This window comes from Amycolatopsis sp. NPDC003676 (assembly GCF_053587275.1).
Genome location: NZ_JBSFNS010000039.1, coordinates 1 through 56,533, shown reverse-complemented (window position 1 = coordinate 56,533; position 56,533 = coordinate 1). Strand labels below are relative to the sequence as shown.

At 68.7% G+C, this 56,533-nt stretch carries 51 protein-coding genes and 1 pseudogene (1 of these 52 cut by a window edge); 25 read left to right on the top strand and 27 right to left on the bottom strand.

Going from position 1 to position 56,533, the window contains the following annotated elements; translation table 11 throughout:
- A protein-coding gene (locus tag ACWDNU_RS23090) for an MDR family MFS transporter (RefSeq protein ID WP_449670418.1) crosses the window boundary here: on the top strand, positions 1-397 show its end. The gene continues 1,130 nt to the left of window position 1, outside the view; only the last 397 of its 1,527 coding nucleotides appear in the window; its start codon lies beyond the left edge, outside the window; its stop codon occupies positions 395-397.
- Here the strand turns inward: ACWDNU_RS23090 and ACWDNU_RS23085 are convergent.
- Positions 394-1,278 carry a TIGR03854 family LLM class F420-dependent oxidoreductase gene (locus ACWDNU_RS23085; RefSeq protein ID WP_449670416.1) on the bottom strand — a complete coding sequence of 295 codons (885 nt, stop codon included), beginning with the start codon at positions 1,276-1,278 and terminating at the stop codon, positions 394-396. The genes ACWDNU_RS23090 and ACWDNU_RS23085 overlap by 4 nt on opposite strands.
- 64 nt (positions 1,279-1,342) lie before the next feature.
- A complete protein-coding gene (locus ACWDNU_RS23080) occupies positions 1,343-1,786 on the bottom strand; it encodes a MarR family winged helix-turn-helix transcriptional regulator (protein WP_116203003.1) in 444 nt (147 codons plus the stop codon).
- A gap of 104 nt (positions 1,787-1,890) precedes the next feature.
- Between ACWDNU_RS23080 and ACWDNU_RS23075 the strand changes: the two genes are divergently transcribed.
- A complete protein-coding gene (locus ACWDNU_RS23075) occupies positions 1,891-2,286 on the top strand; it encodes a DUF5313 domain-containing protein (RefSeq protein ID WP_370938523.1) in 396 nt (131 codons plus the stop codon).
- A gap of 12 nt (positions 2,287-2,298) precedes the next feature.
- A complete protein-coding gene (locus tag ACWDNU_RS23070) occupies positions 2,299-3,228 on the top strand; it encodes an RluA family pseudouridine synthase (protein WP_449670415.1) in 930 nt (309 codons plus the stop codon).
- Here the strand turns inward: ACWDNU_RS23070 and ACWDNU_RS23065 are convergent.
- Positions 3,221-3,994, bottom strand: a complete 774-nt coding sequence (locus ACWDNU_RS23065; protein ID WP_449670414.1) for a class I SAM-dependent methyltransferase — start codon at positions 3,992-3,994, stop codon at positions 3,221-3,223. The genes ACWDNU_RS23070 and ACWDNU_RS23065 overlap by 8 nt on opposite strands.
- A gap of 110 nt (positions 3,995-4,104) precedes the next feature.
- Positions 4,105-4,659, bottom strand: a complete 555-nt coding sequence (locus tag ACWDNU_RS23060) for a hypothetical protein (RefSeq protein WP_449670434.1) — start codon at positions 4,657-4,659, stop codon at positions 4,105-4,107.
- A gap of 188 nt (positions 4,660-4,847) precedes the next feature.
- On the opposite strand from ACWDNU_RS23060, the gene ACWDNU_RS23055 reads away from it, so the two are divergent.
- Positions 4,848-5,426, top strand: a complete 579-nt coding sequence (locus tag ACWDNU_RS23055; protein ID WP_449670413.1) for a helix-turn-helix domain-containing protein — start codon at positions 4,848-4,850, stop codon at positions 5,424-5,426.
- A gap of 41 nt (positions 5,427-5,467) precedes the next feature.
- On the top strand, positions 5,468-6,094 hold the full coding sequence (locus tag ACWDNU_RS23050; RefSeq protein ID WP_370938527.1) for an alpha-ketoglutarate-dependent dioxygenase AlkB: 627 nt from the start codon (positions 5,468-5,470) through the stop codon (positions 6,092-6,094).
- 455 nt (positions 6,095-6,549) lie between these two features.
- On the opposite strand, the gene ACWDNU_RS23045 is transcribed toward ACWDNU_RS23050, so the two are convergent.
- On the bottom strand, positions 6,550-7,827 hold the full coding sequence (locus ACWDNU_RS23045; protein ID WP_449670412.1) for a cytochrome P450: 1,278 nt from the start codon (positions 7,825-7,827) through the stop codon (positions 6,550-6,552).
- A gap of 252 nt (positions 7,828-8,079) precedes the next feature.
- On the opposite strand from ACWDNU_RS23045, the gene ACWDNU_RS23040 reads away from it, so the two are divergent.
- Both ACWDNU_RS23040 and ACWDNU_RS23035 read left to right on the top strand, forming a co-directional pair.
- Entirely contained in the window at positions 8,080-11,166 is a 3,087-nt protein-coding gene (locus tag ACWDNU_RS23040; RefSeq protein WP_449670411.1) for an ATP-binding protein, read from the top strand.
- Between the two features lie 234 nt (positions 11,167-11,400).
- Positions 11,401-14,124, top strand: coding sequence for a P-loop NTPase fold protein (locus ACWDNU_RS23035; RefSeq protein WP_449670410.1), 2,724 nt, complete (start codon positions 11,401-11,403; stop codon positions 14,122-14,124).
- A gap of 51 nt (positions 14,125-14,175) precedes the next feature.
- Here the strand turns inward: ACWDNU_RS23035 and ACWDNU_RS23030 are convergent, their stop codons facing one another.
- Genes ACWDNU_RS23030 through ACWDNU_RS23020 form a run of 3 tightly spaced genes read right to left on the bottom strand, consistent with a single transcriptional unit; the run spans position 14,176 to position 16,594 of the window.
- Positions 14,176-15,021: an ABC transporter permease gene (locus ACWDNU_RS23030; RefSeq protein ID WP_449670409.1), complete on the bottom strand. Its 846-nt coding sequence runs from the start codon at positions 15,019-15,021 to the stop codon at positions 14,176-14,178.
- Positions 15,018-16,001 (bottom strand): ATP-binding cassette domain-containing protein, encoded by a 984-nt coding sequence (locus tag ACWDNU_RS23025; RefSeq protein WP_449670408.1) that lies wholly within the window; start codon positions 15,999-16,001, stop codon positions 15,018-15,020. Before ACWDNU_RS23025 ends, ACWDNU_RS23030 begins: the two co-directional genes overlap by 4 nt.
- Positions 16,002-16,024: 23 nt before the next feature.
- Positions 16,025-16,594, bottom strand: coding sequence for an NADPH-dependent FMN reductase (locus ACWDNU_RS23020; protein ID WP_449670407.1), 570 nt, complete (start codon positions 16,592-16,594; stop codon positions 16,025-16,027).
- Positions 16,595-16,843: 249 nt separating this feature from the next.
- Here ACWDNU_RS23020 and ACWDNU_RS23015 point away from each other — a divergent pair, with 249 nt between their 5' ends.
- Positions 16,844-17,083, top strand: coding sequence for a hypothetical protein (locus ACWDNU_RS23015; RefSeq protein ID WP_370938534.1), 240 nt, complete (start codon positions 16,844-16,846; stop codon positions 17,081-17,083).
- 122 nt (positions 17,084-17,205) lie between these two features.
- Here the strand turns inward: ACWDNU_RS23015 and ACWDNU_RS23010 are convergent, their stop codons facing one another.
- Genes ACWDNU_RS23010 through ACWDNU_RS23000 form a run of 3 tightly spaced genes read right to left on the bottom strand, consistent with a single transcriptional unit; the run spans position 17,206 to position 22,390 of the window.
- Positions 17,206-18,096, bottom strand: coding sequence for an ROK family protein (locus ACWDNU_RS23010; protein ID WP_449670406.1), 891 nt, complete (start codon positions 18,094-18,096; stop codon positions 17,206-17,208).
- A complete protein-coding gene (locus ACWDNU_RS23005; protein WP_449670405.1) occupies positions 18,093-20,960 on the bottom strand; it encodes a glycosyl hydrolase 2 galactose-binding domain-containing protein in 2,868 nt (955 codons plus the stop codon). The genes ACWDNU_RS23010 and ACWDNU_RS23005 overlap by 4 nt, the downstream gene beginning before the upstream one ends.
- Positions 20,957-22,390, bottom strand: coding sequence for an APC family permease (locus tag ACWDNU_RS23000; protein ID WP_370938537.1), 1,434 nt, complete (start codon positions 22,388-22,390; stop codon positions 20,957-20,959). The genes ACWDNU_RS23005 and ACWDNU_RS23000 overlap by 4 nt, the downstream gene beginning before the upstream one ends.
- 305 nt (positions 22,391-22,695) lie before the next feature.
- Here ACWDNU_RS23000 and ACWDNU_RS22995 point away from each other — a divergent pair, with 305 nt between their 5' ends.
- The 4 genes from ACWDNU_RS22995 to ACWDNU_RS22980 all read left to right on the top strand — a co-directional run bounded on the left by ACWDNU_RS22995 (position 22,696) and on the right by ACWDNU_RS22980 (position 25,465).
- The gene (locus ACWDNU_RS22995) at positions 22,696-23,232 is read left to right on the top strand and encodes a GNAT family N-acetyltransferase (protein ID WP_449670404.1); all 537 of its coding nucleotides are present in this window, start codon (positions 22,696-22,698) and stop codon (positions 23,230-23,232) included.
- Between the two features lies 1 nt (position 23,233).
- Positions 23,234-23,461, top strand: a complete 228-nt coding sequence (locus tag ACWDNU_RS22990; protein WP_449670403.1) for a GNAT family N-acetyltransferase — start codon at positions 23,234-23,236, stop codon at positions 23,459-23,461.
- 219 nt (positions 23,462-23,680) lie between these two features.
- Positions 23,681-24,760 carry a J domain-containing protein gene (locus ACWDNU_RS22985; RefSeq protein WP_449670402.1) on the top strand — a complete coding sequence of 360 codons (1,080 nt, stop codon included), beginning with the start codon at positions 23,681-23,683 and terminating at the stop codon, positions 24,758-24,760.
- 39 nt (positions 24,761-24,799) lie between these two features.
- Entirely contained in the window at positions 24,800-25,465 is a 666-nt protein-coding gene (locus ACWDNU_RS22980) for a DUF998 domain-containing protein (protein ID WP_370938541.1), read from the top strand.
- Here ACWDNU_RS22980 and ACWDNU_RS22975 read toward each other — a convergent pair.
- The 3 genes from ACWDNU_RS22975 to ACWDNU_RS22965 form a co-directional block, all read right to left on the bottom strand.
- Positions 25,392-26,543, bottom strand: a complete 1,152-nt coding sequence (locus ACWDNU_RS22975) for a glycosyltransferase 87 family protein (protein WP_449670401.1) — start codon at positions 26,541-26,543, stop codon at positions 25,392-25,394. The genes ACWDNU_RS22980 and ACWDNU_RS22975 overlap by 74 nt on opposite strands.
- A 102-nt stretch (positions 26,544-26,645) precedes the next feature.
- Positions 26,646-27,308 carry a response regulator gene (locus tag ACWDNU_RS22970; protein ID WP_449670400.1) on the bottom strand — a complete coding sequence of 221 codons (663 nt, stop codon included), beginning with the start codon at positions 27,306-27,308 and terminating at the stop codon, positions 26,646-26,648.
- Between the two features lie 10 nt (positions 27,309-27,318).
- Positions 27,319-28,497 carry a histidine kinase gene (locus tag ACWDNU_RS22965; RefSeq protein ID WP_449670399.1) on the bottom strand — a complete coding sequence of 393 codons (1,179 nt, stop codon included), beginning with the start codon at positions 28,495-28,497 and terminating at the stop codon, positions 27,319-27,321.
- A gap of 124 nt (positions 28,498-28,621) precedes the next feature.
- Here ACWDNU_RS22965 and fabG point away from each other — a divergent pair, with 124 nt between their 5' ends.
- The 7 genes and pseudogenes from fabG (at position 28,622) to ACWDNU_RS22930 (ending at position 35,080) form a co-directional block, all read left to right on the top strand.
- Complete coding sequence (gene fabG, locus ACWDNU_RS22960; RefSeq protein ID WP_116203018.1) at positions 28,622-29,392, top strand: 3-oxoacyl-ACP reductase FabG; 771 nt, start codon at positions 28,622-28,624, stop codon at positions 29,390-29,392.
- A 5-nt stretch (positions 29,393-29,397) separates the two neighbouring features.
- Positions 29,398-29,850 carry a MaoC family dehydratase gene (locus ACWDNU_RS22955; protein WP_449670398.1) on the top strand — a complete coding sequence of 151 codons (453 nt, stop codon included), beginning with the start codon at positions 29,398-29,400 and terminating at the stop codon, positions 29,848-29,850.
- Positions 29,851-29,977: 127 nt separating this feature from the next.
- Positions 29,978-31,003, top strand: a complete 1,026-nt coding sequence (locus ACWDNU_RS22950; protein ID WP_449670397.1) for a phosphotransferase family protein — start codon at positions 29,978-29,980, stop codon at positions 31,001-31,003.
- Entirely contained in the window at positions 31,003-32,226 is a 1,224-nt protein-coding gene (locus tag ACWDNU_RS22945) for an acyl-CoA dehydrogenase family protein (RefSeq protein ID WP_449670396.1), read from the top strand. The genes ACWDNU_RS22950 and ACWDNU_RS22945 overlap by 1 nt, the downstream gene beginning before the upstream one ends.
- Positions 32,223-33,401 (top strand): acyl-CoA dehydrogenase family protein, encoded by a 1,179-nt coding sequence (locus ACWDNU_RS22940; RefSeq protein ID WP_449670395.1) that lies wholly within the window; start codon positions 32,223-32,225, stop codon positions 33,399-33,401. The genes ACWDNU_RS22945 and ACWDNU_RS22940 overlap by 4 nt, the downstream gene beginning before the upstream one ends.
- Positions 33,398-34,492: an acyl-CoA dehydrogenase family protein gene (locus tag ACWDNU_RS22935; RefSeq protein ID WP_449670394.1), complete on the top strand. Its 1,095-nt coding sequence runs from the start codon at positions 33,398-33,400 to the stop codon at positions 34,490-34,492. The genes ACWDNU_RS22940 and ACWDNU_RS22935 overlap by 4 nt, the downstream gene beginning before the upstream one ends.
- Positions 34,493-34,528: 36 nt before the next feature.
- Positions 34,529-35,080, top strand: a pseudogene (locus tag ACWDNU_RS22930) (GrpB family protein).
- 728 nt (positions 35,081-35,808) lie between these two features.
- Here ACWDNU_RS22930 and ACWDNU_RS22925 read toward each other — a convergent pair.
- The 5 genes from ACWDNU_RS22925 to ACWDNU_RS22905 all read right to left on the bottom strand — a co-directional run bounded on the left by ACWDNU_RS22925 (position 35,809) and on the right by ACWDNU_RS22905 (position 40,101).
- The gene (locus tag ACWDNU_RS22925; protein ID WP_449670393.1) at positions 35,809-36,012 is read right to left on the bottom strand and encodes a hypothetical protein; all 204 of its coding nucleotides are present in this window, start codon (positions 36,010-36,012) and stop codon (positions 35,809-35,811) included.
- Between the two features lie 39 nt (positions 36,013-36,051).
- Positions 36,052-37,032, bottom strand: coding sequence for a chitinase (locus ACWDNU_RS22920; protein ID WP_449670392.1), 981 nt, complete (start codon positions 37,030-37,032; stop codon positions 36,052-36,054).
- Positions 37,033-37,231: 199 nt separating this feature from the next.
- Positions 37,232-38,524 carry an MFS transporter gene (locus ACWDNU_RS22915; protein WP_370938553.1) on the bottom strand — a complete coding sequence of 431 codons (1,293 nt, stop codon included), beginning with the start codon at positions 38,522-38,524 and terminating at the stop codon, positions 37,232-37,234.
- 54 nt (positions 38,525-38,578) lie between these two features.
- Positions 38,579-39,352 carry an SDR family oxidoreductase gene (locus tag ACWDNU_RS22910; protein WP_370938554.1) on the bottom strand — a complete coding sequence of 258 codons (774 nt, stop codon included), beginning with the start codon at positions 39,350-39,352 and terminating at the stop codon, positions 38,579-38,581.
- Complete coding sequence (locus ACWDNU_RS22905; protein WP_370938555.1) at positions 39,349-40,101, bottom strand: SDR family oxidoreductase; 753 nt, start codon at positions 40,099-40,101, stop codon at positions 39,349-39,351. The genes ACWDNU_RS22910 and ACWDNU_RS22905 overlap by 4 nt, the downstream gene beginning before the upstream one ends.
- Before the next feature lie 710 nt (positions 40,102-40,811).
- On the opposite strand from ACWDNU_RS22905, the gene ACWDNU_RS22900 reads away from it, so the two are divergent.
- Positions 40,812-42,023: a hypothetical protein gene (locus tag ACWDNU_RS22900; RefSeq protein ID WP_449670391.1), complete on the top strand. Its 1,212-nt coding sequence runs from the start codon at positions 40,812-40,814 to the stop codon at positions 42,021-42,023.
- On the opposite strand, the gene ACWDNU_RS22895 is transcribed toward ACWDNU_RS22900, so the two are convergent.
- From ACWDNU_RS22895 to ACWDNU_RS22880, 4 genes are all read right to left on the bottom strand, one after another.
- Complete coding sequence (locus ACWDNU_RS22895; protein ID WP_370938557.1) at positions 42,020-42,694, bottom strand: FadR/GntR family transcriptional regulator; 675 nt, start codon at positions 42,692-42,694, stop codon at positions 42,020-42,022. The two genes, ACWDNU_RS22900 and ACWDNU_RS22895, sit on opposite strands and share 4 nt — an antisense overlap.
- A gap of 37 nt (positions 42,695-42,731) precedes the next feature.
- The gene (locus tag ACWDNU_RS22890; protein ID WP_449670390.1) at positions 42,732-43,910 is read right to left on the bottom strand and encodes an MFS transporter; all 1,179 of its coding nucleotides are present in this window, start codon (positions 43,908-43,910) and stop codon (positions 42,732-42,734) included.
- Positions 43,907-45,265, bottom strand: coding sequence for an amidase (locus ACWDNU_RS22885; protein WP_449670389.1), 1,359 nt, complete (start codon positions 45,263-45,265; stop codon positions 43,907-43,909). Before ACWDNU_RS22885 ends, ACWDNU_RS22890 begins: the two co-directional genes overlap by 4 nt.
- A 91-nt stretch (positions 45,266-45,356) precedes the next feature.
- The gene (locus ACWDNU_RS22880; RefSeq protein ID WP_449670433.1) at positions 45,357-45,836 is read right to left on the bottom strand and encodes an SDR family oxidoreductase; all 480 of its coding nucleotides are present in this window, start codon (positions 45,834-45,836) and stop codon (positions 45,357-45,359) included.
- A 183-nt stretch (positions 45,837-46,019) separates the two neighbouring features.
- On the opposite strand from ACWDNU_RS22880, the gene ACWDNU_RS22875 reads away from it, so the two are divergent.
- Positions 46,020-46,229, top strand: coding sequence for a hypothetical protein (locus ACWDNU_RS22875; RefSeq protein WP_449670388.1), 210 nt, complete (start codon positions 46,020-46,022; stop codon positions 46,227-46,229).
- Between the two features lie 46 nt (positions 46,230-46,275).
- On the opposite strand, the gene ACWDNU_RS22870 is transcribed toward ACWDNU_RS22875, so the two are convergent.
- Positions 46,276-46,776 (bottom strand): RICIN domain-containing protein, encoded by a 501-nt coding sequence (locus tag ACWDNU_RS22870; protein ID WP_449670387.1) that lies wholly within the window; start codon positions 46,774-46,776, stop codon positions 46,276-46,278.
- A 503-nt stretch (positions 46,777-47,279) separates the two neighbouring features.
- On the opposite strand from ACWDNU_RS22870, the gene ACWDNU_RS22865 reads away from it, so the two are divergent.
- From ACWDNU_RS22865 to ACWDNU_RS22855, 3 genes are all read left to right on the top strand, one after another.
- Positions 47,280-48,800: a helix-turn-helix domain-containing protein gene (locus ACWDNU_RS22865; protein WP_449670386.1), complete on the top strand. Its 1,521-nt coding sequence runs from the start codon at positions 47,280-47,282 to the stop codon at positions 48,798-48,800.
- A gap of 28 nt (positions 48,801-48,828) precedes the next feature.
- Positions 48,829-49,167: an MmyB family transcriptional regulator gene (locus tag ACWDNU_RS22860; protein WP_449670432.1), complete on the top strand. Its 339-nt coding sequence runs from the start codon at positions 48,829-48,831 to the stop codon at positions 49,165-49,167.
- A gap of 200 nt (positions 49,168-49,367) precedes the next feature.
- Positions 49,368-52,337: a right-handed parallel beta-helix repeat-containing protein gene (locus ACWDNU_RS22855; protein WP_449670385.1), complete on the top strand. Its 2,970-nt coding sequence runs from the start codon at positions 49,368-49,370 to the stop codon at positions 52,335-52,337.
- A gap of 41 nt (positions 52,338-52,378) precedes the next feature.
- On the opposite strand, the gene ACWDNU_RS22850 is transcribed toward ACWDNU_RS22855, so the two are convergent.
- From ACWDNU_RS22850 to ACWDNU_RS22840, 3 genes are all read right to left on the bottom strand, one after another.
- The gene (locus ACWDNU_RS22850) at positions 52,379-52,939 is read right to left on the bottom strand and encodes a hypothetical protein (protein ID WP_449670384.1); all 561 of its coding nucleotides are present in this window, start codon (positions 52,937-52,939) and stop codon (positions 52,379-52,381) included.
- Between the two features lie 114 nt (positions 52,940-53,053).
- Positions 53,054-54,352, bottom strand: a complete 1,299-nt coding sequence (locus ACWDNU_RS22845) for an MFS transporter (protein WP_449670383.1) — start codon at positions 54,350-54,352, stop codon at positions 53,054-53,056.
- A gap of 91 nt (positions 54,353-54,443) precedes the next feature.
- Entirely contained in the window at positions 54,444-55,787 is a 1,344-nt protein-coding gene (locus ACWDNU_RS22840; protein ID WP_449670382.1) for a M20/M25/M40 family metallo-hydrolase, read from the bottom strand.
- A gap of 66 nt (positions 55,788-55,853) precedes the next feature.
- Between ACWDNU_RS22840 and ACWDNU_RS22835 the strand changes: the two genes are divergently transcribed.
- Positions 55,854-56,390 carry a helix-turn-helix domain-containing protein gene (locus tag ACWDNU_RS22835; protein ID WP_449670381.1) on the top strand — a complete coding sequence of 179 codons (537 nt, stop codon included), beginning with the start codon at positions 55,854-55,856 and terminating at the stop codon, positions 56,388-56,390.
- Positions 56,391-56,533: the final 143 nt, after the last annotated feature.

Sequence of the window (56,533 nt, the reverse complement as noted above, 5' to 3'; positions counted from 1 at the left end):
CGGGATCGGGCTCGGGCTTTCGTCGAGCCCGACCGTGGTGGCCGTGCAATCGACCGTCGGCTGGGAACGCCGCGGCGTAGTGACCGCGACCAACATGTTCAGCCGTTCGCTGGGCAGCGCGGTCGGCACGGCGATCTTCGGCGCGATCGCCAACGCCACGCTCGCCGGCCGGTTCGCGAATCCGCCCGCGGAAGTCGCCGGGCACCTTCCGGCAAGCGTCGACGCCACCAGCCGCATCCTCAGCGGCGCGCACGACAACTCGCCGGCCACGGCGTACGTCCGCGAATCGCTCGCCGGGGCCACGCACAACGTGTTCCTCGCGATCGTCGCCGTGTCGGTGCTCAGTGTCGTCGCGCTGCTGCTCATGCCCCGCAAGACCGAACAGCTGACGTTCTAGTTCTGCAACGGCACGAGTTCGCGCACGAAATCGTCGAGGAACTGCCGGTAATCGCCGGAGTATCCGGGCCGGACCACGAATTTCGTGAGTCCGGCCTCGACGTGCTGCTCGATCATCCGGCGCGCCTCGGCCCAGCTGGTGGGCACGAGTTCGGTGGCTGGACGGCCTGGGTTTCGCCGTTCGGCCACCTTCCGCAGCCCCTCCGGAATTCCGTGCAGCGCCAGGACCATGCTCAAGCCGAAGTGGTCCGATTCGACCTCTCTGTCGGCTTCGGCCGCGGCTTCCTGAATCGCCAGCCTTGCCGCCCGAGACTGGTCCGGCGTGTGGAAACTGCCGAGCCATCCGTCGGACAACCGGCCCGCGCGCCGCAAGGCCGCCGGAGCTGCCCCGCCGACCCAGACGTCGAGCCGCTTCGCCGGACGCGGTCCGATCGTCACGCCGTCGACCTGGAAAAACTCGCCGTCGAAGGACACGTTGTCCTGTTCCAGCAACAGGCGCAGCAACGCGAGCGACTCGTCGAACACCGCCGCGCGCCGCCCCTCCGGCACCGGGAACAGCGCGCGTTCTCCTGGCTGCGCGGGCATCAGCCCGAACACCGGAAGCACGCGTTTCGGGGCCAGCCCGGCGAGCGTGACCAGCTGTTTCGCGACCAGCACCGGGTTCCGTCCAGGCAGAATCGCGACGCCGGTGCCCAGCTTGAGCCGCTCGGTGCGGGCCAGCGCGTGCGTCATGCCGATCAACGGGTCGACGTCCGGCGAATAGATCACTTCCGACAGCCACAGCGAGTCGACGCCGGCCGCCTCCGTCAGCTCCGCCAAACCGGAGAATTCCGCGGGCCCGGTCCCGATTCCCGGAGCCACCCCCACCCGGATCTTGTCCACGCTCGCTCCGCTCAGTCGGCACGTTCCCTTGAGCAGAACCGGATCCGGGCGCAAGTTCTTCCCGCTAGGCGGTCGCTTCGATCACCCGGCCCAGCGCGGCGTGCAGCGCTTCCAGCTCGGAAACCTCCATGCCGAGCCGCTCCACGACGCGATACGGGATTTTCTCCGCCTCGGCGCGCAGATTCCGGCCCTTCTCGGTGAGCTCGACGGTCAACTGGCGCTCGTCGGCCCGGCTGCGGCCGCGCGTCACGTACCCGACCGCCTCCAGCCGTTTGAGCAGCGGCGACAGCGTCGCGGGCTCGTGCCGCAACGCCGTGCTGAGGTCCTTGACCGAGCGCGGCGACTGCTCCCACAGCGCCAGCATCACCAGGTACTGCGGATGGGTCAGCCCGTGCGGCTCCAGCAGCGGCCGGTAAATCGCGATCACGCTGCGCGAGGCGACCGACAGCGCGAAACACACCTGCCGGTCGAGCTTCAGCGGGTCCTCGCCAAGGTCGATCTCGGCCACTCGTCCTCCTCGTGCTCGAGCCCACCCTAGCGCGGGCTGCACCACACTAATAGTTAGTGCACTAATCGTTAGTGTACTATGGCGCCAGACCCCGAGGAGGCACGATGACCGAACGGCCCGGCGTTCTCCGCTGGTTCTGGTACGCCGTCAGCGGACGACTGCCCGAGCGCTACCAGGACTGGCTGCTGCACGACGCCACGTCCAAGCACTGGAAGGCGCGGCACGTCCTGCGCGCGTCGGTGGGCATCGCGCCGCTGTGCCTGGTCTGGCTGCTGCTGCCGGCCCCGCTCGGACTGCGGCTGGCGATCGTGCTGATGGCCGCGCTGGTGTCGTACTTCTACTCGTGCGCCTACATGGAGGAAAGCATCGACCACCGGTTGGCCCGCAACGGTTTCCCGCCCGGGACCGGCAAGCGGATCCGGCGCGAGAAGGCCGCCGAGGCCAACGCCGCGGCGACCGCCCGCTACATCGCGGCCTACCGGCAGAACCCCGCCGACTAGACTCGGGAGCCGATGAGACGCAAGCGCCCGGCCCCGATCCCGCCCCGGCACGGCCTAGACCCGGCCCGGCTGCGACTGCCCGACGAGGGCCCGTGGACGACGCTGCTGGAGCACCTGGTCGAACGCCTCCCCCGGGTCGCTCCCGCGCGGATCGAGGAAATGCTGCACGAGCAGCGAATCCACGGCGAGGACGGTCCACTGGGGATCGACGCGGCGTACGTCCCCGGTTCGTTCATCTGGTTCCACCGCGACCTGCCGGACGAGGTCCCGGTGCCGTTCGGCGTCACCGTCCTGCACCGCGACGAGCACCTGCTCGTGGTCGACAAGCCGCACTTCCTGGCGACGATCCCGCGTGGACGGCACGTGCTGGAAACCGCTTTGGTGCGGTTGCGCCGGTCGCTGGATCTGCCCGCGCTGTCCCCCGCGCACCGGCTCGATCGCGTGACGGCCGGGTTGGTGATGTTCGTGATCACGCCGTCCGCGCGGGGCGCGTACCAGACCATGTTCCGCGATCGGTTGGTGCACAAGGAATACGAGGCGATCGCGCCGTACGATCCTTCCTTGGAGCTGCCCCGGACTGTGCGCAGCAGGATTATCAAGGAGCGCGGCGTGCTGGCCGCGCAGGAGGTTCCCGGGCCGCCGAATGCGGAGTCCACTGTGGAGCTTCTGGAGCATCGGGACGGGTTGGGTCGTTATCGCCTCACCCCTGCGACTGGACGTACGCATCAGTTGCGGGTTCACATGTGTTCTTTAGGGACTCCCATTCTTGGCGATGACTTTTATCCGGAGCTGCACGAGAAGCCGTTGGACGACTTCACGAAACCGTTGCAGTTGCTGGCTAAAGTGCTGGAGTTCGACGATCCGCTGAGCGGCGAGCACCGCCGGTTCACCAGCCGCCGGACGCTCACGGCTTGGGATTCGCTGGACGAATGGGCTAGTTGACAGCTACCGCCAGGAAATGCGCGCTGGCGTTGATCAGGAGCGGATCTTGCTCGACCAGACGGGCGCATCGAAGGGCCGCGTCCACGCGTGCGTCGAACTCGTCGATACCGGCCACGTCCAGCGCTGGCCAGGCCGGGCCTTCCACGCCGTACACCGAAATCTCCGACAGGCCAGCGGTTTCCAGCTCGTTGCTCAGCTCCTCCGCAGTGTGGAAGTGCGCGGGGACGAAACCGACGTGGCCGTCGTAGCGTCCGGTGTCGAGAACAGCTTCCACCGACGGTGTTAGCTGCTCGGCGAGCTGGCCGTTTGTCCCGGTTTCCATGACCGAGAGGTAACGGCTGATCGCGGCGGCGAATAGCAATCCGCCAGGCCGAAGCACGCGCCGAGCTTCCGCAATTGCCTGCGCACGGTCATCGAATTCGGTCAGATGATAGAGCGGGCCCATTAACAGCACGACATCCGCGCTGTTGTCGGGCCAAGTCAAAGCTCGCGCATCGCCGACTTCCGCTGTAACGCCTTCGATGCGCGCCGCCTCCGCGACATGACCGGCCACCGGATCGACTACGTGGGCCGAATGTCCGTCCGCGGCAAGCCATCGGGCGTGCGCCCCGGTCGCCCCGCCGACGTCGAGCACTCTCTTGCCAGGCCCCGATATCGCTCTGCGCACTAGTTCCTGCGTGCGCCGGAACTCGAGCCTGCCGTGCGGCGATCGGAAAAGACGGGTGTTCTCAGCAGTTTCAGTGTCGTAATGCTCAACCAGAGTCATGACCGCCACAGTGGCCGACTTCCTCTGGCGCGGCAACGGAAATTCGATGATGGTCGCCCGCCGGACGGATGCCAGGCGGGGAGAAGGCACCCGTCCGGCGAGCAAGCGAATCACCTGGTCCAGAACTTGATTCCGCTCCACTGCACGGTGATCGGCCCGGCGCCGCTGGCCGTCCGGTACGACCCGAACTTGTCGTAATAACTACCCGATGGGCTGTCGTCCGTCTGCTTCAGCGAGCCGTTGATGTATACCTTGTGGGAGCTGCCGACCTCGTTGATCGTGTTGACTCGCACCGAAGTCCCGACAGTCGCGCCGGTCGCCACCGTCTGTCCGTTCTCCACGGTGTAGAGCCTTCCGCCCTTCTCCACCGCCAGCAGGAAATACGGCCCGGCGTTGGAACCGTCGCGGAACGTCTGTTTCAGGCTGATCCGCGAACCGCCCATGCTGGTGATCTTGAAGGAGCCCTCGAACTGGTGCGTGCCGCCGGTGTAGGTGTCGTAGCGGCGCTCGGCCCGCTGCTCGCCGCTGCCGTCGGAGCAGGTCAGCTTGAAGGTGAGCCCGCTGACCTGGCCGCAGCCCTTCTGCTGCTCCTTGTACCCCGGCGACCAGGGTTTCCAGGTGCCGCCGCCGACCTGGGCGTCCGCGACCGGGGCCAGAATCGCCATCCCGCACACCGCCGCCGCCAGTGCTCCGCCGATCCGGGTTCTCGTGCGCACGTGCCAACCTCCGTCGAACTCAGGGCGGCGGTAGCGGTACAGGTCCAGACCACTGGGGGATCACTGTAGGTCTCCGGCCGGTCGCGGACAAGAGCGTTTCCCTTGACGACTTTGTTTGTCACTGCTTGGCTCAGGGGATGCAGGACGTCGAAGTGATCGAGGACCCCGCCGTCGCGGCGGCCGCGCTGGACCCGGTGCGCGCCCGCTTGCTGGCCGCGCTGACCGAACCGGCGTCCGCCGCGGCGCTGGCCGCCAAAGTGGGCCTGACCAGGCAAAAGGTCAATTACCACCTGCGCGCGCTCGCATCGCACGGCCTCGTCGAACCCGCCGGAACCCGGCAGTGGGGCGGCCTCACCGAACGGCTTTTCGCCGCCACCGCCAGCGCCTACCTGGTCTCCCCCGCCGCACTCGGCGCGGCCGGTTCCGCCAGCGTGAAACCAGACCGCCTGTCGGTGAGCTACCTGCTGGCCGTCGCTGGCCGCACCCTGCGCGAGGTCGCCGGTCTGGCCCGGCGCGCGACCCGGGCAGGCAAACCGCTCTCGACGCTGACCCTGGACACGGAAATCGCGTTCGCCTCCGCCCGCGACCGTTCGGCGTTCACCGACGAACTGACCACCCTCGTGACCGACCTCGTGTCCCGCTACCACAACGAATCCGCCCCCGACGCGCGCCTGCACCGGCTCGTCGTCACCGCGCATCCCAAGCCCGCCGAGTAGTTCATCCGAACAGGTGTTCGATCGTCGTGTAGCTTGGAGGCATGAGTCAGGCATTTCAGGGCTCGCTGTTCGGTGCGAGCGGGCCGGCCACGCTGGGCCCGTTGTCCGGCGTGCAGCGCACCGAACTCGGGCAAGGCGCGTGGATCGACGTGCTGCCGGGATGGCTCGACGGCTCGGACGAGCTGTACGAGCATCTCGCGGCCGAGGTCCCGTGGTACGCGGAGCGTCGGCAGATGTACGACCGGGTCGTCGCCGTCCCGCGGCTGCTGTGCTTTTACCGGGAGCACGCGCCGCTGCCGCATCCGGTCCTGACCGAGGCGCGGGAGGCACTGTCCGCGCATTACGCGGCTGAACTGGGCGAACCGTTCCGCACGGCCGGGCTCTGCTACTACCGGGACGGCCAGGACAGCGTCGCCTGGCACGGCGACGACCTCGGCCGCGGCCGGACCGAGGACACCATGGTGGCGATCCTGTCCGTGGGCGCGGCCCGGCACCTGGCGCTGCGCCCGAGAGGCGGCGGGGACTCGGTGCGGTACCCGCTGGGACACGGAGATTTGATCGTGATGGGCGGGTCCTGCCAGCGGACGTGGGAACACGCGATCCCGAAGACGGCCCGGGCAGTGGGGCCGCGGATCAGCGTGCAGTTCCGGCCGAGAGGGGTGCGATGAGGTGAGAAGCCCGGCGAGGGCGGCGCCGTGACGGGTTCCGATCACCTGCGTGGACTCGGTTCGACCGCGCAACCTCGCACATCATGAGTGCGCTGTCGGTTCCGTTAGGCCGCCTCGGGAGTTCCCGAGCGCACTGCGGATTCCACCGCGCGACCGTGCACCACTCGCACGCCGCCGGTCCGACAAAGCCATTCCACGCGCCCGCCGAGGCGACCGTCCCGCGCACGCAACCGGTCCGACGAAACCACTCCACGCACCCGCCGACGCGACCATCCCGCACACGCCGCCGGTGCGGCCACCGCCGAAGCCATCCACCGGCCACATCCGCCGCATCCGACAGCAGCCGAGCACGGCGCCAACCCGGCCGCAGCCGTACGAGCCTCCGCGCACCGACCGACCACCGGCCCGCCCCGAGGCACCCGCCCAAGCCGCCCCGGCCGTCCAGCGACCTGAAGTCAGTCCACCAGCACCGGCAGCGAGTCGAGCCCGTACACGATCGACACCTTCCGGAACGCCAGCTCCTCCGGCTGCACCGCCAGCCGCAGGTTCGGGAACCGCCGGACCAGCGCCGGGTAGGCCGCGCGCAGCTCCATCCGGCCCAGTTCCGCGCCGATGCAGCGGTGGATCCCGTACCCGAACGCCAGGTGCGAGGACGGCTCGCGGGTCGGGTCGAAGCGGTCCATGTCGCCCTTGCCGAGCACCGGATCGCGGTCGGCGACCGACAGCGACACCAGCACGATGTCGCCCTCGCTGATGTGCACCCCAGCGACGTCCAGGTCCTGCTTCGCGAACCGCGGGAACGCCATCTGCACCACCGTCAGGTACCGCAGCAGCTCCTCGACGAACCGGTGCACCGAATCGTCGTCGCCGCGGACCGCGTCGAACGCGGCCGGGTCGCGCAGCACCACCAGCGCGCCCAGCGCCAGCATGCTCGCGGTGGTCTCGAGGCCGCCGGTGAGGATGCCGTCGGCGAGACCGGCGAGCTCGCGGTCGTCGATCTCGTCGCCGTGCTCCTTGATCAGCATGCCGAGCAGGCCGTCGCCGGGCTGTTCGCGCTGCTTGCGCACGATCTCGAGCAGGTACCCCAGCGATTCCGAGATCGCGCCCAGCGACGCGCCCGCGCCGCTGAACAGGTCGAACCGCGCGGTGCTCAGCCGCTGGAAGTCCGCCCGGTCCTCATAAGACACGCCGAGCAGTTCGCAGATCGTGAGCGACGGGATCGGCAGCGCGAACTGCTCCCACAGGTCCACCGGGCCGTCGGCGGCCGCCATCGCGTCCAACTGGCCCGCCACGATCTCGTCGATCCGCGGCGTGAGCCGGGACAGCCGGCGCATCGTGAACTCCGGCGTCAGCAGCTTCCGCAGCCGCGTGTGCACCGGCGGGTCGGCGAATCCGAGGCCGCCCGGGTTCTGGTCCTCGGTGACGCCCGCGTTGCCGACGAGGTTGGTGAAGTCGTTGCTGAACTCCGTGCCCTTCCCGAGGACGGCCTTGGCCTCCTCGTACCCGGTCACGAGCCAGGCGTTCATCCCGAACGGCAGGTCCAGCTTGCTGATCGGCGCCTCGCCGCGCAGCCTGCCGAGGTCCGGCACCGGGTCGAGGCCCTGGCGGCGCAACGGCTCCAGCGCCGAATCCGGCAGCAGCGCCATTTTCTCGAGGTCGAAACCGCGTTTCTGCTGGCGGGCGATGTACCGGCGGCCGGCCCAAGCGAGGACGCGCGAACGGAGACTCCCCATGCCGGCGACAGTACCGCAACCACCCCTCGCGCCGGTCCTCGGCGGAGACGCCCGTCACCCTGTGACCAGCGCCGGTCCACAGTGGACTCCCGTCACCCGGCCAGGTGACGGGGCTCCGGAAATTGTCAGACCCCCCGGACAGAATGGCCCGCATCGGCATCGACCGGCGTGACCGGCCGGTCGCAGCCGGTGAAAGCACGAGACGGCATCGCGAGTCCGTGAGAGGCTCGCCAGGAAAGGGAGGAACCGGACATGACTGCGGCGCTGATCGGGCGGGACCACCCCGCCTCGACACTGCGCGCGCAGCTCTCGCGCGCCACGGCCAGCCACGGCGGCCTGACCCTGGTCACCGGCGAGGCCGGAATCGGCAAGACCACGCTGGTCAGCGCACTGGCCGACGACGCGCGCGAGGCGGGCGCGCTCGTCCTCGGCGGCACCTGCTGGGAGTCCGGAGCCGCGCCGGGCTACTGGCCGTGGGTCCAGGTCATGCGCTCGCTGCGCCGGGAAGCCGCGGCGCACGAATGGGCCGTCGCCAGCTCGCCGATGCTGTCCGCGCTGCTCGGCGAAACCCCCGAACCGCCGGCTGACGACGGGTTCCAGCTGCCCGACGCCGTGACCCGGGCGCTGGTCACGGTGGCCCAGGAACGCCCGGTGGTCGTCGTGCTCGACGATCTGCACTGGGCCGATCCGGCGTCGCTGCGGCTGCTCGAGTTCGCCGCCCGGCACACGTGGTTCGAGCGGCTGCTGCTCATCGGCACATACCGCGATGTCGAGGTGGACACGCCCAGCCATCCCCTGCATCAGCTGATGCTGCCGCTGCTCGCGAAGGCAACCACGATCACGCTCACCGGCCTCGACGAAACCGGCGTCGCCAAGCTGATGAGCCGCACCGCGGGCGCTGATCCAGATGCCGAGCTGGCGGCCGACGTGCACCGGCGCACCGGCGGCAACCCATTCTTCGTGGAGCAGACCGCGCGGTTGTGGCGCAGCGGGAGCACAGTGTCCGCGGTCGCGCCCGGAGTGGCCGACGCACTGCAGCGACGGTTGTCGCTCCTCCCTCGTCCGGTTACCGACCTGCTCACCAATGCCGCGGTGCTTGGCCGAGAGTTCTCCCTCCAACTGCTCGCAGCCACTGCAGGCGCACCCGTCGCACAGGTCGACCACCTGCTCACCCGCGCCGTAGCCGCCCGGCTCGTTCTCGCACTCGGCGAAGGCCGTTTCGCCTTCGCGCACGACCTGGTGCGTGAATCGAGATACGCCGAACTGACCCCCGCCGAAGCACAACGCCAGCACGCAGCGGTCGTCCGCGCCGGCGAACACACCCCGGCCCTGACCGGAGTCGCCGAACGAGCGCGGCACGCCTACCTCGCCAACACTGACCTCGAACCACGACACGTCGTGCGCCTGCTGCTCGCCGCGGCCAAGGACGCCGGTGCGCGGATGGCGTTCGAGGAATCCATCGCACACCTGCGCCGAGCCCGCGAACGCGCCGCGGACGAACGCGGTCAAGCCGTCGTCGCGTTGGAACTAGGCACCGCGCTATGGCGCCTAGAGGAGAAAGACGAAGCCTGGCTCCTGTGCGAGGAAGCCACCGCGCTGGCCCGCCGACTGGACAACGCGAACCTGCTAGCCCGCGCCGCCCTCACCCTGTCGAAATTCAGCACCAGCGGCGCACGACGCGAGCTCACCGCCCAACTTCTCCGCGAAGCACACGAAAAACTGTGCGGCGGCAACGCGGCCGAACCCCTCTCGCTGGACCGAATCCGGCTGGAACTCACCGCCCGCGTCGTCGTCCTCGCCCGCGACGACGAGGACGACGACGCGCTGGCATTCACCTTGTGGGCACGACACGACGCGATCTGGGGCCTGGGCAGCGGCGCCGAACGCGAGCGGCTCACCGACGAGCTGACCGCCATCGCGAAACGCACCAACGACCGCGAGAACGAATTCTTCGCCGCCTCGCTCAAATGGGTCGCGATGCTGGAACAGGGAGATCCGCGCTACCTGGACCAGTTCCAGGTGTTCCAAGCGATCGCCGACGAAGGCGTGCCAGCCGCGAAGGTGGCGGAAGCGATCGACCGCAGCATCATCTGCACCTTCCGCGGTCGCTTCGCCGAAGCCGACGCAGCTCTCGCCGAAGCGCTGGCCGCCCCGGAAATGTTCGGCAGCAACGATTACGGCTACCTGCCCGACCAATTGCGCTGGAGCGCATTGCTGGTACAGGGTCGCTTCGCCGAAGCCGCCGAACTCCCCGCAAAAATGGCCGACGCCGGTCTCCCCCACCCCGCCCTGCTGCGGACCTTGACCGCCGCACTCGCAGGCGACGCCGCGACCACCCGGCACGAACTGTCCGAAGCAGCGGCCGACGGCCCGTACGCCCGCGCCTTCACCCCGTTGTGGCTGCGCTGCCAGGCCCAAGCCGCCGCAGTGCTGAAAGACCGCCCAGCAGCAGAACGGTTACTGCGGGAACTCTCCCCGCACTCCGGAGAATGGCTGGTCTCCCTATACGGCTGCGAACTGAGCGGCCCAGTAGACCTGTGGCTAGGCCTGCTGCACAAAACCCTCGGCGACGCCGAAACAGCCGCCGCCCGCTTCACTTCCGCGGCCCGCTCCGCAGACCGCCTGCGCGCCCGTCCGTGGGCTGTCGAAGCCCGCCACCGCCTCGCGAACACGTTGCTAGATCTAGGCGAAACCGACCGCGCAACCACCCTGGCCGATGCCGTCACCGCCGAAGCAGCTGAACTGGGCATGCAGCACCTCACCACCCGCCTTCGCCCAGCATCGCCGGTTCCCGCCAACGAATTCCACCGAACCGACGCGGTGTGGACCCTGCGCTTCGCCGACCGGGAAGCACGCATGCCAGACGCGAAAGGCCTGCGAGACCTGAACTTCCTGCTGAGCAGACCAGGAACCGAAATCCCCGCCGCACAACTGCTCTCCCCCGACGGCGGCCCCGAATCGGAAGCCGCCAAAGCCTTCAGTGGCGACCCCGTCCTGGACGACACCGCGAAAGCCGCCTACCGCCGCCGCCTCGACCAGTTGGACGAGGCGATCGACACCGCCGCCCTCCGCGGCGACGACGCCAAAGCCGCCGCCTTGGACACCGAACGCGCCGCCCTCCTCGACGAACTCCGAACGTCCACCGGCCTGTCCGGCCGGACCCGCCGCCTGGGCGACGAAACAGAACGCGCACGCAAAGCCGTGACCGCCCGAATCCGCGACACCCTCCGCAAACTGGGCGACCTCCACCCAGAACTGGCCGCCCACCTCCGCGACACCATCACGACCGGCTCGTCCTGCAGCTACCAACCGGAGAAGCCCATGACCTGGCGCTTGTAACCACCGGCCCGGGCGACCCAGCCGACCGGGCAAACGAGCCCAGCGAGCGAAACCCGGCCACCAGCACGAACGAGTCGCGCCCGTTCAGCAAGGCTCGAAGCTGCCTGGCACGAGCTTCGGGCTGACGGGTACCGCTGCGCGTCCCGAAACCCCCGCTATCCGAGCGCCGAAGCCACAGTCTGGCTAGGCTGGCCGTCCGCGTCGACGTCGAGGTCGTGGAGGCCGCAGGCTGATATGTCAGGCATACCAGAAGGCAGCGATGTCCTCGATCTCGGCACGGTGGGCGAGACCTCGTGCTATCTACTGCGCACGCACCGTCCATGGGAGTCCGGAATCGACGCCATCGCGGTCTCCGTCGGCGGCATGCTCGGCAGCCTCGGTCGCGCCGTCCGCGAGCAGTTTCTGTACGAGGGCTGGGACTCGATCAACTACGACGCGATCGTCCCGGAACAGCCGTTCGTACTGGAAATCCGCGAAACCGGCCGGCACTCGCTGCGGTTCGCCGTGCTCATGACGCCCCATGAAGGCGGCGGTTCGGGCCCGCCGACCTTGTCTGCCATCGCCACGGCCACTGAGGCCGGCATACGCCTCGCGGCGAGCGCGAACTCGACCGCGTTCGGGTTGCCTCTGCTGGGAACCGGCGATCTCGGATTCGACGAGGACGAAGTAGCCGAGGTGACGATCCGGGCGGCGGTCAAGGCTCTCGGGGAAACCAGCGGGCTGCGCAGTCTTGCCTTCCTATGCAACTCCAACGACGCGGAAGACGCGATCCTCGAGGCATGGAAAATGGCGGCGGTCATGAGATTTTCCGCCGTCGAGCTGGCTGGCGGCATCTCGAACGATCTGGTCGACCCGACGCTCGGGATCCCGCTCGACCGCGATCGGCTCGGGGTCGCGCCCTACGTGTCCATGCTCGCGACGGTGATCGCCGACCGGAGCACCCTGCCGCCGTTGTCGGTCGGGGTGTTCGGTGAATGGGGGTCCGGCAAGAGCTACTTCATGGGGCTGATGCGGGACGAGGTGGATCGGCTCGCGGGCTCGGGCAATCCGGCTTACTGCGGCGAGATCGTCCAGATCGGGTTCAACGCCTGGCATTACGCGGACCGCAACTTGTGGGCCAGTCTCGGCGACGAGATCTTCCGGCAGCTCGCCGGTCCTGGTCCGAATGCGCAGCAGCGCCGCGAGCAACTGCGCGAGGAACTCGCCAAGCGGCTCGATCAGGTCACCGAACTCGAGGACGCGAAGCGCCAGGCGCAAGCGACCGCCGCGAAACTTCAGGCGGACGTCGACAAGGCCGCGCTGAGCCGGAAAGACATCGCGAAGGTGCTGATCCGGTCGTTGGCCGGCAGCCGGGAAGTGTGGCGCCGCCTCGGGATCCAGGACGAGGCCGAGCAGGGTGCGCTGTTGGTCGAGCAGTTGCGCGGCACATTGTCCGAAGCCGAGGCGTTGCGCAGATCGCCCAAGGGACGCTGGGGCAAGGCAGCGTTGACGGCGTCCGCGGTCATTCTGTTCATCGGTTTCCTCGTCGCCGCGGCCACTCCGGTCGCGAGGGAGTGGCTGGCGGGAGTCGGCGCCGGGTTCGCCGCGGTGGCGGGCACCGGGGTCGTGCTGCTGAGCCGGGCTCGGTCGGGGATCCGGGAGTTGCGCGAACTCAGCGAAGACCTCCGTCGCGGCATCGACCGGGGCGCGAGCAGGGCCGTCGCGCCTGAGGTCGTCCGGATGCTCGAGGAGATCCGGAGGGCCGAGACTGATCAGCGGGTCGCCGAGGCTCAGCTGGAGGAGGTGGTGGCGAGGGTCGGCGAACTCGGCCGGGAGCTGACCGAGCTGACGCCGGGCCGCAATCTTTACGCGTTCCTGGCCGATCGCGCGCACGGCGATTCCTACCGGCGCGACCTCGGGCTGATCTCCACCATCCGCAAGGATTTCGAGCAGCTGGTCGACCTCATGGCCGACTGGCGGGCGCATCCCGGCTCGGGCGGCACGCCGATCGACCGGATCGTGCTGTACATCGACGACCTCGACCGGTGCAGTTCGCGCCAGGTGGTCGAGGTGCTGGAGGCAGTGCACCTGCTGCTCGCCCTGGAACTGTTCGTGGTGGTGGTCGGCGTCGACCCGCGCTGGCTGACCCGGTCGTTGCAGAGCCGCTACGACGGGATGCTCGACGATTCCCTCGACGACGGCAGGCTCGCTTCCCCGGAGGACTATCTCGGGAAGATCATCAACCTGCCGTTCGTGCTGCCCGCCATGTCCGAGGGGAGCCTGCGCAGCCTGTTGCGGTCGCTGACCGACGACCGGCTGCTGGAGCCCGCGGGCGAGGAACGGCCGCGGACCGAGCAGATTCCGTCTCCGGGCCGGACGCCCCCGGACGTCCTTCCCGAGATCGAGAAAGGGTCCGAAGTAGACAGTCAGAGCCGTCCGGAGCGGGCCGCGGATCCGCCGCGTCCGCTCACCTCCGCGGAGATCGACCTGTTGTCCGAACTGGACGTGCTGATCAGCACCCCGCGCGAGGCGAAGCGGCTGTTCAACCTGTACCGGATGCTTCGCGCGACCCGGGACCTCTCAGCGGCGTCGCGTTTTCTCGGCGACAACCTCGAACCCGGCGACTACCAGGCGGTGGTGGCGCTGCTCGGTCTGCTCACCGCACCGGGACTCGTGCTCGAAAAGGCGTTGGACACCGTGCCGGACCCGGACCGTTCGATCGCCGGCGGTCTCGTCCACCGTTCGCCGGAAGACACCTGGGCCGGGTTCGTGGCCGACTGCGCGCCGCGGCGGCACGGCGAGGTCTGGCAGAACCCGGTCGCCGGGACGCTCTGCGACAAGGAACTGCGGGACTGGCGCCAGCTTCATCGCGGCCTCGCCCACCTGTCCACCGCGCTGCGCATCGACACTCTTTCCCGCTTCCAACAATGGGTTCCGGCGGTCCGCCGGTTCTCCTATGTCCTCTCCCCCACGGTCTGAAGCCACGACCGGGCGGGAGGCCGAGCGGCGCGGCCTCCCGCCCAGCACGGGTCATTTCCGGTTGTACAGCCGCATGGTCAGCGTCCCGAACACCGCGGTCAGCGCGGCCGCCGCGATCAGCGTCCACATGATGGCGCTGCCGTCCCAGGCTCCGGACATCGTCGAGCGCACCGCGGTGACGAGGTGGCTGATCGGGTTGGCCGAGACGCCGGCCTGGAGCCAGCCGGGCATGGTGGACGGGTCGACGTAGATGTTGCTGAGGAACGTCAGCGGCATGATCACCATCATGCTGACGCCCATCACCGATTTCTCGGACCTCAGCAGCAGCCCGAACATCGTCCACACCCACGACAGCCCGAACGAGAACACGAGCAGCAGCAGGACTCCCGCGGCCACGCCGCCGATCCCGCCGTCCGGGCGGAAGCCCAGGATCAGGCCGACGACCATGATCACCACGGACGCGATCAGGTAGCGCAGCACGTCGCCGAGGAGGTAGCCCACCATCGGGGCGGGCCGCCAGATCGGGAGCGTGCGGAAGCGGTCGAACACGCCCTTCGCGATGTCGGTGTTCACCGCGACGCCGGTGTACATCGTGATCATCACGACGCTCGACGCGAGGATGCCCGGCAGGAAGAACTGCAGGTACTGCGTCGGCGATCCGGCCAGCGCGCCGCCGAACAGGTAGGTGAACATCAACGTCATCATGATCGGGAACGCGGTGACGTCGAACAACTGCTCCGGCACGTGCTTGATCTTCAGCACGGCCCGCCAGCCGAAGGAGAACGACGCGGACAGCGCGCTCGGCCGCGGCGGCCGTGCGGTGGCGAGCAGGACCGCGGCCAGTTCGTCCGGCTTCGGGGCCGCGAGGTCGAGATCGGGTTCCTTGACGGTGGTCACGCCGCCTCCTCGGTGGCTGTGCGGTCGGTGAGGGCCAGGAAAACCTCGTCGAGGCTGGGCTGGCCGAGCGAGAACGTGTCGACGGTGACGCCGGCCTTCGCGAGCTCCGCGAGAGCCCGCGACGCGCGGTCGGCGGCGGCCTCGTGCGCGTCCGACGACAGCCGGGCGGTGATCGCGACCGGGTCGTGATCCAGTTGCACGGTGGCGGAAAGCGCGCGCTCCAGCACTTCGGCGGCGGTCGCGCGCTGGTCGGCGTCCCGCAGTCGCAAGTGGACCGCGCCGATCCCGACCGAGGCCTTCAGCTCGCCCTTGGTGCCCTCGGCGATGACGCGGCCGTGGTCGATCACCGCGATCCGCGACGCCAACTGGTCGGCCTCGTCGAGGTACTGCGTGGTGAGCAGGACGGTGGTGCCCTGCGCGACGATCGCGCGGACGATGTCCCACACCTGGTTGCGGCTGCGCGGATCGAGGCCGGTGGTCGGCTCGTCGAGGAACAGCAGATCCGGCGTGTTGAGGATGCTCGCGGCGATGTCGAGCCGCCTGCGCATGCCGCCGGAGTAGTTCTTGACTTGGCGGCGCGCGGCTTCGGTGAGCCCGAACGCCGCGAGCAGCTGGGCCGCCCGATCGCGCGCGGCAGCGCTGCGGTGCCCCAGAAGCCGGCCCAGCAGCACCAGATTCTCTTGTCCGGTCAGGTCTTCGTCGACCGACGCGTACTGGCCGGTGAGACTCACCCGGCTGCGCACGGCATCTGCTTCGCGCACCACGTCGTGGCCGAACACCCGCGCCTCGCCGCCGTCCGGTCGGGACAACGTGGCGAGCATGCGGACGGTGGTGGTTTTGCCCGCGCCGTTGGGCCCGAGGACGCCGTACACGGTTCCGGCGGGCACGACGAGGTCGACCCCGTCCACCGCTCGGGTCTCGCCGAACACTTTGACGAGCCCGGAAGTCTCGATCGCCGGTTCCCCGGCTGCGTTGCTCATGTCTGTCCTTTCCCCTCAGTTGTTCATCCGCGATACGGCCGCGCGCGCCGGCCCTCGCGCAGTGCCAGTCCCCACCAGATCAGCTCGTCCAGTAGAGCAGAGACCGCGTGACCTGCGGATTCCCCGTGCGGGCCCGCGCCGGGGTCGCCGCATTCGTGCTCGAGCAGGTCGAGGCACACCGAATCCCGCACCGTCGCTGTGTGCAGTTCGGTGAAGACGTCCCGAAGGTGCTCCACCGCGTAGCGGCCGCCCGCGCGGTAGCCGTAGGAGACGAAGCCGACCGGTTTGGCCCGCCATTCCTCGTACGCGCAGTCGATCGCCTGTTTCAGCGACGCCGGGAAGCTGCGGTTGTACTCGGGCGTGACCACGACGTACGCCTCGGCCACCGCGATCCGTTTCGCGAACCCGGCCATGTCGGCCGTCGGCTCGGCGGGCAGCCGGGCCGGGATCGCGAACGTCGCGAGGTCGAGCACGTCGAGCGCCACCCCGCCGTGCCCGGCGGCCCGCTCGACGAACCATCGGCCGATCTCGCCGCCGACCCGGCCCTCCCGGGTGCTGGCGACGAGCACGGCTACCCGCAGCTCCTCGTCCACACTTCTTGGGCGCCAGATCGGTGCGCGTCGGTGCCAGGTTGGATCTAGCGGGTGTTTTTGCTGTTCAGAGGGATGACGAGGCAAAAAAGAGGAAGCGGCGGCGAGTGCCCTGGGCGGGGCAGCCAGAGGTGCGAAGGCGGATCTGGCACGGCTGGCCACGGTCTGGCGCGAGCTTCCTCGCGGTGGCCGTCAGCGATTCGCCGCTCATCGAATGGCGTCGAGGCCGCCGTCGCGGGCAGGATCACCGGCATGGACCCGGATTTGCCCACGGTCGGCATACGTTTGTGGCGCGCCGACGCCGTTGTCCTGTTCGACTGGCTGATGACCGTCGACCTGAACGCGGTGCCGATCACGCACCCCGCGCAGAAACAGGCGCTCGCCGACCTGCTGTCCCGATTGGAAGACGCCACGGACAGCGACGTCACTGAGTCCACGGCCGAGGAAATCGCGGCCGCGCAGGAGGAAGTCGCCAAGGACATGGGCTGGTAGACGCGGGCAATCACGCCGTCCACGTCGTCGCCCCACACCAGGAGCGACGCGCAAGAAACCCAGTGAATACTTGGTACCCGTGACCGGCGAAGCGTCCGAACAACCCCGCCGGTCACGGAGTCTCACTCTGCCCGCAACGCCAGCGCCACCGCGCCCAGCAACGCAGCGTCCTGGTCGAACCGCGCGGGCACCAGTTCCGGCGGGAACGGCACCGCAGCCGCCAAACGTTCCCGCAGGGCAGGCAAAAGCACATCAGCCGACCGAACCAACCCGCCGCCAACAGCAATCCGCGCGGGATCAAAGGCGATCGCCAGGTTGGCCACATGCATCGAAAGCTCGTCCAAAGCCGAAGTGACCAGCTCCTTGGCCTCGGTGTTTTCCCGCGCCAAGGCGAACAACTCCCCCGCCGTGACCGGGCGGCCGAGCAGCGCGGTCGCCCGCGTGCCCAGCCACCGGCCTCCGACGGCTTCCTCCAGCGGCGCCGCTCCGCCGGCGAAACCGTCAGTGTCTTGGGGGGTGCGCAGGTTGTACCCGATCTCCCCGGCCGCCCCGTTGGCCCCGGTCAGCAGGCGGCCGCCGACCAGGACCGCGGCGGCGATTCCGGTGCCCAGCGACAGGAAAACCGCGGGATCGGCCCCGGCCAGGGTGCCCCAGGTCCATTCGGCCAGGGCGGCGGCTTTCGCGTCGGTGCCAACGGCTACCGGCGCCGCGGGGAAGGCTGCCGACACCAGTTCGGCCAGGCGGAGTTCTTCCCAGCCGGGCACGTTCGGGGCCAGCAGGATCCGGTCCGGCAGCACGATTCCCGGGCTCACTACGCCGATCGCGGCGAGCCGGGCGTCGCCGACCAGCTCGGCCGCGGCGGCAAGCGCCCGGGTGACCACCTGTTCGGCGCCCGCTTCGGCGTCGGTGTCCAGGCGGCGGGTCGCCCGCAGCGTGCCGGTCCGGTCGGACAGACCCAGCGCCACTTTCGTGCCGCCGAAGTCGATGCCCAGGATCAGGTCTTCCGATGTCACTCGCGGGTCCCCTCGATGACCGGCGGGACAGCGCCCTGGCTGTCCCGGTGCGGACCGGCCGGCACCACGACCCGGCCGGTGTTGAACCCGTCGACGCTGACGGTCGGGCCGGCGCCGTGGAGGTCGGCGGCCCGGTAGCGGACGGTCAGCGTCTGCGACTGGCCCGGCCACAACGTGATGTCGTTGTCGTCCCAGGTCGCGGCTGGCAGCTGGGAACCGTCAGCAGAGCGGCGCAGGTCCGCGCGCAGGAAGAAACTGACCGCGGAGGTCTTCGACGTATTAGTGACCGTGACCGTCGTCGCGGTGTCCGTGCCGTCCGGGCCACGCGACGGGCGCGTCGACGCAGTCACGTCGACCTGCGACTTCGGCAGGTCGCGCAGTGCGGTCAGATCGCCGTACTGGCTCATCGTCGCCTGCGGGTTCTGCAGCGTCTTCGCCCAGTCCACGACGTCCTTCTGGGTCGACATCCAGTAGACGTTCCGGTCCACGACCTTCCCGGCCTGCCGCACCTGCAGTTCCACGAAATACGTCTGTGCCTTCGCCGGCGCCTTCGTCTCCGCCGGGACCTTCGGCTTCAGCAATCCGGTCGCGACGCCCTGGCTGTCCAGCGAAACCGCCGGAGCGGTCTGGTCGTCGAGCACCTTGCCCGCGGTGTCGTACACCTTGGCCTGCACGGAAATTCCGTTCTGCCGGGCAGCGCCCAGGTTGGACAGCGCGACCGCGCCGGTGTCATAGGTGTACAGCGCGTGCAGCGGCTTATTCGCTTTCTGCGCGCCGAAGTACGCGCCCGGCTGGTCGCCGTCGTTGTTGTACAGCGACCACAGCAGCGTCGGCCAGCCCTTGTTCAGCTGCCAGTACACGACGCCGGTCGACGGGTTCTTCTTGTCGTTGGCGTGCGCGAGAAACGCCTCGAACTGGGAACGGGTGTTCTCGTAGTTCGCGATCTGCGCGGACTCCACATAGGACTCCAGCGAGTCCCATTTCCCGTACCGGCGGGCGATCGACTCGTCCAAGGTGTACAGCGTGCCGAACTTGTAGCCGCCGTGCCCGGATTCGTAATTCGCGTGGTACTGGTTGTACGCCGGGTCCTGCCAGAGTTTCGCCTGCTCCTCCGGCGACAGGAACCGCCGGATCGAATCCAGGGTCGACACGGTGTGCCCGGCGCTCTGCTCGCTCGCGAAACCCCAGGCCCCGCCCGCGTTCGTGCGGCTCGGGTCGGTCTTGTCGAAGGTCGACGAGTCGTACCAATAGGCCGGCGGAACCCAGTCGTAAGGGCCTTCCTTCTCCCCCGACGGGCCGAGCGTTTTCGTGCTCTTGTACTCCGCCGACGCGATCACCGGCACGTCCCAGTCGGCCGCCTTGAACGCGCTCAGCGTCTCGGTTTCCTGCTGCGGGATCGGCTCGTTGTCGCTCCAGCCGTAGGTGATCACGCTGGGGTGGCTGCGTTCGCGCTGCGCAATCGAATACGCGGAATCGTGCATGATCCGATAGTCGCGGTCGGTCAGTTTCTCCGGTTTCTCCGGCTGCCAGGCGTCACAGCAGAGGAATCCGCCGAGCACCAGCAGTCCGGCGCGGTCGGCCTGCTCGTAGAAGTCCGCGGGCATGTCGTGACCTTCGAGCCGGACGCCGGACAGGCCGAGGTTCTTGATCAGCGCGAGCTGGTGCGCGATGTCGGCCTTGTCGTAGCGCAGGAACAGATCCGGCGCGAAACCGCCGCCGCGGAACACGAAGTCGCGACCGTTGACCGCGAACTTCCGCGCGCCGTCCGGCAGTGCCGGCGACTTGCCGATCAGCTTCGACGTCACCGTCCGGATCCCGAACGTGTCCGACGACGACGTCGACACCACGCCGCCCTGCGAAACTGTCGTACCCAAGGTGTACAACGGCTGTGCACCCATCGAGTACGGCCACCACACTTGCGGCTTGACGATCTTCAACTGCGGGAACTTCGCCGGCGTGAACGTCACGGTTTGCTTGGCGTGCGCGGGAATCGTGACGTTCTGCTTCACCACGATCGGCGCGCCGCGGCCCGGCGGCGTCACCGTCGCGGCGACCTCGCCGGTCTGCGGAATGTCCGCGTCATTGGTGACGTCGACCTTCGCGGTCAGCGAGGACGTCGACAGATCCGCCGCGTTGTCCTGCACGACGTGCGCGTTGTCGCCGCTCAGCGCGTCCGACAGCTGCAGCGTGGGCGGATACTGCAGGCCGGTGTTGTTGTCCGGCACGATCTGCGCCCAGTCGGCCTGGTCGAGCGTGTACATCGAATTCGGGTCGTTCGGGTACATCTTGACCGCGAGCGTGTTCTTGCCCGGCCGCAGGAGCTTCGTGACGTCGAAGGTGTGGCCCGCGTACGCGCCGCTCACCACGTCCTTGCCCGCGACGAGCGTGCCGTTCACCCACACGTCGCCCTCGCCGACGACACCCGGGACGGTCAGCTTCGCGTTCTTGCCCGGCCGGAAACCGGCGTCGAAATCGGTGCGGAACCACCACGGGTCCTGGAACTGCTTCGTGGTGACCGGCCCGCGCTTCGTCTGGTAGCCGAAGCATTTGCGCATGTTGTCGGAGTAGAACACGTTCGGGCACTTGCCGTTTTGCACGAGCGCGTTGATCTCGGTGCCCGGCGCGCCCGCGTCGTCCGGCTTCACTTTCAGCCAGCCGTGCGTCGGGTAGCCCGGCTTCGAGACGGCCGTGCCGTCGTCCTTGACCTGCGCGGTCGTCAGCACCTGCCAGCCGCCGAGCCCGATCGTCGACGGCCCTTGCGGACGGGACGCCGCGGTTTCCGGCTGCTGCGCGGAAGCGGTGGTCGCGACTGCTCCGGGAACGAGGACCAGCGCGGCGATCCCGGCGATCAGCGGTTTCCTCACGACTCCACCCCCGCGGTCTGAGTCGCGAACGCCTCGCGGATTTCCTTGGGGCCGAACGGCCACACCTTTTCCTTCGAGGCGTAGACCAGGAAAGCGATCACCCCGAGCGCGATCCAGCCGATCGAGAGCCAGATCGAAAGCCAGCTGGCCGATACGTACACATAAACCCAGCCGACGCACGCGATGATCGTCGGCACCGGATACAGCACCTGCCGATACGGCCGCTTCAGGTGCGGCTGACGGCGGCGCAGCACGACGATCGCCGCGACCTGCGCGAGCGACTGGATGATCACCAGCACGGTGACCGCCGCGTTGATCACGTCAGTCAAGGTGAACAGCGAACCGATCGCGGTGATCGCGCCCATCGCGAGCACGCCCGCGGTCGGGAGGTTCAGCTTCGGGTGCAGTTTGCCGAACACCGGCAGGAACACCTTGTCGCGCGCGGCTTCGAACGGCACCCGCGACCCGCCGAGCAGACCGGCGAACACCGAACCGACCGCGGCGATCACGATGAAGACCGTGACGATCTTGGCGGTCACCGAACCCCACGCCTGCTCCAGCACCGACGACGCCACGGACGTCGCGTTCTTGAGTTCCTCCAGCGGGGTCGAGCCGAGAACGCCGACCTGCAGCAGGAAGTACAGCGTCATGATGCCGAGGATGGAGAAGATAATCGACCGCGGAAGCGTGCGGCCCGGGTTCCGGACCTCGCCGCCGAGGTACGCGCTGGTGTTGTAGCCGAGGTAGTCGTAGACGGCGATGACCAGACCCGCGCCGAGACCGGCCCAGAACGAGCCGCCCCAGGTGAAGGCGCCCGGGGTGAAGTCGAACGCCTGGTGCGCGTCGAAGTGCGAGAAGGCCGCGATGATCACCGCGAAAACGGCGAACAGCATGATCAGGAACAGCGCGGTGGTGAGCTTGCTGATCTGGCCGATCCGGCGGAACAGCGCGAGGACGATCAGCACGACGAGGCCGATGCCGATCACCTTGCCCAGCGGGGTGACGCCGCCCGCGTCGGTCACGCCCGGCACCAGATAGCCCAGGTACTGGACCAGCCCGATGATGCCGGTGGACATGATGAGCGGGATGAACAGCACCGCGCTCCAGGCGAAGAGGAACGGCATCAGCCGCCCGGAGCGGTACTGGAACGCTTCGCGCAGGTAGATGTAGGTGCCGCCGGCCCCGGGCAGCGCGGCGCCCAGCTCGGCCCACACCAGCCCGTCGGCGAGCGCGATGATCGCGCCGATGATCCAGCCGAACATCGCCTGCGGGCCGCCCATGGTCGCGACCATCGCGGGGATGGTGACGAACGGGCCGATCCCGCACATCTGCGTCATGTTGATCGCGGTCGCCTGCAGCGGCCCGATCCGGCGTTCGAGACCGTTCCCCGGAAGGGTCGCGGAGTCCCCCGGGCGGGTGGGTGAGCTCACGTCGTGCCTCCATCCAATAGTTAGTAAAGCTTCTTAACATAAGATGAACGGGGTGCGGAAGAGCTGCGTCCGGAAAGTTGCCGAAACCGGTGCGGGAGTGGGAGAAGGGGACGGTGGGGCGCGGGCCCGCCTTGACGGCCGCGTACCGGCGGGAGCGGGCGTTCCGACCGGATGGCGCCGCTGACCGGGAGTCACCGCACTCCAGTGCGGCAACCTGCGATGACGGGCGGAAAACCGGCTGACGGGCGACCCTCCCGGCTGCCAGACTGCACCCTGTCGTCCACCTGGCCGGGAGCGTTCGCCTGATGTCCCAACCGATCTTGCAGACCGAACGGATCCGGCTGACCCCGTTGTCCGCCGGACATCTCGAGCATCTGGTCGAACTCTCCGCCGACCCGGAAGTGATGCGCTATCTGACCGGCGTGCAGACCAGGGAGCAGTCGGAGGACGAGCTTCGGCGAACCCTCGCGTACGCCGGTCGCGGCCTCGGTTGCTGGGCCGGGTTCGTCGATGCCGCTTTCGCCGGTTTCTGGTCCCTGCGCCCCGGCGAATCCCCGAACGAGGCGGAGCTGGGATACCGGATGCTTCCCGGGTTTTGGCGTAAAGGACTCGGCAAGGAGGGCGCTGGCGAGATGCTCCGCCACGGTTTCCGCGACCTGGGACTCGACCGCGTCTACGCCAGGACGGCCGCGGGCAACAAAGCCTCCCAGGCGACGATGGCCGCCATCGGGCTCCAGCACGTCCGGGACTTCGTCGCCGACCCCGAGCACTTCGCACCGGGCGCCGACCTGCACGCGGTCGAGTACGCCGTCGGCCGCGAAGACTGGCTGGCCCGGAGCTAGCTTGTCCCAACCGATCCTGCACACCGAGCGCCTCCGACTGGTCCCGCTGTCCGCCGGACATCTCGAGCACGAGATCGAACTCTCCGCCGACCCGGAGGTAATGCGGTACCTGGGCGGCGTGCGGACCCGGGAGCAGTCGGCTGAAGCGCTTCGGAAACTGCTCGCGGACACCACTCCGGGCCTGGGTTGCTGGGCCGGGTTCCTCGATGCCGATTTCGCCGGTTACTGAGCGCTGCGCCTCGCCGGCACATCCGCGACTTCGTCTCCGACGACCCCGACTACTTCGCGCCCAGCGACGACCGCCACGCCGTCGAGTACGCCCTCCGCCGCGAGGAGTGGCTAGCCCGGAATTAGCGTTCACTCCGGCGCGCCGCGGAGGCGGATGGCACTCCGCCCCGGCGACCCCATATCGTTGCGCGGGCAGCCGTCCGGAGGTGGAACCCGAACCGTGCCCGACTACTACGCGGTACTCGGCGTGGGGAAAACCGCGTCCCCCACGGAGATCAAGGCCGCCTACCGTCGGCTGGCCAAGACGCTGCACCCGGACGCGGGCGGCACGGTCGGCACCTTCCAGCTCTTGCGCGAGGCCTACGACACCCTCGCCGACCCCAACGAACGCGCTCGGTACGACGCCGGAGTCCCGGCCGCGTCGGTGCCCAAACCCCGGCCCCGGCGGCGATTCGGCGAGCAGCCCGGCTACCGCCCGGAAGCGCCGGACATCGATCCGGAAAGCCTGGAGTGGTGGTCGTTCGCCGCGGCCGACCCGCGGATGCGGCACGGGCGGCGGCGCGGGCCAGGGCATACGCCGGTCGTCGCGGCGATCGCCGGCGCCGTGCTGGTGCTGTTGCCGCTGCTCGCCGGGATCGACTTCACGCCGCCGGTGCTGATCGTCTGGCTCGCGCTCACCGCGGGCACCGCGCTGCTCGTGCACCGGCTCGCCCGCGGCTTCCTGTCCGCCCGCCGCGCCCGGCACGAGTTCGCCGAGGAATTCGGTGGCAGCGCGGTGTTCGGCTCCCCCGGCTCCGAAGCCGACGAACTGGCCGAACAGCTCACCGCCGACCTGCTGGAGCGGTACCTGACCCGGCTGCCCGGCGCGCGCATCTTCCACGGTCTCGCGTGGCCCGGTTCGGTGTTCGCCGACGTCGACCACGCGGTGCTGTGCGGAAAACGCCTGGTGCTGGTCGAGTCGAAGCTGTGGCTGCCCGGGCATTACGAAACCGCCGAGGACGGACGGCTGCTGCGCAACGGGCGTCCGTTCCGCGGCGGCGGCAGCCAGCTGGAAGAAAGCCTGGAGCGTTACCGCGAACTGCTTCCCGGCGTCTCGCTGCGCGGCGCGATGATCGTGTACCCGAGCCGCGACGGCGAGGTCACCACCGCGGAACCGGACGGCGAACCCGGTCCGCCGATGACACCGGAGCAGTTCCTGCACGAGATCGGCGGCTGGCTGTCCGCCGAACCGTCCACTGTGGACCACAATGCGCTGCGCACGGTGCGCGCACAGGTCACCGGGTCCGGCCGGGCGGCCTGATTCACCGGGGACATATCCGGCACGTGGCACTCTGAGGACATGACAACAGTGTCCGCGGACCGACGCCCCGCCCTGCTGGCGCTGGCTGGCATCAGCGCGCTCGCGCTCGGCGCCGTCCTGATGCTGTTGTTACAGGTGGTGCCGCCGACCGACGAGATCAGCGCGACCTGGCGGACTATCAGCGAATACGGGCTGTCGGACCACAAATGGGTGTTCGACCTGGCTGTCGTGCTGGTCGCGGCCGGTTCGGCGGTCGCGTTCGCCGTGCTGCGGCTGCAAGGGCGGCTGCCGGTCCTCGCCGCGGTGCTCGGAGCGTTCTGGACCGCTGGGTTGCTGGTGATCGTCGCGTTCCCGAAGACCGACTGGGCCAACGCGGCAGCCTCGGGAGCAGGCGGCACGCTGCACCGGATCGCCAGCGTCGTCGCCTTCGTCTGCCTTCCGCTCGCAGTGCTCATCTCGGCGCGCACGGTCTTCCCGGACTCGCCTCGCCGCCGGTTCCTCGCCCGCGCACTCGCGGTGGCGTCGCTGGCATGGTTCGCGGTGATCCTCGGCGCGGTCGCCGTCGCCGCGCTGACTGACCAACGCTGGTGGCTGCTGATCCCGCTGGGCCTCGTCGAACGCGGGATGGCGCTCACCGAACTCGTCGCGCTGGCCGCGCTCGCCGCCCCGGCTCGGCAAGCGACCCCCGCGCCAGCCGGACAATAAGCACCGCGCCAACGGCCAACGCGCTCAGCACGTAAGCGTTCCCGAACACCGTCTCGACCGGATTCCAGGACAGCTCCCGGTGCCCGCCCTCGGGAACCAGCGTCAGCGCGACCCCGCTGAAAACCGCTCCAGCGCAGACCAGCGCGGCCCGCCTGCCGGAGAGAAACCCGACGAGCGGCACTGCCCAAATCCAGTGGTGCGTCCACGAAAGCGGGCTCACCAGCAGCCCGCACCCCGCCGTCACGAGCAGCGCGGCCCGCGGGTCGCCGCGCCGGTGGAAGTCGCGGACCAGCAGCGCACCCGTCAGCAGGCACAGCGCGGCGGCCGCCGCGTACCAGCCGGGCGAGGTCGCGCCGAACCTCGCGAACATCCCGTGCAGGGACTGGTCGAGCACCCAGTCGACGGCTCCGGCGTTGCGGTTGTCCAGCATGGCCGAGGTCCAGTACCGGATCGAGTCCGCCGGCAGGATCAGCATCCCGGCCGCGCTCGCCCCGAGGAAGGTCGCCAGCGCGCGCCACGCGTCGGCGCGGCGGCCGGTCAGGAACAAGTGCGGGACGAAGATCAGCGGGGTCAGCTTCACCGCCGCGGCCAGCCCGATCAGCACTCCGCCGGATTTGCGGTCGCGGGCGGGCAGCGCGTCCGACACCGCCATGGCCATCAGCACGCCGTTGATCTGGCCCAGCGAAATCATCCGCCACACGGGTTCCAGCACCGGCAGGAGACAGAGCGTCAGCAGCGGCCGTTCGCGGGCGAACCGGCGCGTCACCGACCACAGCGCGAACACCGAACCGACTGCGAGCAGCAACCACGCGAACTGCGCCGGGAGCGCGGCCAGCGGAAGGAACAGCAACGCCGCGCTAGGCGGGTACGTGAACGGCAGTTCCAGCGCGGACTTCGGGTCGAGCGCGAGCAAGGGTTCGTAGAGCGGCTGTCCGCGCAGCACGGCCAGCGCACCGGCGCGATACACCGCGCTGTCCACCCCGAGCGGTGCGCCGCCGAGCCAGCGGACGGCGGCGATCCCGGTCAGCACGGCGATCGCCGCCGCCAGCCCGAGGCGAAGCTTTTTCTCTTGGCGCACAAGGGAAAGCTAGGGAGACGAGCACCTCAGAATCGTCGGCCCGCGGAGCGATCTTCGGCTGCTTCCCCGGTAGCGTCCCTCGCGATGAGTGCTACCCGGGTATCACTGGCCCGGCACCACGAACTTCGCCTCGTAGGCCAGCACCACCGCCTGCGCGCGGTCGCGAACGCCGAGCTTGCCCAGCACGCGGCTGACGTGCGTCTTGGCGGTCTGCTCCGCGATCACCAGCTGCCCGGCGATGTCCGCGTTGGACAGTCCGCGCGCGATCAGCCGCAGCACCTCGAGTTCGCGCGCGGTCAGCTCGGACAGCCTGCCGACGTCCTGGGCCGGCGGCCGCGTCCCGGCGAACCCCTCGATCACCCGGCGGGTGACCGCGGGTGCGAACAGCGCGTTGCCCGCCGCCACCATCCGGACCGCGACGACCAGATCGTCCAGCGGGGAGTCCTTCAGCAGGAACCCGCTGGCTCCGGCGCTGAGCGCACCGTAGACGTACTCGTCCGCGTCGAACGTGGTCAGCACGAGCACCCGCGGCCCGGCGTCCCGTCCGTCGCCGAGGACGAGCCGGGTGGCGGCCAGCCCGTCGAGGTCCGGCATCCGGATGTCCATCAGCACCAGGTCCGGGCGCAGCGCACGGCACGCGGCCACCGCCTCGGTCCCGGTGGCCGCCTCGCCGACCACCTCGATGTCCGGCTGCGCGTCCAGCACCGCGCGAAAGCTCTGCCGGACCATGGTCTGGTCGTCGGCGATCACCACCGTCACCGCCATGGCTGTCCCCCTAGTCCAGCGGGACGGTCACGACGACCTCGAACCCGCCGCCGTCCCGTCGTCCCGCGGAAAACGTACCGCCGAGCGCCGCCGCCCGTTCCCGCATCCCGAGCAGCCCGTGCTTCTCCCGGCCCGCCGTGTCCTCCGGAGCGCTCGCGACGGCGCCGGTGTCCCGCACGACGAGCCGCAGCGATCCAGGAGCGACGTGCACGAGCACCTCGACCGGTGCGCCAGGGGCGTGCCGCACCGCGTTGCTGAGCCCTTCCTGGACGATCCGGTACGCCGACAACCCGACGCCCTCGGGGAGGCCGCGGCCATCACCGCGCAGGTCGAACCGCACGTCGGTACCCGCCGCCCGGACGCGTTCCACCAGCTGTCCGATCTGCTCGGCTCCCGGCTGGGGCTCGGTCTCCTGGCCGGCCTGCCCGGCGCGCAGCACACCGAGCAGCCTGCGCATTTCGGTCATCCCGTTGCGAGCGGTGTCCTGGATCGACTGGAATTCCTCGCGCAGCCCGTCGTCGAGGCCGGGGAACCGGTAGCGGGCGGAGTCCGCGCGCATGGCCAGCACCGACATGTGGTGCGCGACCACGTCGTGCAGCTCGCGGGCGATCCGGGCCCGTTCCTCCAGCACCGCCCGGCGAGTGGACTCCGCCTCCAGGTCGCGTTCGGCGCCGCGCAGCCGCGAAACCAGCCAGCCGAACGCCAGCGGCACCGCGAGCAGCACGGCGATCACGACCAGCTCGCCGCGCACGTTCGCCAGCAGCGCGCTGACCCCGGTCGAGATCAGCCAGACCCACGCCAGCACGCCCGGCCGGTGGTTGCGGCCGACCGCGGCGAGGACCGGGATCGCCGCGAACGCGAGGCCCGCGCTCCACGGCCAGCCGAACCGGGCGTGGATCCCGTACAGCTGGTCCGCGCAGCCCACGACGACGATCAGCACCCGCCAGGCCCACAGCGGACGGACCAGGGTGAGCCCGACCGCGAACATGGCCAGCGCGGCCGCCAGCACCCGCGTGCCCTCGTTCGCGCGGTCGGCGGGAAAGAACGCGAGCACTCCGGCGACCACCGCCGCAAGCCCGGTCAGCGCCTGGTGCGCCCGGCTGGGCGCGACGGCCGGACCGCCGCCTCCGGCGACCGTCTCCCCCAGCGCGCGTCCCGCCGCGACAACGGGCGCGCTCGTGATCTTCATCGGCGGCGACCCTACTCGCCGGGACCGACATTCCGGCCGCACGCGGCGAACCGCTCTTCCGAGGTCTCGCGAAATTCTCGTACTAAGCGTACGCTTAGCGCCGCTGCCGAACGCTTTCTCGACGATGAGGAGATCCCCCGTGACCGCTTCCCGTGTGGCCATCGTGACCGGAGCCGGCCGTGGCATCGGCGCCGCCGTAGCCCGCCGCCTCGCCTCCGACGGGTTCGCCGTCGGCCTGCTGGACCTCGACGAGGCCGGGGTCAAGCAAGGGGCCGAGGCGATCGTCGCCGACGGCGGCCGGGCGGTCGGCGTCGCGCTGGACGTCAGCGACGCCGGGCAGGTCGAAGCCGCGGTGACCCGCGTGGCCGAGGAGCTCGGCGCGCCGACCGTGCTGATCAACAACGCCGGCATCACCCGCGACAACCTGCTGTTCAAGATGACCGAACAGGACTGGGACTCGGTGCTGAACGTGCACCTGCGCGGTTCGTTCCTGATGACCCGCGAGGTGCAGAAGTACCAGACGCAGGAGAAGTGGGGCCGGATCGTCAACCTGTCCAGCACTTCCGCGCTGGGCAACCGCGGGCAGGTCAACTACTCCGCGGCCAAGGCGGGCATGCAGGGCTTCACCAAGACGCTGGCGATCGAACTGGGCAAGTTCGGCGTCACCGCCAACGCGATCGCGCCCGGGTTCATCGCCACCGACATGACCGCGGCGACCGCCGAGCGCGTCGGCATGAGCTTCGAGGACTTCAAGGCCGCGGCCGCCTCGCAGATCCCGGTGCAGCGCGTCGGCACGCCCGAGGACATCGCGAACGTCGCGTCGTTCCTGGTCAGCGAGGGCGCGGGATTCGTGTCCGGCCAGGTCATCTACGTCGCCGGCGGACCGAAGGACTGATCGCGATGCGCGTGTTCTCCGACGTCGCCGAACTCGCCGAAGCGGTCGGCAAGCCCTTGGGCACGAGCGAATGGCACACCGTCTCCCAGGAGCAGGTGCAGCTGTTCGCCGACGCCACCGGCGACCACCAGTGGATCCACCTCGACGCCGAGAAGGCCGCCGCGGGCCCGTTCGGCACGACGATCGCGCACGGGTTCCTCACGCTGTCGCTGATCCCGGCGTTCCTGCCGGAGATCTACCGGGTCGAAGGCCTGAAGATGGGCATCAACTACGGGCTCAACAAGGTGCGGTTCCCGCAGCCGGTGAAGGTGGGCTCGCGGGTGCGCGGGACCGCCGAGCTGGTCGAGCTGACCGACGTGCCCGGCGGCAAACAGGCCGTGGTGCGCTGGACCGTCCAAATCGAGGGCGAGGACAAACCCGCCTGCGTCGCCGAGATGGTTTCCCGGCTCATCCTCTGACCGCCCGCCCGCGCCCCAAAGTGGCGTTGGGTGCATCTGCCGCACCCAATGCGGCATTCGGTGCGTCTCACGCACCCAATGCGGCATTGGGGCGATCGCCGACCTCGCACGAACTGGAGTCCTTCCGATGACCGAAACCGACCCGCCCGGCCTCGATCTGGCGAGGCTGCGCGCCCATCTCGACCGCGAGCGGCCCGGGCTCGTCTCCGGCGCCCTCACCGCGGACGTGGTGCAGGGCGGGCGGTCCAACCTCACCTATCTCGTCACCGACGGCACTCAGCGCTGGGTCGTGCGCCGTCCGCCGCTCGGGCACGTGCTGCCGACCGCGCACGACATGCGGCGCGAGTTCCGCGTGATGAGCGGGCTGGCCGGAACTCCGGTCCCGGTGCCGGAAACCGTTCTGCTGTGCGAGGACGCGGACGTGCTCGGCGCGCAGTTCTACGTGATGGAGTTCGTCGAGGGCACGCCGTACCGGACCGCGCAGGAGCTGGAGCAGCTCGGCCCGCAGCGGACGCGGGCGATCGCCGATTCGCTGGTGGACACGCTCGTCGACCTGCACGCGGTCGATCCGGAAGCGGTCGGGCTCGGCGATTTCGGCCGTCCGGAAGGCTTTCTGGAACGCCAGCTGCGCCGGTGGAAGAAGCAGCTCGACGGTTCGCGCAGCCGCGACCTGCCCGGCGCGGACCGGCTGCACGACCAGCTCGCCGCGGCGATCCCGGCGTCCGGCCCGCCCGCCATCGTGCACGGCGACTACCGGCTGGACAACGTGCTCGTCGACGGGGAGGACCGGATCACCGCGGTGCTGGACTGGGAGATGTCCACGCTCGGCGACCCGCTCACCGACCTCGGCCTGATGGTCACCTACGCGCAGCGGGACCAGCTTTCACTGCCGATGGTGTCCAACGCCAGCAGCGCGCCCGGCTACCCGGACACCGACGAGACGATCGCCCGCTACGCGCAGCGGTCCGGCCGCGACCTGTCGGCGCTGAACTGGTACGTGAGCTTCGCGTACTTCAAGCTCGCGGTGATCCTCGAAGGCATCTATTTCCGTTTCCAGCAAGGCAAAACCGTCGGCGAGGGCTTCGACCAGATCGGCGCCGCCGTCGCACCTCTGATCGAGCAGGGCAGCAAGACGCTCACCAAGGAGAACTGATGGACTTCGCGTTCGACGCCCGTACCGAGGAACTGCGCGGGCAGCTGCTCGAATTCATGGATTCGCACGTCTACCCCGCCGAGGCCGTGTTCCACGAGCAGCTGGCCGCGCGCACCGATCCGTGGTCGCCGCCGCCGGTCGTCGACGAACTTAAGGCCGAAGCCCGCAAGCGCGGTCTGTGGAACTTCTTCCTGCCCGGCGACCACGGTGCGGGGCTCACGAACCTGCAGTACGCACCGCTGGCCGAGATCACCGGCCGCAGCCCGCATCTCGCGCCCGCCGCGGTCAACTGCGCCGCGCCGGACACCGGGAACATGGAAGTGCTGACCATGTTCGGCAGCGAGCAGCAGAAGAAGCAGTGGCTGGAACCGTTGCTGGTCGGGGAAATCCGCTCCGCGTTCGCGATGACCGAACCCGAGGTCGCCTCTTCGGACGCACGCAACATCGCGACGAGCATCCGCCGCGAGGGCGACGAGTACGTGATCAACGGGCGCAAGTGGTACATCACCGGCGCGATGAACCCGAACTGCAAGATCTTCATCGTCATGGGCAAGACCGACCCGGACGCGCCCGCGCACAAGCAGCAGAGCATGATCCTGGTCCCGCGCGACACCCCCGGGCTGACCGTCGTGCGCGGCATGCAGGTGTTCGGCTACACCGACGGCGACCACGGCGGGCACGCCGAGGTGCTGTTCGAGGACGTGCGGGTGCCCGCGGAAAACCTGATCGCCGACGAGGGTTCCGGGTTCGCCATCGCGCAGGCCCGCCTCGGCCCCGGCCGCATCCACCACTGCATGCGCGCGATCGGCATGGCGGAGCGCGCGCTGGAGGCGATGTGCCGGCGCACGCTGTCGCGCGAGACTTTCGGCCGTCCGATCGCCGATTCGGGCGTGGTGCAGGACTGGATCGCCGAGGCGCGCGTGCGGATAGAACAGCAGCGGTTGCTCGTGCTGAAGACCGCGTGGCTGATGGACACCGTCGGCAACCAGGGCGCGCACACCGAGATCCAGTCGATCAAGATCTCCACGCCGCTGGCCGTCGAATGGATCCTGGACAAGGCGATCCAGGCGCACGGCGCGGGCGGCGTTTCGCAGGACTTCCCGCTGGCGGAGATCTGGGCCGGGGTGCGCACGCTGCGGCTCGCCGACGGTCCGGACGAGGTGCACAAGCGGTCGCTGGCACGGCGTGAGCTGAAGAAGTACCGGACGGAGGCGGGCAAGTGACCGCCGAGGAACTGCGCGCGCAAGTCGCCGCTTTCCTTGCCGCGCATGATCCTTCTTCGTTGTCCACAGTGGACTTCCTGCGCGCTCGCTTCGACGCCGGGCTCGCCTGGGTGCACTTCCCTGAAGGCCTTGGCGGGCAAGGCGCTCCGCGGGCGCTGCAGGGCGAGGTCGAGGCCGCTTTCGCCGCCGCTGGCGCACCGGACAACAACCCGCGCCGGATCCTGATCGGGCTCGGCATGGCCGCGCCGACGATCCTCGCGTTCGGCACCGAGGAGCAGAAGAAGCGCTACCTCCGTCCGCTGTGGACCGGCGAGGAGGTGTGGTGCCAGCTGTTCAGCGAGCCCGGCGCCGGTTCCGACCTCGCCGCGCTGGCCACGCGCGCGGTCCGCGACGGCGACGACTGGGTCGTGACCGGGCAGAAGGTGTGGACGTCCAGCGCGCATCTCGCGCAGTGGGCCATCCTCGTCACCCGCACCGACCCGGACGTGCCGAAACACCAGGGCATGACGTACTTCCTGTGCGACATGACCGCGCCCGGCGTCGAGGTCCGGCCGCTGCGGCAGATCACCGGCGAGGCGGAGTTCAACGAGGTTTTCCTTACTGAGGTGCGGATTCCGGACTCGCAGCGGATCGGCGCGGTCGGCGAGGGCTGGAAGGTCGCGCAGACCACGCTGATGAACGAGCGCGTCGCGATCGGCGGCACCGCGATGCCGCGCGAGGGCGGCATGATCGGGCTCGTCGCGAAGACTTGGCGGGACCGTCCCGAGTTGCGCACGCCGGAACTGCGCGACCGGCTCGTGCAGCACTGGGTCGAAGCGGAATCGCTGCGGCTGGCCGGAGAACGGCAGCGGCAGCAGCTCGCCGTCGGCGCGCCCGGTCCGGAGGGTTCGGCGATGAAGGTGGCGTTCGCCGAGCTGAACCAGGCGCTGTCCGGGCTGGAGCTGGAACTGCTCGGCGAAGAGGGCCTGCGCTACGAGGACTGGACGATGCGCCGTCCGGAACAGGTCGACTTCTTCGGCCGCGACGCCGGGTACCGGTACTTGCGCGCCAAGGGAAACTCGATCGAAGGCGGTACCTCGGAGGTGCTGCGGAACATCATCTCCGAACGCGTGCTGGGGCTGCCGTCCGAGCCGCGGGTGGACAAGGACGTCGCCTGGAAGGACCTGCCGCGATGAGCACGCCGGACCTGCTGTACTCGGAGGTGGAAGAGGACCTGCGGTCCTCAGTGCGGGCGCTGCTCACCGACCGCGCCGGGCCCACGGCTCTGCTGGCGCGGGTCGAGACGGACGCGCCGTACGACCTCGCTCTGTGGAAAACGTTGGCCGCCGACCTCGGCACTGCTGGGCTCATGGTGCCGGAATCCCGTGGCGGACACGGGGCTTCGACGCGCGAGGTCGCGGTCGTCATGGAGGAACTGGGCCGGAGCGTCGCGCCGGTGCCGTACCTGGGCAGTGCCGTGCTCGCGACTGCCGCGTTGCTGGCCGCGGGCTCGGAGCTGCTCTCCCAGCTCGCTTCCGGCTCGGTGATCGGCGCGCTGGCGGTGCCTTTGTCGACCGCTCCGGGCTCTGCTTTCCCTGCCACGGTTTCTTTTCTCGACGGAACCTTGACCGGGCGAGTGTCCACAGTGGCCGATGCGTCGGTCGCGGATCTGCTGATCGTTCCGGCTGTCGGTCCTGACGGCCCTGGCCTCTACTCGGTGGACGCTTCCGCGGCGACCGTGACCGAGGCCGTGTCGCTGGACCTGACGCGCCGGGTTGCCGACGTAACGCTGGATTCCGCTGCGGCACAGGCGATTTGCACTGGCTCGGCCGCCGCGGAGGCTTTGGAGAGCGCTTTGACCACCGCGGCTGGGCTGCTGGCTTCGGAGCAGACCGGGATCGCCGAGTGGGCGTTGACCGAGACTGTTTCCTATTTGAAGGGCCGGTACCAGTTCGGCCGTCCGGTCGGGGGTTTTCAGTCGCTGAAGCACCGGTTGGCGAACCTGTACACGGAACTGGTGAACGCCCGCGCGACGGCCCGGTACGCGGCGGATGCGCTGGCGACCGGGAACGACGTGCCGGTCGCGGTGGCGGTCGCGCAGGCGCGGGTGTCGCCGATCGCGGTGCACGCGGCCGAGGAAGCTGTCCAGCTGCACGGCGGGATCGGGATGACGTGGGAACATCCGGCGCATCTCTATCTCAAGCGGGCCAAGAGCGATCAGATCGCCTTCGGCACGCCGGGGCGGCATCGGGCCCGGTTGGCTGACCTGGTGGATCTGCCTGCCTGACGTTTTTTGTCGGTGGCCGGGGTTACGGTGGCTTGCATGTCCGTTACCCCGGATTGGGCCTACGAACGGCCTGAAGTCCATCCCCCAGATCCGACGTGGGCGTCGCGGGGCTCCGCATTGTGCGCGGAGCTCGCGCGACTGCTCGCGCCTTGGCTCGCCTGTGGGGAAATCAAGCACGTCGGCTCGACGGCGGTGCCCGGTTTGGCGGCGAAACCGGTGCTCGACGTGATGGCCTCGATGCGGGATCTCTCGGATTTTACGGTTTCGGCGGTGGTGCCAGTCCTTTCCTCGGGCGGATGGTGTTTTGTGCCGCCGGAACTGGACGTCGCCGCGCCATGACGACGGTTCTTCGTGCTGCCCGATGCGGAGGGTCGGCGTCGGGTGGCGCATCTGCATCTGCTGCCCGACGGTCATCCGAGGTGGCAGGCGCAGGTGGATTTCCGGGACGCGCTGCGGGCGGATCCCGGGTTGGCGGCGGAGTATGCAGAGGTGAAACGGCGGCTGGCTCGGGAGGTGACTGATCGGGAGGAGTACACGGCCGGGAAGACGGACTTCGTGCGGCGGGTTCTGGATGGGGTGAGCGGCTGAGGGAGGCCGTCCGCTGCGACCAGTACCGGCCTTGCGTGTGCGAGCCACATTGGGTCCGGCACGGTCGCGCCCCCACCGCGCGACCGTGCCCTCCGTGCGCCAGCTTGTGCCCCGGGCTGACCGTCCATCCTGGAACGACAAGGGCGCGGGCCGAGGCACGACCCGGTTGCAGCCATGCCCTGCTCCGCGCCGGAGACCGACCACGGCGCGAACCGTCTGGTGCGCCACGCTCGTGCCCCGGGCTGACTCTCCACCCGGAACGACGACCGCGGCGCGGGCCGAGGCACAACCCGATTGCTGCCTACGCCCCGCACGGGAGACCGACCGCGGCCGGACCCTCTGGTGCGCCACGCCTCGTCGTTTCTGCTGCCCCGCAAGCATTCCGGCTGCTCCACAAGCGACTGCCTTACGCGAAGTTGCTGCGCAGCAACCCGCCGCTGCCAGTTTCCCCCGTCCGCCCTGGTCTCATCGCAGGTGACGACGAGGCCGCACCCCTCGGAACGGCGGCCTCGTCGCCAAGCTCAAACGCGGGCTCAGACCCGGCCGGGTCAGGTCGGCCCCGCCCCGGCCGCTCCAGGCCAGCTCCGCCGGGCCAGGTCAGCCCGGTCAAGCCCGCTGGGCCCGGCCCGATCAGGTCGGCCAGGTCCGGTCCAGTCGAGCAGGCCAGGCGTCCTAGCCCGGCCCGGCCAGCCTGGCCCGGTTAGCCCACCCAGCCAGGTCAGGTCAGGTCAGGTCAGCCCGACTCGAGCAACCCCACCCGGGCCCAGCCAGGCCAGCCCGGCCAGACCAGCCCCGCCCCGGCCGCTCCAGGTCAGCCCGGCCCGGTCAGCCCCGCCCGACTCGGGCAACCCCACCCGGGCCCAGCTCAGCCCGGCCAGCTCGGCCCAGTTCCGCCCGGCCAGATCGGCCCCGACAGGCCGGGGCAGCCGCACCCAGCCAGGCCAGGTCGGACCGGCCAGCTCTGAGCCGGATCAGCCGTGATACCCGGCCACGATCTTCGTGAACGCGTACTTCGGCTGCGAGATTCCGCTGCACTCCCCGCCGCCCGAGCAGTCCCGGTTGGTCGCCCAGAAGGTGAACCGGCCGAGGTGGTGGCTGGCCGCGTAGTCGCGGATCGCGGTGAAGTCAGCGACCGACACCACCTCGCCGGCGTTGTCCGTCTTGCCGTTCATCGACGACAGGCCCGCGTGCCGGTACGCCGTGGCGCTGTCCCAGCCGAAGGTCGACTTCAGCTGTCCCACGAGACCGTCCACCGCGGACTTCGTCTTGCCCGCCATGTCGCCGCCGCTGGAGAAGTCGAACGGCATCACCGACCACACGTCCACCGGCGCGCCGATCGCCTTCGCCTGCTTGATCAGCCGCTTGCCCCAGTCGGTCGGGCCGGAGGTCTCGGTCCCGATGGTGATCACGACGCGCACACCGGGGTTCTTCTGCTTCGTGATCTTGACCGCGTTCAGGATCCGGTCCTGCACCGTCGCGTTCTCGAACTCGTCGGTGTTCTCGATGTCGAGGTCGATCGCCTTGAGCCCGTACGCGTCGATCACCTTCTGGTACGCCCCCGCGAGCGCGCTGGCCGACGAGCATTTCGCGCCCAGTTTCGTGCCGGACCAGCCGCCGAAGGACGGGATGACGTCGCCGCCCGCGTCGCGGATGCTCTTGATCAGGGTTTTGTCCGAACCGGTCAGCGAACGGTCGCCGTCCCACTTCGGGTTGCACGAACCGTCCGACAGCATGAACGCGAGCGTGAACGTCTTGATCCCCGTCGCGGACATCGCCGCCGACGCGCTGGTCTGCCCCGCCCACTGGTACAGGTACGGCGAAGCGAGAACCGGATCCGGAGCCGCCGCGAGCTGCGGCGCGGACGCGGGCGCGGCCGTGGCCACCCCGGCCGCGGTCGCGAGAGCCGCCCCTGCCGCCGCCGCGAGCGCGGCCAGCCGACGCACTGATTTCATCGTGTTCCTCCCACGAGCACCACGGAACACCTCCGGTTTGAGGCGGCGGGATCAACCCGGGAGGAGTGCACCCGGAAGGGTGCCGTCACACACTGGACTAGACCAAATCAGCATGTCAAGAGCCGCAGCCCGAACGGCGCACCGGACCGGAAACGGTGCGCCGCGCCAGGTTTGTCCCCCGGCCGGGTGGGGCCGAAAGTCAGGAGAGCCCGTCGGAGAAGTCGTGGTCCCGGGTTTCCGGCAGGCCGAGGACGCACAGGAAACTCAGCACCCCGAGCGCCACCAGCACCAGCGAAACGGGAACCGTCGAACCCGTCGACGCCCACAGATTCGTCGAAATCAGCGGCACCACCCCGCCGCCGATCACCCCTGCCACGCTGTACGCGATCGACGCGCCGGAATACCGGTACCGCACCCGGAACAGCTCCGGCAGGAACGCGCCCATCGGCCCGTACAGCATCGCGAAACACGCCAGGCCGCCGACGAACCCCAGCGTCAGCAGGACCGGGTTTCCCGTCTGCAGCAGAGCGAACAGCGGAAACGCCCACACCACAACGGAAACCGCGGCCGCCGCGCTCAGCCGTCGGCGGCCCCACTGGTCGGACTTCATCGCGAACATCAGCGTCGCCACGCCCATCACCGTCGCCGCGATGAGCAGGCCGATCAGGACAGTGGTGCGCGGGATGCCGAGGGTGGTCGTCGCCATCGAGAGACAGAATGTCGTCACAGTATAGAAAAGCGCGTGCGCGAGCACGAACGACAGCGTCGACAGCACCAGAACTCGCGGCTGCTTCCGAAGCAGCTCGAACAACGGGACTTTCGCTTGTTCGGCCTTGTCCAAAGCAGCTTGGAAAACCGGTGTCTCGGCGATCCTGATCCGGATATAGAAGCCGACTGCCAGCAATACCGCGGAGAACAGGAACGGCAGCCGCCAGCCCCAGGACAAGAACTCAGCGGGAGGGAGCACCGCGTCCAGGATGAGGAACAGCAGGTTGCCCAGCACGAATCCGATGGCCGGGCCGAGCTGCGGGAACGCCGAGTACAAACCGCGTTTGCCCGGCGGAGCGTACTCGGTCGACATCAGCACCGCGCCGCCCCACTCGCCGCCGAGGCCGATGCCTTGCACGAAACGCAGCACTACCAGCAGGATCGGCGACCAGAGGCCGAGGGTGTCGTATCCCGGGACCAGTCCGACGGCCACTGTGGACAGTCCCATCACCAGCAGCGACGTGACCAGCATGGACTTCCGGCCGATCCGGTCGCCCCAGTGTCCGAAAAGGACCGCGCCGACCGGGCGCGCGACGAATCCGACCGCGAAGGTGCCGAGCGAGGCCAGCACGCCAGCGGTGGAGGAGAACGTCGGGAAGAACACTTTCCCGAACACCAGCGCCGCCGCGGTTCCGTAAATGTAGAAATCGTAAAACTCGATGGCGGTGCCGATGAAACTGGCAGTGGCGATGCGCGACACGTCGGCCCGCGCGGGTGCGGTCATTCCGGCTCCCTGTTCTCCCCTGCGGCCCAGTGCCGCCCCGGGGAGAATATCGGGTCACGCGTCGCCGGGCAGTTCCTCCATTTTCCGCTGCAGCTTGTTCATCCCGCCGAGCCAGCGGTCGGTTTGAGTGGCGCGCAGGGCGTAGAAGTCGGCGACCTCGGCGTGCGGCAGCACCAGGAACCGGTTCTCGGCCATGGCGGCGAACAGCGCGTCGGCCACCTGCGGCGGGTCGATCGCGGACGCGCCCATCAGCAGTTTGCCGCGTTCTCCGGTCTCCTCCAGCATCGCGGTGCGCACGCCCTGCGGGCAGATCGCCTGCACGCTGATCCCGCGGTGCCGATAGGTGGCCGACAGCCATTCCGCGAAGGCCAGCGCACCGTGCTTGGTCACCGAATACGGCGCCGAGCCGAGGCTGGTGAGCACGCCCGCCGCGGACACCGTCGCGATGAACCGGCCCTCGCCGCGCTCCAGCCACGCCGGCAGCAGCAACCGGGCCGCGCGGACATGAGCCATCACGTTCACGTCCCACGCCAGCGACCACGCGTCCTCGTCCGCGTTGGCGTCGCCGAACGGCGCGACTCCAGCGTTGGCACAGAAAACGTCGATCTCACCCAGCGTTTCGCGGGCCGCGGTGATCAGGTCCGCCACCCCGGATTCGCTTGCCACGTCACCGGCGAACGCCGTACCACCGACCTCCGCCGCGACCTCGGCCGCACGGTCGCCGTCAAGGTCCGCGACGACGATACGGGCACCGTCCGCAGCGAACCGCCGCGCCAGCGCCGCCCCGATCCCGCCGCCACCGCCGGTGATGACGACCCCGGCGCTCACAGACCGCCGCCGAGCGTCACGCCGCCGTCGAGAACGACCGTCTGCCCGGTCATCCAGCCGGCGTCATTGGACAGCAGGAACGCCACCGCGCCCGCGATGTCCTCCGGCACGCCGAGCCGCTTCAGCGGATAAGCCGCCGCGACTTCTTCCTCGCGCCCCTCGTAAAGCGCGGTCGCGAACTGCGTCTTGACCACCGCCGGAGCCACCGCGTTCACCCGGATCTTCGGGCCGAGCTCGCCGCCGAGTTCCTGAGTGAGCCGGATCAGCGCGGCCTTGCTGACGCCGTACATGCCGATGCCCGGCGAGGTGCGGATGCCCGCGATCGAGGACACGTTGACCACCGACCCGCCGTGCTCGCCCATCCACGCGTCCCGCGCGACGCGGATCCACGACAGCGGCGCGACCACGTTCACCGCGAAGATCTTGGCCGCCGCGGCCGGGTCGACGTCCACTATCGGGCCGTAAACCGGGTTGATGCCGGTGTTGTTGACCAGCATGTCGAGACTGCCGAACTTCTCGACCGCGGTGGCGACCGCCTCCTGCTGGTGCGCGGCGTCGTCGGCCTTGCCGGGCACCGCGACCGCGACGTCCGGCCCGCCGAGCAGCTCGACGGCCTCGGCGAGCGGCTCCGGCTTGCGCGCCGTGATGACCACCTTGGCCCCGCGCTCGACGAGCCCCTGCGCGATGGCCAGCCCGATCCCCCGGCTGGCCCCGGTGACCAGGGCAACGCGATCCTTGAACGACTCCACCACACCGTCTCCTTGTCCGCCGTTGGACAGCCGCCGCTAAGCGGTTGCTTAGTCGCAGAATAACGGCGCAGCTCCCGGATGCAACCTCGGGAGGCGACATCGGCGGTCACAACACGGCGAGTCAACGGGGCCGACCGTGCGTATCCGCCCACCTCGCCAAGACGGCCCGGCAGACTCGACCGGGCCGAGGACACTCCAGCCGTAGCAGCGCTCGCCCGAGCCCTCCGCAACGCCAGCTCGGCGCTGTCTCCGCATCCGACGTCAAGCACCTGGACGAAACGCCGTCAATCAGCTCAGCCCAGCAGGAGCGGGTGAATGCACGAAATCTTCGAATACTCGAGAACAACCGGCGCGACCGACCCGAATCGTTCGATGAGTTCCGCTTTCTCATGGTCGCAGTAATCATCCATCACGTCGCCGGAAAGATCGAGGGCAGGCGACGGGTGTGCGTGGCAATACGCACGCCATTTGAGCGGGCTCAGGCGGGGGCACGGCCGCCCAGTCGGCCGAGGATGCTCTCGAAGGTCTTCGGCCGACCTTTCCTCCCGTGCCGGACAGAGGGTTCCAGGAGGTGAGACAGCCTGGTCGTAGCCGCACGCATGCCCCTTCAGCACCGGATCAAGCCCGTGAACACGACACCCGAACGAGCCGCGAGCGGCTGCCGACCAGTCCCTCATCGACGGCGGCCGCCCTTGGCTACGCTTTCGCAGGTGACCACAGGGATCGAGCCCACTCCCGGCTCGCGGAAGACCGCCACCCGGCGGGCGGCGGTGTATCTGACGCTGGCAACCGCGTCGCTGATCAACTTCATCTCGTACGCGCCGCTCCAAGGGCGCGCGCACGAGAAAGCCTGGGGCGACGCGCTCAACTACTACGCCATGTCCGAACACACCGGGGCGCAGGTCGACAACCCGTTCGCGCTCAGGATGCTCAGCCCCTGGCTGGTGCACCTGGCCAGCAAAGTGACCGGGCTTTCGCTCGACGTTTTGTGGCTCGGGTTCACCGCTGCGGTCACGCTCGCGTGCACCGTGGTGTTCTTCGAATTCTGCTGGCGGCACCTCAATCTGCACCTGTTCACCTCAGCGCTCGCGGCGATCGCCCTCTCGTGCACGTTCTGGTACGCGCCCTACGCGTTCAGTAATCCTTTCCTTGTCGACCCGCTGAACAATCTGCTTTATCTCATCGCGTTGTGGCTGTTGTTCAACCGCAAACTGCTGCTGTTCACAATCGTCATCATTGTCGGCACCATCAACAAGGAGACCACCCTCCTCCTCGCCCCGCTGTACCCGCTCCTGGCCTGGACACGGTCGCGGACACTGCGCGATCGCCAGGTGCTGTTCGGCGTGCTCGCAACGGCAGTCGCGGCGCTGGCGTATACCGGTTTCCGCTTGTGGGCACAGAACTTCATCGGAGGCAGTTACAGCCTCGGCAGCGGCCAGGGCAACCACAGCCTCGCCTCGAACATCGTCTTCGCTCTGTCGTCGAACAAACGCGGCGAGCACGCCGCGCTCTTCGACACCTTCCACTTCTTCTGGATCATCTTCGGCTACGGCCTCTACCGGCTGCACCGCCAAAACGGCCCGCGCAACCCACTGCTCATATCCAGCGTCTACCTGGCACTCTGCTGCCTCGCCGGACGGATGGTCGCCACCGACACCCAACGGGTATTCGTCATGCTCGCACCCCTGGTCATCGGCGTGGTCGCGGTTACTCTCGACAACCAGCGCAGCGACATCCGGCGTTTCCTCGTCGGCCTTCTCGCCTTTCTTTACATCGCGCTCAACCTGCGACTCGTGCCCGACGACACGAAATTCCTGGTCGAAATCGGCGGCCTCATCATCTTCGCCGTTCTGATCTATTCGCAGTCCTGGCTCCCGCGAGACCGTCCACAAACAGTCGCAGGAGCACTGCGCCGCCCCTAGCGCAACTGGTCCAGAGTGCGTTCGACGTTGCGGCGAGTAGCCAGCGCGGCGGCCTCCGCATCACCGGCTTCGATGGCGGCTAGCAGGCCGTGGTGGGCCTGGTGCAGGTCGTCCGCGCTGGTCTCGGCGGTGTCCAGGGTGGTGACGTCGGCGGAGACCGCGCGCATGGCGTCCAGGAAAGAGTCGAACACGTCGATCAGCACCGGGTTGTGCGCGGCCAGCACGACTGCCCGGTGGAAGGCGAGGTCCGCGTCGAGGAGTTCCGGGAGTGAATCGGCTCGGTCGCGGGCCGCCAGCGCCTTGCGGATCGCTTTGAGATCGGCGGCGGTGCGGCGGGTCGCGGCCAGGCTGCCCGCCTCGACCTCCAACGCGACGCGGACCTCGTACACGTCGATCGCCGCGGCCGTGCGCAATTTGCGGTCCAAATCGGACAGTGGGGTCGCGGAGGCGACGTAGGTGCCCGAGCCTTGCTGGGAGTACAGCTGACCGGCGGAGATCAGGGCCCGGACCGCCTCCCGCGCGGTGGACCGGCCGACTCCGAGCAGCTTGCTCAGCTCGACCTCGTTGGGCAGCTTGGCCCCGACCGGCCACTCGCCCTCGCCGATCAGCCTGCGCAGTTCCGCCGTCGCCGCGTCGACCAAGGAGGTTCGCTGCACCGACCGGACCGTCATGTCGTGTTCCCCTCTCCAGCTAGCGCCCAGCAATCTATCAGGTCACCAGCTCCTCAGATGAGTCCAAGGACGGCTGAACAGGCAGGACCCGGTCGCGCAGCCGGATGCCGAACACCACGGCGACGCAGAACACCGCGAGCACCGAACCGAGGGTGAACCGCAGGCCCTCGGCGTCGGCCAGCCAGCCGAACAGCGGCGAGGTCAGCCCGCCGACCGACATGGCCAGTCCGAGAGTCAGCCCGCTGGCGGTGCCGGGCCGCGTGGGCAGGTAGTCCTGCGCCAGGGTCACCTGGTTGGCGAACGGCAGGAACATGGCCAGCCCCAGCAGCACGGTGCTGAGTTCCAGCACGGGATAGCTCGGGCTGAACACCACTCCGGCCAGCGCCGGAACGCCCAGCAGGTATCCGGCTCTGATCGGCGTCAAGCGGCCGAACCGGTCGCCGAGCCAGCCGCCGAGCACGGTGCCCGCCGCACCGGCCAGTGTGAACGAGGTCAGCGTGACCGCCGCGGCCGCGGTCGAGGCGTGCAGTTCGCGGATCGCGTACAACGAAAGCAGCGAACTCACTGTCACATAAGGGATCGACCATCCGACGGTCGCCGCGACCAGCCTGCCGAAGGCCCGCCAGTCATCCGATATGTCCACAGTGGACTCCGTAGCCGTGCTTCTGGTGACGCCAAGCGCATTGCGGCGATTGAGCAACCACAGCAACGCCATCACCACGGCCGGAATCGCCAGCAAGTAGGTCCCCGAAAGGCCGAGCGAACCGACGACCGCGGTGACGAGCGCGGGAGCCAGCGAACTGCCCAGCGTGCCACCGACCGAGAACAGGCTCATGGCCCGCTGCGACCTGCCGCCCGCCGCACGGGCCTGGTTGGTGGCGGGCGGATGGTAGGCGGCCACCCCAATGCCCGCGATGGCGACGCAGATCCACGTGGCCAGGTACCCGTCCGCGAAACCGGCACCAGCGATTCCGGCGGCGGCGACGAGGAATCCCAGCGGCGCCAGCCAGGAGCGCCCGGACCGGTCCACGATCATCCCGAAGACCGGCTGCACCACGCTGGACAAACCCGTTGCGGCCAAAGCGATTCCGGACACCGCAGCGTAGCTGTAGTGGCGCTCGCTCATCATGAACGGCAGCAACGCGGGCACCGCGCCCTGGTACAGGTCGTTGACGACGTGGGTCCCGGTCAAGAAACCCAGTTGTGCTTTTCTCATCGCTTCGCCCGCTCCAGTTGTGCCGCAACGGAAATGAGGGTCGTCTCGGCCCCGTAGCGTCCGGTGAGCAGCACGCCGGCGGGCAATCCGCCGGGAGCCCGGAGCACCGGGACGGTCAGCGACGGCTGACCGGTGATGTTCGCCAGCGGGGTGAGCGGATGAAACTCCAGCATGTTCTCGAAGGTCTGCGCGGGATCGTCGTCGACAAGACCGCCCACCAGCGGCGGCAACACGGCCGTGGCGGAACTGAGGACCACGTCGAACCGGTCGTAGCGGGAGGCGATGCGGCGGGCGGCGGCCTGCATCGACACCAGCGCGGACATGAAGGTCACCGCGTCGCAGCCCCGCGCTTTCTCCCGCAGCCAGCGGGTCAGCGGCAGCAGGTCCTGCTCCTTCTCGGCGGGAACCGGCACCGAGGAGGCGAGCAGCGACCACACGACGGCGAACTCCTCGCGGTAGTCGTCCGGATCGGTCGGCGCGGCGTACGCCACGTCGTGCCCCAGATCCGCGAGAAGCGCGACGGTGTCCTCGCACGCCCGACGACACCACGGGTCGTCGCTCGCCGGTCCTCGGATTACGCCGATCCGCAGTCGGCCGGGGTCGCGTTCGGCGCTGTTCGCGAAGTGCCCCGCCGGCACCGGCGGCAACTGGTGCGTGTCCCCCGGGCGCGCGGTGGTCATCACGTCCAGCAGCAGCGCGGCGTCCGCGACCGTGCGGGCGATCGGACCCGCGGTGCTCAGCCCGGCCGAATCCGGACCGGGAGCGGGACTCACTCTGCCTCTGGTCGGCTTGATCCCCACCAATCCGCAGCACGCGGCGGGGATCCGGACCGAGCCGCCGCCGTCGCTGCCGTGCGCCGCCGGGGCCAGTCCCGCCGCGACCGAGGCGGCGGCCCCGCCGCTGGATCCGCCCGCGGTACGGGTGAGGTCGTGCGGATTGCGGGCCGCGCCGAACACCGTCTCGGTGTAGGAGGAGCAGCCGAACTCGGCCGCGTTCGTCTTGCCCAGCACCACCATGCCCGCCTGGCGCACCTGCGTCACGACCGCCGCGTCCACCTCGGCCACCCGGTCCGCGAAGACCTTCGATCCGGCGGTGTACCGCAGGCCCTTCACCGGGCACGTGTCCTTCACCGAAACCGGCACCCCGCACAACGCTGGCAGGTCCACGCCGGACTGGACCAGCGCTTCCGCCTCGCGCGCGGCAGCGAGCGCCCCCTCGTGGTCGACGGCGAGGTAAGCGCCGATCCGGTCGTTGTCGCGGTCGATCCGGGCCAGGTACTCCTCGGTGAGCTCCACCGGGGACACCTCGCGCGCCCGCACCGCCGCCGCCAGCTCGGCCAGCGTCAGATCATTCATGCCAACTCCTCATGTCCTCTGAGGACTTGGACGGTAGCCGAGACGGCTGGGTTAGGCAACCCTTACCCCGTCGGACTCGAGATGGCGGTACTCAGTGGACGGTGAACCCGCCGTCCACCGGAAGAGCCGTCCCGACGACGAAACTGGCCCCAGGACTGCACAACCACAGCACGGCGGCCGCGACCTCTTCCGCTTTTCCCAGCCGGCCGATGGGCTGTTCCTTGATGATCCCGGCCATGGCCTCGGCCTGGTTCTCGACCATGCCGGCCACCATCGGGGTGTCGGTCACCCCGGGACAAACGGCATTGATGCGGACACCGCGAGGCGCGTACTCGACCGCAGCGCTGCGGGTCAGGCCGATGACCCCGTGCTTGGACGCGTGATACGCCGCACGCTCGGGCAGTCCGACGAGCCCGCCCAGGGACGAGCAGTTGACGATGGCACCGCTCCCCTGCTCGCGCATCTGCCGCAGTTCGTGCTTCATTGCCGCCCAGACGCCGCGCAGGTTGACGGCGTTGACCTGGTCGAAGGCGTCGGCGGACCTTGGGCGGCGGGGTCGTGGTGCTGCGATGAATGATCAGCCGGCGAGTGTGCGGACCGTGCGGCCGCCACCACCGGTCTGGGTAAGCGTTCGCAAGTTGCTGTCTGCCGGCCCTGATGACTTTGGCACTCGTTCTCCCGTTGGTTCACGGATCGAGGCAGAAGTTCGGAACGGCGTCTGTGATCAGGACAGCAGCACAGCGAAGATGCCGCGGTGAACCAGGACCGGACTACTCGGCGCGCACAGGACTACGGAAATCCGTGCAGTGGCGCTGGAGCGGGCGGCCGCGCGGTGTTCCACCGGCACGGCGACCGTCAGGACGAGGCCCAGTGCTGGCAAATACCGGGCGACGGGAAGCAGACCGGCCAGGTCATCGTCGCCTTGCGCCGGCTGGCCATCGGCGGCGTGCGGCAGCCGGCATGACAGCACGCGGGAGGGGTCGCTCGCGCGGCCCCTCCCGCTCACCTCGCTAGTTCCACGACCACAACTGATAGGGTTTGCCGTTACACGGGAACCACATCGACTGGCGGTGCTGCCCGCCGTCCAGGCACGTGCCGTAGTTCCGGGCCCAGTGGAACCGGTAGTAGGTCCGCCCGTCACCCGTGGGGGGCATCTTCTCGACGCTCCACAGCTGCCAGTCGAGGCCGTTGCAGCCGAACAGGCCGTTGCCCTGGCCGCCGTCCAGGCAATGGCCGGCGTTGTCCCTGAGCTCGTAGTACGGGCTCGAGGAGGGCTGGATGTCCTGCCAGATCTGCACCGCCGAGCCGTTGCACGACCAGGTGCTGACCCAGCCGCCGCCCCCGTCCAGACACTGCGCCTTGGCCAGGTTGTACATCTCCCCGTTGCGCCAAGCGGCGTTGGCCGTGCCGTTCGCGACCACGATCGTCATCAGCAGCGGGGCCACCAGTGCGATGGCGACCCGGAACAGCGTCCGTCTCCCCGGTCGTCTCGCGGTTTTTTCCTTGAACACGTCAGTACCTCCCCAATTCCGTGGCGAAGCTTCTGGTCCGCTTCCGCTTTCGTTCCATCTTCAAACTCCCGATCGTGTCCGGTTCCCTGTTTCCTCGGGGTGTGCCTCTGGACCTTCCTGCCTGAACTGAGGTCCCGAGCGAAAGCATGAAGTGCATCAGCGACCCCGTGGGGACGCTGCGGACTCGGATCCTTGAATCGTCCAGTTTCGTCCTCATGCCAGGTCAGGATGCGTCTGATGATGGGACCGCGCGCATGCCGCCGACCAGGTTCGCTTTGCACAGCGACAAGCCCGTACAGTACGGAACTGCTGAGCCAAGGACACGATTTCTCAGATTAATCCGATTCGACGCGATGCCTTGCCACCCTCTCGATCTTCATTCGGCCACCGAACGCCGACACCTGCGATACTTTGGATCTTCATCGAGTATCGATCCCGTGTCACTCGAATGCAATTGGCTGCACTCGCGTTTGGCGAAGTCTGTGAATTCGATATCATGAGGCATGCCTGATCTTGCGCTGAAATCGCGCAGCGAAGCACAGGACCTCGATCAGCTTCGCGCGATGCAGCGCGAGGCGACGCGGCCGGACGGGCTGAGACGTGTCCTGCGGCGCGTGGCACGGACTGTCGACGGGCATGCCGCGTTGCTCGACGAGACTGGCCAACCGGCTGTCATGGGCCTCCCCCGGATGCCAGCCGACCTGCTTGCCGGTGTCGCCGACGAGATCGAGCGAGTTCGCAGAGGGCAGGCCCATTCGGCCGCCGTCGCACACGGCACCCAGGTCATCGCGGTGCTGGCGCTCGGTCAACAGGTACCCGCCCCGGTCCTGATCACCGCCGGCGGCGAGGACCGGATTTTCGCAGCCAAGGACCTGCTCGCCGATGCCGCGCTGCTGTTGTGGCTGTGCTGGCAGCGTGAGCAGGCCAACAATGTCCGGCAGCGGCTCGATCTCGTCGATTCTCACGTCAGAATGGCGGTGCTGTATTTGCTCGCGGTGGGAGATACCGCCCGTGCACGGCGAATCGCCGCGGCACTGGGGCCCAGCCTTCCCACGCTGGTCAGGGTCTATATCGTCGAACTACACACCGGACCGCGGGACGCACTGGTCTCGCAGTGCACCACGATCTGCGAGAATCGGGGCTGGGTCTCTCGCTGTCTGGTTTATGACCGCCAGGTCATCGCGCTGGCACCGGCTGATGACGCGCCCGAGGCAGCCCAAGACGACAGTCCCGCCCCGATCACGACCGATCCGATCGAGGATCGGTTTCGCGCGTTGGCCCTCGGCAGGCCGGACCTGCACGTCGGAGCAGGCCACATTGTGCCCCTGAATGACGTGATTATTGGGTACGAACAGGCTTTCCACGCGCTGAGCGCCGCCAAAAGCGGCGGCGGCCCCTTTGCCCGGTTCGATCCCAGGGAGGAGTTGGCCGCACTGCTCGGCCAGACCGGCCGAGCGTGGGCCCGCCAGCAACTCGACCCGCTACTGGCGTACGTTCCCGCCCGCTCTCATGACCCCGACGCGGACGAACTCGCCGTCACGCTGGGATCCTGGCTGACCTACTACACCGGCGCGACGAAACAGTTGAAGATCCACCGAAATACGTTGTCGGCGCGGCTCAAGCACATCGGCCGCCTGTTGAACTGCGACGTACAGGACCTCAGGACACAGGCCATCCTCCACCTGGCCCTGCGCATTCTGCGCTACCCGCCGTCACCAGGAACCACAGATCATCAGACCAGCCTCGCCGCGCTGCTCGACACCGCGGCCGTGCGCCGGTGGGCGCAACGCCAACTCGCACCCTTGCTCACCGACAACGCGCCGATGTTGACAACGCTCCGGCTCTGGCTGGTCCATAACGCTCGGCTCGACGCGACAGCGGCTGCACTCGGAATCTCCTTACCCGGCACGCGCAAACGGCTGCAGCGCCTGGAACACGCCCTCGAACGGTCCCTGCTGAACGGGCCATCGGCCCGCTACGACCTCTGGCTCGCCCTCCGCATACACGACAAGCAGCCGTTCTGAGGATTCCTTGCCGGCGACAGCCGCACCAGTGTGCCGAACATTGCCCCGCGCCAACGCGGGCGAACCAGCACAAAGGCAACGACACACAGCGTTAAAATGCGACGTCGATTTCAGTACTCGGTGGGCCAAGCACAACGTGCGCCGCCACTCGCGCGGGCGCGAGGTCGTCCATCACCGGGCCGCAGGCCGGATGGACCTCGCGTACGACGACTTCGCGCTGCCCAGCGACCCGCACGTCTCCATCACCACCTACACCGCGGATCCCGATTCGCCCAGCGCGGACGGTCTGACGCTGCTGGCGGCCTGGGCCGAGACGCAGAAGTCCGCGCACCACAGCTCACGCACCGCCACAAAAGATCAGATGTAAAACTCACCAGGCGAAACCTCTCACACCCTTCGCCCAGCACGGGCAGATTCACCTGAAGTTCCTTGATTAACAGCCACTTCCCCACCTCCGGATACCACCCGGAGAACTCCTTGACGGCCGATGCGCCCTCCTGCATAGTCTCCTAGACATCGGATGTCCTGGCGTTCAGGACCTGCGATGCCTGGTCAAGGAGGACCTGAATGGCGAACCGCCGGCTTCTGAGCATCGTCCTGTCCGCCGTCGCCGGGTTAGGCGGAACGCTCGCCCTCGGCCCGCCGGCCGCCGCGAGCGGGCCGCCGCCGATGGCCGTTTACGCCGCTCCAGGTGCGGACGCTCCGCCCGGAAATCCCTGCACTCAGCCGCGGCCGTGTTCGCTTTCGCAGGCGCAGCAACGGGTTCGGCACCTGCTCGACACCGGCGTCGGCAGCCACCGGGACATCGTGGTGAAGCTTGCTGGCGGCACCTACTACCTCGCCGCTCCCCTGGCGTTCGGCCCGCAGGACTCCGGGCGCAACGGCCACACCGTGACCTGGCAACCGGCGACCGACGCGGCCGTGACGATCAGCGGCGGCCGACCGTTGCGTCCGGCCTGGCAGCCCACGGCGCCCGGCGGCAAGATCGTGGCCGCGACCGTCCCGGCGGGACTGGACTTCGACGGTCTGTTCGTCAACGGGCAGCGCCAGATCCTGGCCCGCTACCCGAATTACGACCCGAACGCCGCCCGCCTCCAGGGCTCGACCTCGTTGGCCGACCTCGAGCGGGAATCGGCGAAATGGTCAGACCCGTCGACCGCGCTGGTGCGCGCGATGCATTGCGGCGACTGGGGTTCCGTGTCGTTCACCGTCAGCGGGCGGACCGGCGACGGGCTCGCTCTGCACTACGTCGGCGACAACAACCGGCCGCAGGATTGCGGGCTGACGAAGGGGAACGGGCCCGGCCGGGTCGGACCGGCGATGGCCGAGAACGTCAAGGAGGAACTGGACGCGCCCGGCGAGTGGTACTACGACCGGGCGAGCGGCCAGCTGCTCTACTACCCGCCGGAGGGCACCGATCTTTCCGCCGCGACGGTCGAAACCGCGGAACAGAACCAGCTGATCACAATGACCGGGACGTCGGCGGCGAACCCGGTCCACGACATCACCCTGCGCGGGCTGCACTTCACCGCGACGCACCGCACGCTCTTCACCAGCCCCTTCGAAGCCGACGCCAAGGGTGACTGGGCGGTGGTCCGCCAAGGCGCGGTATCTCTGAAGAACACCGCTGACATCTCAGTGACCGGCTCGTTCTTCGACCAGCTCGGCGGCAACGGCGTCTTCCTCGACAGCTACAACCGGCACAACACGATCAGCGACAACAGGTTCGAGTCCGACGGCGCCACGGACGTCCAGATCGTCGGCTCGCCGAGCGCGGTCCGCGACTACTCCGCCAACTACTACGACAACGTCGCCGTCACCGACACCGCGCCCGGGCCGAAGAGCGACGACTATCCCCGCGACATCCTCGTGCGCGACAACCTCATGCAGAACATGGGCCGGTTCGAGAAGCAGTCCTCCGGCGTCAACATCTCCATGAGCGCGGACGTGACGGTCGACGGCAACACCATCTCGGACAGCCCGCGCGCGTGCCTCAACATCGAGGACGGCACCTGGGGCGGGCACGACATCAAGAACAACGACCTCTTCAACTGCGTCGAGGAAACCGGCGACAACGGGTCCGTCAACGTCTGGGGCCGCGGCCGGTTCTGGGCCAGTTCCGGCAACAACACCCTCGCACCGGGCACGAGTTTCGAAGGCTCCACCGGCACCGCGCTCACCGACGCGCAGGCCCGGCGCCTCATGAAACTCGACGTCCTCCGGCCGATCACCATCCAGCACAACCGGTTCTGGCACGCCGGCGACTGGGCCATCGACCTCGACGACGGTTCGTCCGACTTCCGCCTGCTGGACAACCTCATCCTCAAGGGCGGCATCAAACTGCGCGACGGCTACGAGCGCACCGTCCGGAACAACCTGCTGGTGGACGGGTCGATCTACGAGCAGGTCAGCCATTCCGACTGCGGCGACGTCATCGAGCACAACATCACCCTCGGCCCGCAGGCGTACAACAACGTGCTGAACAACCCGGTCACCGCCAAGTACGGCGCCGACCGGAACCTCTTCTGGAACGACCACTACCCGGTCTACGTCAATCCCGACGGCAGCGGCAACGAGGCCCTTTCCGCCGACGGCGCCACGATCAACGCCCAGTCGGCTTGGGTCCGCGCAGGCATGGATCCGCATTCGCTCGTCGCCGACCCGAAGTTCTCCGCAGCCGACCCGCTCGGCAGCTACGACTTCACCGTCGCCGCCGACTCGCCCGCGGTCAGCCTCGGGTACGCCAACTTCCCGATGACCGGCTTCGGCTCCGCTGGCGGACCGCTTCCGCCCAAGGCAGTTTTCGCCTATGGCCCAGGCTCAGGCGGGCCCGCCAACGGGATGATCGTCCAGCCCGAAATGCTGATGGGAGCCACCGCGACCAACATCCCTTCCCTCGCCGTCCAGTCGTCCCTTGGCCTGACCAAGCCGTACGGCCTTTACCTCCCCACGGTGCCGCAGGGCAGTTACGCCGCACAGAACGGGCTGAAGACCGGTGACGACATCACGGCCATCAACGGCACCTCGGTCACCGACGATCGCAACACTTTTTGGCTCAGCTACAACAAACTCGCGCCGGGTGCGCCGATCACGCTGACCGTGCGCCGCGGGCAGGCCGACGTCACCTTGCATCTCGCCAAGACAACGGAATCGGAAGTCCTCAACAACACCTCTGGCGTCGTCTACACCAACACCGGAGCTCCGTCGTCAGGATGGATCTGGCGCGGCAGTTCGGCCGGAGGCGCGAATTCGTACCTCGACGACATTTGGGCGACCCAGAACGTCGGCGATTCGTGGAGTTTGACGTTCTACGGAACGGGAATCGACATTATTTCCGAAACCAACACCGACGAGGGCGACGTCGACCTCACCCTCGACGGCGCGCCCTACCGGACGGTCAGCTTCGTGACGCCGACCCGGCAATACCAGTCGACGGTGGCGACAGTTTCCGGTCTTCAGCCGGGGGTGCACACGATCACCGGCACGATGAAGAACGGCAGTTACCTGATCGTGGATGCTTTCCGGACGCATCCGTAGGTGACTCAAGCGGGTGCCGTGCGCGCACGGCACCCGCTTTCCTAGGCAGCGCCAGGACCGGCCTTCGTCAGGACGTAGTCGCGAGGATCCTCGGGCACCGGCCGCACAGTCACGCGCAACCGGCTGTAGTGACCGTTGGCCAATCCGCTGACGGTCACCCGGGTCGGGACCGAAACGAGTTTTCCGGACGCGCAATCAGGAATGCAGTCGTACTGCCAGAATCTGCCGGTGGCGTGCGCGGTCGCCGAGCCCCACCCCGACCAGCGCAACCGGTCGAGCCCCATTTTCTGGTCCGCACAAGCCAACGCGAGCCCCGACGGCTTGGCGACAGCATTTCCTTCGCACAGATAGATGGTTGGCGACGACTGGGAAGTAATGTCCGGACGTTTCGCAGGCGGAACCACCGCGGCATGGCTCGCGGTGGCGGTCGCAGGTGTCGCGGACGGAGCGATCGAGGTGGCCGGCGGCGTGGTCGGAGTCAACGAAGAGCCCGAAGCCACCGGCAGGTCAGCAGAGCCTGACGTGCAGCCCGTCACCGCCGCAGTGATCAGCACCAGAGCCCCCGCACCCAGCACCGATCTTCGGATCATCAACTCAGTCATGACAAATCCCCTCCCAATACGGGCCTCCGCGGCCCGGCTATGGAGAGAATGACGCGCAACCCTCCGAGAGGTTGCGCGCCACTCGAATCGCCATGGAAGTCCACAAAGGACAGTTCAGCGCACCCTCAGCCGCCGCCGGGCGAAAGCCAGCGCGCTCAGGCTCAGCACGGCCAGCGCCATCACGTAATAGCTCGGCGCCAAATTGCTTCCGGTGAGCTGAATCAGCCAAATCACCACCAACGGCGTGAAACCGCCGAAAAGCGAAGCCGTGATGTTGTAGCTGACCGACAGCCCGGTCGCGCGGGTCCTCGTCGGGAAGACGTCGGCCATCATCGTGCCCAGCGGGCCGACGTACCAGACCTTCACCAGCCCGATCGCGGCCATCACGGCGGTCATCACCGCGAACGTCGGCTGGCTGTTCAACGCGAGGAACAGCGGGAAGATCGCCAGCAGCATCACCGAACAGGCCGCCGCCATCAGCGGGATCCGGCCGGTCCGGTCGGACAGCCGCCCGGCGACCGGCGCGAGGACGGTCAGCACGACCTGGGTGACGATCGTCGTGGTGAAGGCCAGCGACTTGGGCAGTCCGAGGTTCCGGATGGCGAAGGTCGGCATGTAGATGATCAGGTAGCTGATCGCGGTGGACACCGCCATCGCGCCCATCGCGACCAGGATCCGGGTCTTCTGCGACCGCAGGACCTCCCGCAGCGGAGCCTCGGCGGCCTCCTCCTCGAACGCGGGCGATTCCTCCACGTGCCGCCGGAGGTAGTAGCCGATCGGGGCGATCAGCAGGCCGAACGCGAACGGGATCCGCCAGCCCCACGACCCGAGCTGCTGGTCGGTGAGCACGGCGCTCAGCACCGCCGCGAACACGATACCCAGCAGCGTGCTCAGCCCCTGGCTCGCCGCGCCCCAGCTGCCCATGAACCCGCGGCGTTTCCGGTTGCTTTCCACCAGATACGCCGTCGCGCTGCCGAATTCGCCGCCCGCCGAGAAGCCCTGCAGCAGATTGGCGAACACCAGCCCGAGCGGGGCCGCGATGCCGATCGTCGCGTAATTCGGCATGATCGCGATCAGCAGCGAGGCCACCGCCATGATCCGGATCGACACGACCAGCGCGGCTTTGCGGCCCACCCGGTCGGCGTAGGAGCCGAGGATCATCCCGCCGAACGGACGGATCACATACGCGACCGCGACGCTGGCGAAAGCCAGCATCAGCGAGACCGCCGGATCGGTCGCGGGGAAAAACTGTTTCGCCAGTACGTCGGCGAACAATGTGTAGGCCCCGAGGCTGAACCATTCCAGGGTGTTGCCGATAGTGGCCGCCAGCACGATCCGGGACGAGCGCGGCGAGGGGACTTCTTCGGGTGGATTTTCTCTGGTGGCAGGGGAATCCGGGGCGGGAATCGACATGGTCGCCTCCGAGGCGGTGCTTCAGCGGTTCGGCATCATTGGTGAATCGCGGCTCCGAGCACGGCGGCCCGGAACAACCATGTGCGGGAAGTCAGCGCAGCTTGCCCAATTCGAGCAAGACGTTCGCGGCGGCGGTGATCCCGGCGTGGAAACGAGCGAGTTCGAAATTCTCGTTGGGACCGTGGTTGTGCTCGTCGACGTTCGCCAGCGGGATTCCGTAGCACGGCAGCCCGAGCCCGTCGGACAGCGCGGCGATCGGCAGACTGCCGCCCATCGCGGGCACCAGCAGCGCCGGACGTCCGGCAGCAGCGCTGACCGCGTCGGTGATCACCTGGGTGTAAGGCGATTCCGGCAACGTCCGCGACGCTTCCATCAGCCCGCCAGGCACGTGCAATTCGGCGTGCGGCAAGTGTTCGGCGAGGTGCGCGCGCAACGCCTCGATGACCGTCGAGGCGCGCTGGCCGCCGACCGTCCGGATGTCGCAGCGAGCGACCGCCGTGGCCGGAATGACCGTGCGATGGTCGCCTTCGTCCAAACAGGACAGTGAATTGATGCTAAAGGTCGGCAAGGCGAGACGGTCGTTGAAGCCGATTCCTTCCGGCACGTCCATCCGGTTCAAGCCGACTTCGGCGAGCGCGGCGGGCACGTCGACCGGGAGCGCGTCCAGTGCGTCGCGTTCCGACGGGCTCAGCGGGACCATGCCGTCGGCGATTCCCTTGACCAGGATCTCGCCTTCCGGCGAGCGCATCGTCGACAGCAGCCACACCAGTTCCCACGCCGGATTCGGCCCGACCCCGCCCCAGTTTCCCGAATGCAGTGCCGCGGGCGCGCCCTGCACCCGAATCTCGAACCGGACCGCGCCGCGCACGCCGAGGCTGACCGTCGGCTCGCCGCTGTCGTGCACCGGACCGTCGCTCCACAACACCAGGTCCGCGTTCCATTCGTCGCGCAGACCCGCCAGCGCTGACTCCAGGTTCGGGCTGCCGATCTCTTCCTCGCCGTCGAGCAGCACGGTCACGCTGCACGGCAGTTCGCCGCTTTCGGCAAGGGCCCGCAACGCGAGCAGTTGCGCGAGATGCTGCCCCTTGTTGTCGCCCGTGCCGCGCCCGTACATCCGGCCGTCGCGGATGGCGGCCTCGAACGGCGGACTGTCCCAAGCCGCCAGCGGCCCGGCTGGTTGCACGTCGTAATGGCCGTAGATCACCACGTGCGGAGCGCCCGCCGGGCCTTCCGCGCGCCCGACCACCAGCGGCCAGCCGCCGGTCGCGACCTGCCGCGCTTCGAGCCCGCTTCGCCGCAGCAGCGCGCACGCGAAGTCTGCCGCTTCGGCCATGCCCTCGCCGGTCGCGCTGACGCTGGGAACGCCGATCCACTCGGCGAGCTCCGCCTCGTGCCGCTCCCGGTACTGCTCGACGTACGACTCGATGCGGCGCACCCGACCTCCAGTGATTTCATTTTCTGATATCGATACCATCGAAGCAAATCGGCTAAGCTGCTGTCAATGGACGACCCGCTCCCGCGCCAGGCGACCGCCGACGACCTCCGCGCGCTCGCCCACCCGCTGAGCTGGCGGATTCTCCGGCTGTGCCTGGACACCGCGCGGACGAACCAGCAGCTGGCGAAGCGGCTCGAAGAGTCGCCGGCGACCGTGCTGCGCCGAGTGCACGCACTCGCGGAAGCCGGATTCCTCGTCGCCGAACCGGCTCGCCGGAGCGACCTCGGAGCCTGGGAACGCCCCTACCGGACGACGCGGCGGACCTGGCACCTCGACCTCGACCAGGCGGGCGATCCCGCGCTGACCGCCCGGGTCGAACTCGCCACTTTGGACGCGCACCGCGCCGAAATGATCGAAAGCGACCCCGCGTCGATCCAGCAGACCCGGCGCGGCGTGGTCCGGCTCAGCGACGAGGCAGCGGCTGAGCTGCAGTCGCGATTGGACGCACTGCTGGACGAATTCGTCGCCCGCGAAGAGCCGACCGGACGCAGGCATTCGTTCCTGTGGAGCGTGGTCGAACGGCCCGAGTCCGCGGAGGACTGACCGCACCGCTTGAGTGAGGTTTTTCAGCAGCGCACGGGGTTCTCAGCGGATCCGGCCACGATGCCGAAAAGTACGTGAGGGGAACCCTGAGGGAATCTGATTCCCTCAGGGTTCCCCTCACGTACTTTTCGCGGGAAGCCCCC

What these genes read in the sequence shown, in the direction of transcription:
- ACWDNU_RS23060 (WP_449670434.1), bottom strand. Translation starts at nt 4,659, where the DNA reads ATGGCGATTCTGGCCCCGGTCGCGGACGCCCAGGTCGGCGGCGGCACC.
- ACWDNU_RS23070 (WP_449670415.1), top strand. Translation starts at nt 2,299, where the DNA reads ATGAGACGCAAGCGCCCGGCCCCGATCCCGCCCCGGCACGGCCTAGAC.
- ACWDNU_RS23075 (WP_370938523.1), top strand. Translation starts at nt 1,891, where the DNA reads ATGACCGAACGGCCCGGCGTTCTCCGCTGGTTCTGGTACGCCGTCAGC.
- ACWDNU_RS22865 (WP_449670386.1), top strand. Translation starts at nt 47,280, where the DNA reads ATGCCTGATCTTGCGCTGAAATCGCGCAGCGAAGCACAGGACCTCGAT.
- ACWDNU_RS22855 (WP_449670385.1), top strand. Translation starts at nt 49,368, where the DNA reads ATGGCGAACCGCCGGCTTCTGAGCATCGTCCTGTCCGCCGTCGCCGGG.
- ACWDNU_RS23035 (WP_449670410.1), top strand. Translation starts at nt 11,401, where the DNA reads ATGTCAGGCATACCAGAAGGCAGCGATGTCCTCGATCTCGGCACGGTG.
- ACWDNU_RS22995 (WP_449670404.1), top strand. Translation starts at nt 22,696, where the DNA reads ATGTCCCAACCGATCTTGCAGACCGAACGGATCCGGCTGACCCCGTTG.
- ACWDNU_RS23050 (WP_370938527.1), top strand. Translation starts at nt 5,468, where the DNA reads ATGAGTCAGGCATTTCAGGGCTCGCTGTTCGGTGCGAGCGGGCCGGCC.
- ACWDNU_RS23045 (WP_449670412.1), bottom strand. Translation starts at nt 7,827, where the DNA reads ATGGGGAGTCTCCGTTCGCGCGTCCTCGCTTGGGCCGGCCGCCGGTAC.
- ACWDNU_RS22965 (WP_449670399.1), bottom strand. Translation starts at nt 28,497, where the DNA reads ATGAAGATCACGAGCGCGCCCGTTGTCGCGGCGGGACGCGCGCTGGGG.
- fabG (WP_116203018.1), top strand. Translation starts at nt 28,622, where the DNA reads ATGAGGAGATCCCCCGTGACCGCTTCCCGTGTGGCCATCGTGACCGGA.
- ACWDNU_RS22850 (WP_449670384.1), bottom strand. Translation starts at nt 52,939, where the DNA reads ATGACTGAGTTGATGATCCGAAGATCGGTGCTGGGTGCGGGGGCTCTG.
- ACWDNU_RS23065 (WP_449670414.1), bottom strand. Translation starts at nt 3,994, where the DNA reads ATGACTCTGGTTGAGCATTACGACACTGAAACTGCTGAGAACACCCGT.
- ACWDNU_RS22950 (WP_449670397.1), top strand. Translation starts at nt 29,978, where the DNA reads ATGACCGAAACCGACCCGCCCGGCCTCGATCTGGCGAGGCTGCGCGCC.
- ACWDNU_RS22920 (WP_449670392.1), bottom strand. Translation starts at nt 37,032, where the DNA reads ATGAAATCAGTGCGTCGGCTGGCCGCGCTCGCGGCGGCGGCAGGGGCG.
- ACWDNU_RS22835 (WP_449670381.1), top strand. Translation starts at nt 55,854, where the DNA reads ATGGACGACCCGCTCCCGCGCCAGGCGACCGCCGACGACCTCCGCGCG.
- ACWDNU_RS23025 (WP_449670408.1), bottom strand. Translation starts at nt 16,001, where the DNA reads ATGAGCAACGCAGCCGGGGAACCGGCGATCGAGACTTCCGGGCTCGTC.
- ACWDNU_RS22970 (WP_449670400.1), bottom strand. Translation starts at nt 27,308, where the DNA reads ATGGCGGTGACGGTGGTGATCGCCGACGACCAGACCATGGTCCGGCAG.
- ACWDNU_RS22935 (WP_449670394.1), top strand. Translation starts at nt 33,398, where the DNA reads ATGAGCACGCCGGACCTGCTGTACTCGGAGGTGGAAGAGGACCTGCGG.
- ACWDNU_RS22955 (WP_449670398.1), top strand. Translation starts at nt 29,398, where the DNA reads ATGCGCGTGTTCTCCGACGTCGCCGAACTCGCCGAAGCGGTCGGCAAG.
- ACWDNU_RS22890 (WP_449670390.1), bottom strand. Translation starts at nt 43,910, where the DNA reads ATGAGAAAAGCACAACTGGGTTTCTTGACCGGGACCCACGTCGTCAAC.
- ACWDNU_RS23040 (WP_449670411.1), top strand. Translation starts at nt 8,080, where the DNA reads ATGACTGCGGCGCTGATCGGGCGGGACCACCCCGCCTCGACACTGCGC.
- ACWDNU_RS23015 (WP_370938534.1), top strand. Translation starts at nt 16,844, where the DNA reads ATGGACCCGGATTTGCCCACGGTCGGCATACGTTTGTGGCGCGCCGAC.
- ACWDNU_RS23055 (WP_449670413.1), top strand. Translation starts at nt 4,848, where the DNA reads ATGCAGGACGTCGAAGTGATCGAGGACCCCGCCGTCGCGGCGGCCGCG.
- ACWDNU_RS22885 (WP_449670389.1), bottom strand. Translation starts at nt 45,265, where the DNA reads ATGAATGATCTGACGCTGGCCGAGCTGGCGGCGGCGGTGCGGGCGCGC.
- ACWDNU_RS22980 (WP_370938541.1), top strand. Translation starts at nt 24,800, where the DNA reads ATGACAACAGTGTCCGCGGACCGACGCCCCGCCCTGCTGGCGCTGGCT.
- ACWDNU_RS22945 (WP_449670396.1), top strand. Translation starts at nt 31,003, where the DNA reads ATGGACTTCGCGTTCGACGCCCGTACCGAGGAACTGCGCGGGCAGCTG.
- ACWDNU_RS22845 (WP_449670383.1), bottom strand. Translation starts at nt 54,352, where the DNA reads ATGTCGATTCCCGCCCCGGATTCCCCTGCCACCAGAGAAAATCCACCC.
- ACWDNU_RS22895 (WP_370938557.1), bottom strand. Translation starts at nt 42,694, where the DNA reads ATGACGGTCCGGTCGGTGCAGCGAACCTCCTTGGTCGACGCGGCGACG.
- ACWDNU_RS22915 (WP_370938553.1), bottom strand. Translation starts at nt 38,524, where the DNA reads ATGACCGCACCCGCGCGGGCCGACGTGTCGCGCATCGCCACTGCCAGT.